This window comes from Ideonella sp. BN130291 (assembly GCF_036231905.1).
Classification (GTDB): Bacteria; Pseudomonadota; Gammaproteobacteria; order Burkholderiales; family Burkholderiaceae_C; genus CAMLIZ01.
Map to the genome: position 1 here is coordinate 1 of NZ_JAZARE010000012.1, position 55,434 is coordinate 55,434.

51 protein-coding genes (1 of these 51 only partly in view) are annotated in these 55,434 nt (G+C 68.8%); 17 read left to right on the plus strand and 34 right to left on the minus strand.

The window, feature by feature from the left end; all coding sequences use genetic code 11:
* Positions 1-195 precede the first annotated feature (195 nt).
* Genes VPH43_RS22775 through VPH43_RS22785 form a run of 3 tightly spaced genes read right to left on the minus strand, consistent with a single transcriptional unit; the run spans position 196 to position 3,561 of the window.
* Positions 196-1,122, minus strand: coding sequence for an MBL fold metallo-hydrolase (locus VPH43_RS22775; RefSeq protein ID WP_328580063.1), 927 nt, complete (start codon positions 1,120-1,122; stop codon positions 196-198).
* Positions 1,123-2,808, minus strand: coding sequence for a long-chain-fatty-acid--CoA ligase (locus tag VPH43_RS22780; protein WP_328580064.1), 1,686 nt, complete (start codon positions 2,806-2,808; stop codon positions 1,123-1,125).
* A gap of 51 nt (positions 2,809-2,859) precedes the next feature.
* Positions 2,860-3,561, minus strand: coding sequence for an FFLEELY motif protein (locus tag VPH43_RS22785; RefSeq protein WP_328580065.1), 702 nt, complete (start codon positions 3,559-3,561; stop codon positions 2,860-2,862).
* A gap of 144 nt (positions 3,562-3,705) precedes the next feature.
* Here VPH43_RS22785 and VPH43_RS22790 point away from each other — a divergent pair, with 144 nt between their 5' ends.
* The 3 genes from VPH43_RS22790 to VPH43_RS22800 are packed head-to-tail and all read left to right on the plus strand — an operon-like array spanning position 3,706 to position 6,747.
* Complete coding sequence (locus VPH43_RS22790) at positions 3,706-4,212, plus strand: hypothetical protein (RefSeq protein WP_328580066.1); 507 nt, start codon at positions 3,706-3,708, stop codon at positions 4,210-4,212.
* A gap of 14 nt (positions 4,213-4,226) precedes the next feature.
* Entirely contained in the window at positions 4,227-5,837 is a 1,611-nt protein-coding gene (locus VPH43_RS22795) for a GMC family oxidoreductase (RefSeq protein WP_328580067.1), read from the plus strand.
* A gap of 13 nt (positions 5,838-5,850) precedes the next feature.
* Positions 5,851-6,747 (plus strand): esterase/lipase family protein, encoded by an 897-nt coding sequence (locus VPH43_RS22800; RefSeq protein WP_328580068.1) that lies wholly within the window; start codon positions 5,851-5,853, stop codon positions 6,745-6,747.
* On the opposite strand, the gene hppD is transcribed toward VPH43_RS22800, so the two are convergent.
* Positions 6,725-7,843: a 4-hydroxyphenylpyruvate dioxygenase gene (gene hppD, locus VPH43_RS22805; RefSeq protein WP_328580069.1), complete on the minus strand. Its 1,119-nt coding sequence runs from the start codon at positions 7,841-7,843 to the stop codon at positions 6,725-6,727. The genes VPH43_RS22800 and hppD overlap by 23 nt on opposite strands.
* 121 nt (positions 7,844-7,964) lie before the next feature.
* On the opposite strand from hppD, the gene VPH43_RS22810 reads away from it, so the two are divergent.
* Positions 7,965-8,447: an Lrp/AsnC family transcriptional regulator gene (locus VPH43_RS22810; protein ID WP_328580221.1), complete on the plus strand. Its 483-nt coding sequence runs from the start codon at positions 7,965-7,967 to the stop codon at positions 8,445-8,447.
* Between the two features lie 20 nt (positions 8,448-8,467).
* Here VPH43_RS22810 and VPH43_RS22815 read toward each other — a convergent pair whose 3' ends face one another.
* The 5 genes from VPH43_RS22815 to VPH43_RS22835 form a co-directional block, all read right to left on the minus strand.
* Complete coding sequence (locus VPH43_RS22815; RefSeq protein ID WP_328580070.1) at positions 8,468-9,313, minus strand: HDOD domain-containing protein; 846 nt, start codon at positions 9,311-9,313, stop codon at positions 8,468-8,470.
* 59 nt (positions 9,314-9,372) lie between these two features.
* A complete protein-coding gene (locus VPH43_RS22820; RefSeq protein ID WP_328580071.1) occupies positions 9,373-10,500 on the minus strand; it encodes a DUF2855 family protein in 1,128 nt (375 codons plus the stop codon).
* A 120-nt stretch (positions 10,501-10,620) separates the two neighbouring features.
* The gene (locus VPH43_RS22825) at positions 10,621-10,881 is read right to left on the minus strand and encodes a hypothetical protein (RefSeq protein ID WP_328580072.1); all 261 of its coding nucleotides are present in this window, start codon (positions 10,879-10,881) and stop codon (positions 10,621-10,623) included.
* A gap of 60 nt (positions 10,882-10,941) precedes the next feature.
* The gene (locus tag VPH43_RS22830) at positions 10,942-11,106 is read right to left on the minus strand and encodes a hypothetical protein (protein WP_328580073.1); all 165 of its coding nucleotides are present in this window, start codon (positions 11,104-11,106) and stop codon (positions 10,942-10,944) included.
* A 378-nt stretch (positions 11,107-11,484) separates the two neighbouring features.
* Positions 11,485-12,093, minus strand: coding sequence for a hypothetical protein (locus tag VPH43_RS22835; protein WP_328580074.1), 609 nt, complete (start codon positions 12,091-12,093; stop codon positions 11,485-11,487).
* A gap of 157 nt (positions 12,094-12,250) precedes the next feature.
* On the opposite strand from VPH43_RS22835, the gene htpG reads away from it, so the two are divergent.
* Positions 12,251-14,122 (plus strand): molecular chaperone HtpG, encoded by a 1,872-nt coding sequence (gene htpG / locus VPH43_RS22840; RefSeq protein ID WP_328580075.1) that lies wholly within the window; start codon positions 12,251-12,253, stop codon positions 14,120-14,122.
* A gap of 6 nt (positions 14,123-14,128) precedes the next feature.
* Here htpG and VPH43_RS22845 read toward each other — a convergent pair whose 3' ends face one another.
* The 3 genes from VPH43_RS22845 to VPH43_RS22855 all read right to left on the minus strand — a co-directional run bounded on the left by VPH43_RS22845 (position 14,129) and on the right by VPH43_RS22855 (position 16,819).
* Positions 14,129-15,151, minus strand: coding sequence for a serine/threonine protein kinase (locus VPH43_RS22845; protein ID WP_328580076.1), 1,023 nt, complete (start codon positions 15,149-15,151; stop codon positions 14,129-14,131).
* Positions 15,152-15,184: 33 nt separating this feature from the next.
* A complete protein-coding gene (locus VPH43_RS22850; protein WP_328580077.1) occupies positions 15,185-15,985 on the minus strand; it encodes a DUF2726 domain-containing protein in 801 nt (266 codons plus the stop codon).
* Positions 15,986-16,108: 123 nt separating this feature from the next.
* Positions 16,109-16,819: a GNAT family N-acetyltransferase gene (locus VPH43_RS22855; RefSeq protein ID WP_328580078.1), complete on the minus strand. Its 711-nt coding sequence runs from the start codon at positions 16,817-16,819 to the stop codon at positions 16,109-16,111.
* Between the two features lie 274 nt (positions 16,820-17,093).
* Between VPH43_RS22855 and rplM the strand changes: the two genes are divergently transcribed.
* From rplM to erpA, 3 genes are all read left to right on the plus strand, one after another.
* Positions 17,094-17,522, plus strand: a complete 429-nt coding sequence (rplM, locus tag VPH43_RS22860; RefSeq protein WP_328580079.1) for a 50S ribosomal protein L13 — start codon at positions 17,094-17,096, stop codon at positions 17,520-17,522.
* 10 nt (positions 17,523-17,532) lie between these two features.
* Positions 17,533-17,925: a 30S ribosomal protein S9 gene (gene rpsI / locus VPH43_RS22865; RefSeq protein ID WP_328580080.1), complete on the plus strand. Its 393-nt coding sequence runs from the start codon at positions 17,533-17,535 to the stop codon at positions 17,923-17,925.
* A gap of 263 nt (positions 17,926-18,188) precedes the next feature.
* Positions 18,189-18,557 (plus strand): iron-sulfur cluster insertion protein ErpA, encoded by a 369-nt coding sequence (gene erpA, locus VPH43_RS22870; RefSeq protein WP_328580081.1) that lies wholly within the window; start codon positions 18,189-18,191, stop codon positions 18,555-18,557.
* Positions 18,558-18,606: 49 nt separating this feature from the next.
* Here erpA and VPH43_RS22875 read toward each other — a convergent pair whose 3' ends face one another.
* Together VPH43_RS22875 and VPH43_RS22880 are read right to left on the minus strand one after the other, a co-directional pair.
* Entirely contained in the window at positions 18,607-19,716 is a 1,110-nt protein-coding gene (locus VPH43_RS22875; RefSeq protein WP_328580082.1) for an anhydro-N-acetylmuramic acid kinase, read from the minus strand.
* Between the two features lie 37 nt (positions 19,717-19,753).
* Entirely contained in the window at positions 19,754-21,130 is a 1,377-nt protein-coding gene (locus VPH43_RS22880; protein ID WP_328580083.1) for a M23 family metallopeptidase, read from the minus strand.
* Between the two features lie 208 nt (positions 21,131-21,338).
* Here VPH43_RS22880 and tyrS point away from each other — a divergent pair, with 208 nt between their 5' ends.
* From tyrS to dtd, 4 genes are read left to right on the plus strand one after another with little or no spacing between them, the layout of a single operon-like run.
* A complete protein-coding gene (gene tyrS, locus VPH43_RS22885) occupies positions 21,339-22,589 on the plus strand; it encodes a tyrosine--tRNA ligase (protein ID WP_328580084.1) in 1,251 nt (416 codons plus the stop codon).
* Positions 22,586-22,954, plus strand: a complete 369-nt coding sequence (locus VPH43_RS22890; protein WP_328580085.1) for a DUF5329 family protein — start codon at positions 22,586-22,588, stop codon at positions 22,952-22,954. The genes tyrS and VPH43_RS22890 overlap by 4 nt, the downstream gene beginning before the upstream one ends.
* A gap of 7 nt (positions 22,955-22,961) precedes the next feature.
* Positions 22,962-23,852, plus strand: a complete 891-nt coding sequence (locus VPH43_RS22895; protein WP_328580086.1) for a cation diffusion facilitator family transporter — start codon at positions 22,962-22,964, stop codon at positions 23,850-23,852.
* Positions 23,849-24,310: a D-aminoacyl-tRNA deacylase gene (dtd, locus tag VPH43_RS22900; RefSeq protein ID WP_328580087.1), complete on the plus strand. Its 462-nt coding sequence runs from the start codon at positions 23,849-23,851 to the stop codon at positions 24,308-24,310. Before VPH43_RS22895 ends, dtd begins: the two co-directional genes overlap by 4 nt.
* Before the next feature lie 53 nt (positions 24,311-24,363).
* Here the strand turns inward: dtd and VPH43_RS22905 are convergent, their stop codons facing one another.
* Entirely contained in the window at positions 24,364-25,335 is a 972-nt protein-coding gene (locus tag VPH43_RS22905) for a tripartite tricarboxylate transporter substrate-binding protein (protein ID WP_328580088.1), read from the minus strand.
* A 164-nt stretch (positions 25,336-25,499) separates the two neighbouring features.
* Between VPH43_RS22905 and VPH43_RS22910 the strand changes: the two genes are divergently transcribed.
* The 3 genes from VPH43_RS22910 to VPH43_RS22920 all read left to right on the plus strand — a co-directional run bounded on the left by VPH43_RS22910 (position 25,500) and on the right by VPH43_RS22920 (position 28,220).
* Positions 25,500-26,387: a LysR family transcriptional regulator gene (locus VPH43_RS22910; protein ID WP_328580089.1), complete on the plus strand. Its 888-nt coding sequence runs from the start codon at positions 25,500-25,502 to the stop codon at positions 26,385-26,387.
* A gap of 156 nt (positions 26,388-26,543) precedes the next feature.
* Entirely contained in the window at positions 26,544-27,446 is a 903-nt protein-coding gene (locus VPH43_RS22915) for a transporter substrate-binding domain-containing protein (protein WP_442909331.1), read from the plus strand.
* 60 nt (positions 27,447-27,506) lie between these two features.
* On the plus strand, positions 27,507-28,220 hold the full coding sequence (locus tag VPH43_RS22920) for an aspartate/glutamate racemase family protein (protein WP_328580090.1): 714 nt from the start codon (positions 27,507-27,509) through the stop codon (positions 28,218-28,220).
* On the opposite strand, the gene VPH43_RS22925 is transcribed toward VPH43_RS22920, so the two are convergent.
* From VPH43_RS22925 to VPH43_RS22960, 8 genes are all read right to left on the minus strand, one after another.
* On the minus strand, positions 28,211-29,470 hold the full coding sequence (locus VPH43_RS22925) for a phenylacetate--CoA ligase family protein (RefSeq protein ID WP_328580091.1): 1,260 nt from the start codon (positions 29,468-29,470) through the stop codon (positions 28,211-28,213). The genes VPH43_RS22920 and VPH43_RS22925 overlap by 10 nt on opposite strands.
* Positions 29,467-29,757 (minus strand): hypothetical protein, encoded by a 291-nt coding sequence (locus VPH43_RS22930; protein WP_328580092.1) that lies wholly within the window; start codon positions 29,755-29,757, stop codon positions 29,467-29,469. Before VPH43_RS22930 ends, VPH43_RS22925 begins: the two co-directional genes overlap by 4 nt.
* On the minus strand, positions 29,754-30,560 hold the full coding sequence (locus VPH43_RS22935; RefSeq protein ID WP_328580093.1) for an ABC transporter ATP-binding protein: 807 nt from the start codon (positions 30,558-30,560) through the stop codon (positions 29,754-29,756). Before VPH43_RS22935 ends, VPH43_RS22930 begins: the two co-directional genes overlap by 4 nt.
* A 142-nt stretch (positions 30,561-30,702) precedes the next feature.
* A complete protein-coding gene (locus tag VPH43_RS22940) occupies positions 30,703-32,031 on the minus strand; it encodes an ABC transporter substrate-binding protein (RefSeq protein WP_328580094.1) in 1,329 nt (442 codons plus the stop codon).
* Between the two features lie 89 nt (positions 32,032-32,120).
* The gene (locus VPH43_RS22945) at positions 32,121-33,197 is read right to left on the minus strand and encodes a branched-chain amino acid ABC transporter permease (RefSeq protein ID WP_328580095.1); all 1,077 of its coding nucleotides are present in this window, start codon (positions 33,195-33,197) and stop codon (positions 32,121-32,123) included.
* 101 nt (positions 33,198-33,298) lie between these two features.
* Complete coding sequence (locus VPH43_RS22950) at positions 33,299-34,228, minus strand: branched-chain amino acid ABC transporter permease (RefSeq protein ID WP_328580096.1); 930 nt, start codon at positions 34,226-34,228, stop codon at positions 33,299-33,301.
* Between the two features lie 9 nt (positions 34,229-34,237).
* On the minus strand, positions 34,238-35,107 hold the full coding sequence (locus tag VPH43_RS22955; protein ID WP_328580097.1) for an ABC transporter ATP-binding protein: 870 nt from the start codon (positions 35,105-35,107) through the stop codon (positions 34,238-34,240).
* Positions 35,104-37,050 carry an AMP-dependent synthetase/ligase gene (locus VPH43_RS22960; protein ID WP_328580098.1) on the minus strand — a complete coding sequence of 649 codons (1,947 nt, stop codon included), beginning with the start codon at positions 37,048-37,050 and terminating at the stop codon, positions 35,104-35,106. The genes VPH43_RS22955 and VPH43_RS22960 overlap by 4 nt, the downstream gene beginning before the upstream one ends.
* Before the next feature lie 138 nt (positions 37,051-37,188).
* Between VPH43_RS22960 and VPH43_RS22965 the strand changes: the two genes are divergently transcribed.
* Positions 37,189-37,926, plus strand: coding sequence for a Crp/Fnr family transcriptional regulator (locus tag VPH43_RS22965; RefSeq protein ID WP_328580099.1), 738 nt, complete (start codon positions 37,189-37,191; stop codon positions 37,924-37,926).
* 41 nt (positions 37,927-37,967) lie between these two features.
* Here the strand turns inward: VPH43_RS22965 and VPH43_RS22970 are convergent, their stop codons facing one another.
* Positions 37,968-40,679 carry an immunoglobulin domain-containing protein gene (locus tag VPH43_RS22970; protein WP_328580100.1) on the minus strand — a complete coding sequence of 904 codons (2,712 nt, stop codon included), beginning with the start codon at positions 40,677-40,679 and terminating at the stop codon, positions 37,968-37,970.
* 113 nt (positions 40,680-40,792) lie between these two features.
* On the opposite strand from VPH43_RS22970, the gene VPH43_RS22975 reads away from it, so the two are divergent.
* Entirely contained in the window at positions 40,793-43,987 is a 3,195-nt protein-coding gene (locus tag VPH43_RS22975) for an ATP-binding protein (protein WP_328580101.1), read from the plus strand.
* A gap of 6 nt (positions 43,988-43,993) precedes the next feature.
* Here the strand turns inward: VPH43_RS22975 and VPH43_RS22980 are convergent, their stop codons facing one another.
* The 10 genes from VPH43_RS22980 to VPH43_RS23025 all read right to left on the minus strand — a co-directional run.
* Positions 43,994-44,890 (minus strand): 5'-nucleotidase, encoded by an 897-nt coding sequence (locus VPH43_RS22980; protein WP_328580102.1) that lies wholly within the window; start codon positions 44,888-44,890, stop codon positions 43,994-43,996.
* A 107-nt stretch (positions 44,891-44,997) separates the two neighbouring features.
* A complete protein-coding gene (locus VPH43_RS22985) occupies positions 44,998-45,999 on the minus strand; it encodes an AAA family ATPase (RefSeq protein ID WP_328580103.1) in 1,002 nt (333 codons plus the stop codon).
* A gap of 399 nt (positions 46,000-46,398) precedes the next feature.
* Entirely contained in the window at positions 46,399-47,616 is a 1,218-nt protein-coding gene (gene gspF, locus VPH43_RS22990) for a type II secretion system inner membrane protein GspF (RefSeq protein WP_328580104.1), read from the minus strand.
* Positions 47,617-47,639: 23 nt separating this feature from the next.
* Positions 47,640-49,061, minus strand: a complete 1,422-nt coding sequence (gene gspE / locus VPH43_RS22995) for a type II secretion system ATPase GspE (RefSeq protein WP_328580105.1) — start codon at positions 49,059-49,061, stop codon at positions 47,640-47,642.
* 12 nt (positions 49,062-49,073) lie between these two features.
* Positions 49,074-51,401: a type II secretion system secretin GspD gene (gspD, locus tag VPH43_RS23000; protein WP_328580106.1), complete on the minus strand. Its 2,328-nt coding sequence runs from the start codon at positions 51,399-51,401 to the stop codon at positions 49,074-49,076.
* A 2-nt stretch (positions 51,402-51,403) separates the two neighbouring features.
* On the minus strand, positions 51,404-52,315 hold the full coding sequence (gene gspN, locus VPH43_RS23005; RefSeq protein WP_328580107.1) for a type II secretion system protein N: 912 nt from the start codon (positions 52,313-52,315) through the stop codon (positions 51,404-51,406).
* The gene (gene gspM, locus VPH43_RS23010; RefSeq protein WP_328580108.1) at positions 52,312-52,830 is read right to left on the minus strand and encodes a type II secretion system protein GspM; all 519 of its coding nucleotides are present in this window, start codon (positions 52,828-52,830) and stop codon (positions 52,312-52,314) included. Before gspM ends, gspN begins: the two co-directional genes overlap by 4 nt.
* Complete coding sequence (gene gspL / locus VPH43_RS23015; protein WP_328580109.1) at positions 52,827-54,050, minus strand: type II secretion system protein GspL; 1,224 nt, start codon at positions 54,048-54,050, stop codon at positions 52,827-52,829. The genes gspM and gspL overlap by 4 nt, the downstream gene beginning before the upstream one ends.
* Positions 54,051-54,171: 121 nt before the next feature.
* Entirely contained in the window at positions 54,172-55,125 is a 954-nt protein-coding gene (gene gspK / locus VPH43_RS23020; protein ID WP_328580110.1) for a type II secretion system minor pseudopilin GspK, read from the minus strand.
* Positions 55,122-55,434: the 3' portion of a prepilin-type N-terminal cleavage/methylation domain-containing protein gene (locus VPH43_RS23025; protein WP_328580111.1), read on the minus strand. Its footprint extends 344 nt past the window's final position; only the last 313 of its 657 coding nucleotides appear in the window; its start codon lies beyond the right edge, outside the window; it ends in the stop codon at positions 55,122-55,124. The genes gspK and VPH43_RS23025 overlap by 4 nt, the downstream gene beginning before the upstream one ends.

A 55,434-nucleotide genomic window follows, 5' to 3' on the forward strand; every position in this document is an offset into this window, starting at 1 on the left:
TCCCGAACAGGACAGTGAAACGCCTCTGCGCCGATGATAGTGCGGATTCCCGTGTGAAAGTAGGACATCGTCAGGCTATTTATTTAAACCCCCACCAGAGTAATCTGGCGGGGGTTTTGCTTTTGCGGCGGCAATAATCGAATTGAGTTTCCAATAAAACTCGACTCCATATCTGAGTATCAGGTCGGCTGCCTTCTAAGCAGGGCGCAATACACCATCGGCGCACTTCAACGCCCAGTCTTCCAGCAGGCCTTCGACGACCTCCGTCGCCGCTGAGATCTCCATCCCGCCATGGATGGGCGTTTGGGCCAGCCACTCCACCAACTCGGACCCACGGCACTCGCCAACCTCCAGCATGTGGAACATCACCAAGGCGCGCACGGCGTGCCGTCGGTGTTTCGCTGGATCGCGGATGAACGCCTGCAAACGCCCGCGACTCGCCCGCAAGGCCGCGGCGACATCGACAAAGGGCCGGCCATGCCCTGGGATCACGAGTACCGGATCCAGCGCCTCGATGGCATCCAGCGTGTCCAGACACGGACCAAAACCAGGCTCACCGACCAATTCCGGAAAAATGATCGCCAAGCGCCGCTCCCACAGCGCGTCGCCGGAAATCAACACCCGAGACGCCGGCTCGAACAGCATCAGCGCGGTGGGGTCGTGCCCGGGCGCCGCATGAACCTCCCATGTGGCGGCACCGAGCTGCAGGGCATCGCCGGCTGACAGCGCGCCGTCCGCAACAAACGGCTCGCATCGCTGGTCAGTCGCTGAAAACGTGAGCTGTTGCTCGTCCCATGTGTTCACCGCCTCATAGCACGCTCGGGGGACAAGTGTTTCAACGGCCCAGCGCCGCTGCAGGGCCGCATTGCCGCCACAGTGGTCTGAGTGCAGGTGCGTGTTGACGATGCGTGCGAGCGGCCCTTCAGCGAGGCCCTTCTCGATCAGCGCAACGGTCTGCGCTGCATGGGCTGAATAACCGGTGTCCACCACAGTCGCAGGGGCAGCCGGTGACTCGGCGAACAACACGTTGTTGGACGACAGCCAGCCACGCTCGAACACCCGCAGGCCCAGCCGGCCGAACAGTGCACCGACGGCGGAGGCGTCAATCGGTGTCACGGTCATTCACGCGGGCGTTCGCAATTCGCGACGCAGGATCTTGCCGACGTTGGTCTTTGGCAGGTCGTCGCGGAACTCGATGTACTTCGGTCGCTTGTAGGCGGTGAAGTTGTCGCGGCAATACCGGGCGAGGTCGTCTTCCGACAGGGTGGCGTCCTTCTTGACCACGAACAGTTTCACCGCTTCGCCGGACTTCTCGTCCTCCACACCGACCGCCGCACACTCCAGCACGCCGGGATGCAGGCTGACCACCTGCTCGATCTCGTTGGGGTACACATTGAATCCGGACACGAGGATCATGTCCTTCTTGCGGTCCACGATCTTCACGTAACCCCGCGCGTCCATCACCCCGATGTCGCCGGAACGGAAGAAGCCGTCGGAAGTCATGACCAGGGCCGTTTCGTCGGGCCGGTTCCAGTATCCCGCCATCACTTGCGGGCCGCGAATGCAGATCTCGCCCGGATGTCCCAAGGCCACGTCGTTGCCTTCGTCGTCGCGGATGGCGATGTCCGTGGACGGCACCGGCAGCCCGATGGTGCCGGTGAACTCCTGAAGATCGAGGCGGTTGCTGGTGGCGACTGGCGAGGTTTCCGACAGGCCGTAGCCCTCCACCACCGGGCAACCGGTGATCTGCAGCCAGCGTTCCGCGGTTGCCTGCTGCACCGCCATGCCGCCACCGTTGGACACCACCAGCTCGCTGAAGTCCAGCCGCGCAAACTCCGGGTCATTCGACAGCGCGTTGAACAGTGTGTTGACGGCGGGGAACATGTTCACCCGATGCCGGCTCAGCGTCTTCACCAGCCCCGGGATGTCGCGCGGGTTGGGTATCAGCAGGTTCATCGCCCCCATCCGCACGCCCAGCATGTAGCACACCGTCAACGCGAAGATGTGGTACAGCGGCAGCGCGCACACCACGGTCAGCGGTTTGTCGCCCAGCTTGTCCAGCATGGGCTTGAACCAGGCCTCGGACTGCAGGATGTTGGCAACGACGTTGCGGTGAAGCAGGGTCGCGCCCTTGCTCACCCCTGTGGTGCCGCCGGTGTACTGCAGGAAGGCCACGTCCTCCGGGCCGATGGTGGGCCGACGCAAGGACAGGCGCGTGCCTTCGGCCAAGGCCATGTTGAAGCGGGTCACGCTGTAGCCACCGTCCGCGGGCAGGCGGTATTCCGGCACCATCTTGCGGGCGTGACGCACGACGAAGTTGACGAGTTGTCCCTTCCAGAAACCGAGCAGGTCCCCCATGGATGCGAGCACGACATGCCGCACGTCGGTCCGGGCGATCACCTCTTCCAGCGTGTGCGCAAAATTCTCCAGAACCACAATGGCCTGCGCGCCCGAGTCCCTGAGTTGATGCTCCAGCTCGCGCGGGGTGTACAGGGGGTTCACGTTCACCACCACGTAGCCGGCGCGCAGCACCGCGGCGATCGCCACCATGTACTGCGGCAGGTTGGGCATCATCAGCGCCACCCGCGCGCCGGGCGCCAGGTCGCGGCTCTGCAACCAGGCGCCCAAGGCCTGTGACATCTCGTCGAGGTCGCGGAACTTGATGCGCTTGTCCATGCAATCGGCCGCGTCGCGTGCAGCGTGCTGCCGAAAGGAATCCTCCAGCAGCTGGGCCAGCGACTCGTACACGTCGGTCCGCACTTCAGCCGGTACGCCGGGGGGGTAGTGGTTCAACCAGGGTTTCTGCACGCGGGCTCCGCAAGGTGTTTGCGGCATGGTCGCGGCGCCCAGCGGCCGGAGCTACGGTAGTTGCACTAACGGATCGCCGGCTTCCAGGCGAAATACGGCGGGTACTGTCGCCATCGCGACAGCATCCGCTGTGAAGAGGCGCTGCCGCAAGGCCTCTTCGCGCTCTGCGACCGTGGCCAGGAAACGTTCGGCGCCGCGCATCTGCCGGAAGGTGTCGAATCCACGCTCCAGGAAGGCCTGCAGCGTCGCCAGCCCTGCACTGCGCGCCGGCGCCCGCATCAACCGCAGGCTATGGCGCAGCACCGGGTTGCGTGTCAAACGATCGAGGGCGCGTCCAACGTCCAGCGTCATGCGGATCTGGTCACTGCGCGCGTCCGGTTCGCCGGTCGCCTGCCATGCCGCCACGTAGGAAGCCCGGGTTAACGAAGCCGACGGCAGGTGCATGCCCATGCGGGTGTCCAGGCGCTCGGACAAGGCGTGCAAGGCAGCCAGCGCCTCCACCGTCTGCACGATCTCTTCCGGGAACAGCCGCACCAGGGCTGGCACGATGCGCACGAACTGGGCATCCCGCTCGGAGAAGTCCCCAGGCCCGTACAGCTCCTCGAGGAAGAACGTGGCCGCGCCGCGATAGCGGGCGTCACCCAGCAGATCGGCGTAGCCGCGCCGGAAACGTGCCTGCTGATACGCCTTGACGGCCATCACACGGTCCTGCAGCCCTGGCATGGCCTGGCGGCCTGCGCGTTCGTCGGCCACGGACTGCAGGTGCGTGAGGATGCGTTGGCCGGCTGGCGTCATGAGGCGCAAGCGTAGCAGCGGACCCCTGGGGTTTCCGTGGTGGCGATCTAGTCGCCCGCCTCTACGGTGCCAGCGCCCGGGGATGCAAAACTGCCTGCCACCATGCAACGACGACGACTCCTCCAACTCGGCCTGGGCGGCGCTGCCGTGCTGGCCCTCGCCGGCGCCGGCGTGGCGCTGGTCCGCCCGGGGCTGACGGGCGGGCGTTTGTCGGCGGGGGGGCGTGCTGTGTTCCGTGCCGTCGGTGCCGCCGTGCTGGACGGCGCGCTGCCCACGGACGCCAGCGCCCGACTGCGCAGCCTCGACGGGCTGCTCGCCCGGCTCGAGGGCACCATCGCCGGCTTGGCACCACACGCACAGGACGAGTTGTCCACGCTGCTGGCGCTGCTGGCCAGCGCGCCGGGCCGTGTCGGACTGGCGGGGCTGACGACCGACTGGTCCGACGCGAGCGTCGCGCAGGTGCATGCCGCACTGCAGGCGATGCGCACATCCGCGCTGGCGGTGCGCCAGCAGGCGTACTTCGCACTGCGGGAACTCACCAACGCGGCCTACTTCGCCGACCCAACCACCTGGGCGTGGCTGGGGTATCCCGGCCCCAACGACGTTTGAGCCACCCCAACACGATGAGTCAACGCCCGGATCCCATTCGCGAAGGCCTGGCACGCGGTTGGCGCGTGCACGGCGGCCCGCATGCCGCCCTGCCATCCACCCACACCTGTGATGTGGCGATCGTCGGCAGCGGCGCGGGCGCCGGCATCACCGCCGAGCTGCTCACGGCTGCTGGGCTCGACGTGCTGATCGTCGAAGAAGGGCCGCTCAAGTCGAGCAGCGACTTCCGCCAGCTGGAAAGCGAAGCCTATCCCAGCCTCTACCAGGAAAGCGCCAGCCGGCAGAGCGCCGACAAGGCCATCACCATCCTGCAGGGGCGCTGTGTCGGCGGGTCCACCACCGTCAACTGGACGAGTTCCTTTCGCACGCCCCCCGAAACCTTGCGCTACTGGCAGCAGCAGTTCGGCCTGGGCGGCCTGGACGAACACAGCATGGCGCCCTGGTTCGCCCAGGCGGAGAAGCGGCTCAACATCGCGCCGTGGGAAGTGGCCCCCAACGAAAACAATGACCTGCTGCGGCGCGGTGCCCAGGCGCTGGGCATTCCCGCGGCCGGCATCCGGCGCAACGTGAAGAACTGCTGGAACCTGGGCTCCTGCGGCATGGGCTGTCCCACCAATGCCAAGCAGTCGATGCTGATCACCACCATCCCTGCGGCACTGGAACGCGGCGCGCGGCTGTGGGTGCAAACGCGCGCGCAGTCGCTTGAGCTGGCCAATGGCCGGGTGCGCGCGCTGCTGTGCCAGCCGATGAACGACGCCGGCCAGCCCACCGGCACGCTGGTGCGTGTGAACGCGAAGCACTATGTGGTTGCCGGTGGTGCCATCAACTCGCCGGCGTTGCTGTTGCGCTCCGGTGCGCCCGATCCGCATGGCGCCCTGGGCCGGCGCACCTTCCTCCATCCGACCGTGCTGTCGTCCAGCGTGTTCGACCATCGGGTGGAGCCCTGGAGCGGTGCCCCGCAAACCGTGTACACCGACCATTTCCTGCACGTGGCCGCCATCGACGGCCCCATGGGCTACAAGCTGGAAGCGCCGCCGGTGCATCCCTTGATCTACACCTCCAAGCAGGTGGGCCTGGGGCGCGAGCAGGTGGACCGGCTGAAGAGCTATCCCAACACCCACATGCTGCTGGCCTTGCTGCGCGACGGCTTCCATGCCGAATCGCCGGGCGGCCGCGTCGGCCTGCGACCGGACGGTTCGGCCGTGCTGGACTACCCGCTCACCGACTTTGTGATGGAGGGCGCCCGGCGTGCATTGCTCAGCATGGCCGAGCTGCAATTTGCCGCCGGTGCGCAGACGGTGATGCCCTTGCATGAGCTGGCGCTGCCTTACCGCTCGTGGAGCGAAGCGCGTGCGGCGATCCAGGCGCTCCCGATGAAGCCGCTGCTCACGCGGGTGGCCAGCGCCCATGTGATGGGCGGCTGCGGCATGGCGGGCGATGAACGGCATGGCGTGGTGCGGCCCGATGGCCTGCACTGGCAGATCGACAATCTGTCGGTGCACGATGGTTCGCTCTTCCCCACCAGCATCGGCGCCAACCCGCAGCTGTCGATCTACGGCCTCACCAACCGGCTCGCGACCCAGCTCGCCAAGCGGCTGGCGGGGCGTGATGTGGCACTGGCCTGATGCACCGCACCGCATGCTGGCCCGTCTTCAGCAGCTGATCGTTCTGACCTTGCTGCTCGCCACCGGGGCGTGGCTGGCGCATTGGGCGGCGGCAGGCCGGCCGCTGCTCGCTGTCGGGGGCGCCCTGCTGATGGTGTTCGGCTACGCGTTGGTACTGGGCTTCGAGTTCATGGTGCTGCGCCTAGCGCATGGCACCGACCCCGCGCCCCGTGCGAGTGGCTTCCAGCTGTTGCGCGCCTGGTGGGGCGAGGTGATCACGGCGCCCAGCGTCTTCTACTGGCGCCAGCCATTCCGCTCGCGCGCGGAACCCGATCACCTGCCGGCACACGCGCGCGGCCGGCGTGGCGTGCTGCTGGTGCATGGCTTCGTCTGCAACCGCGGCCTGTGGAACCCCTGGATGCGGCGCTTGCGCGCAGACGGCATCCCGTTCGTGGCCGTCAACCTGGAGCCGGTGTTCGGCTCCATCGACCGTTACGACGACATCGTGGAGGCGGGCCTGCGGCAGCTCGAGGCGGCCACCGGCGTGCAGCCGGTGATCGTGGCGCACAGCATGGGTGGGCTGGCCGTGCGCGCCTGGCTGCGCCGCACCGGCAATGACGAGCGTGTACAACGCGTGTTCACCATCGGCACGCCCCACCATGGCACCTGGTTGGGCCGGTATTCGCGCACCACCAATACCCGCCAGATGCGGCTGGGCGGTGAATGGCTGCGGCAGCTGGCGTCAGCCGAGCCGCCGGCGCGCTACCAGCGCTTCACCTGCTTCTACAGCCACTGCGACAACATCGTGTTCCCGCCCTCGACCGCCACGCTGCCCGGGGCGGACAACCGCCACATCGTGGGCTGGTCGCATGTGCACCTGGCGTTTCATCCCCAGGTGTTCGAGGCCGTCATGCGCTTGCTTCGGTCTTAGGCTGCAGCACGCCGCGGCGCATCTGGTCGAGCTCGATGCTCTCGAACAGCGCCTTGAAGTTGCCTTCGCCAAAGCCCTGGTCACCCTTGCGCTGGATGAACTCGAAGAAGATGGGACCGAGCTGGTTCTCCGAGAAGATCTGCAGCAGCAGTTCACCCGCCTTGCCGTCGACGAGGATCTTGCGTTTTTTAAGTTCCGCCAGGTCCTCGCCATGGCCGGGGATGCGCTTGTCCACCAGCTCGTAGTAGGTGTCGATCGTGTCCAGCAGCTTCACACCGCGCTCTCGCAAGGCGTCCACGGTCTTGTAGAGGTCGGTGGAGCCCAGCGCAATGTGCTGAATGCCCTCGCCACGGTACATGTCCAGGTACTCCTGGATCTGCCCCGGCTTCTCGTTGCCCTCTTCGTTGATCGGGATGCGGATCTTGCCGCAGGGGCTGGTCATCGCCTTGCTCTTCACGCCGGTGACCTGACCCTCGATGTCGAAGTAGCGGATCTCCCGGAAGTTGAACAGCCGCTCGTAGAAGTCCGCCCACTCGGCCATACGGCCGCGGTGCACGTTGTGCGTGAGGTGGTCGATGTAGGTCAGGCCGTGGCCGGTGGGATTGAGCGCCGCGCTCGAGCCTGGTGACAGCGGCTCGAAGTCCACGTCGTAGAAGCCGATGTTGCCGATGTCGCCTTCGCGTGCACCGTTCTTGCCGCGCCAGCGGTCCACGAAGTAGATGAGCGAGTCGCCGATGCCCTTGATGGCGGGGATGTTGAGCTCGCCCGGGCCTGCCTGCCCGGCATAACCCCAGGCGCCCAGGTCCAGCGCCCGCTGGTAGGCCTTGGCGGCGTCCTGCACGCGGAAGGCGATGGCGCAGATGCTGGGGCCGTGAAGGCGTGCGAAGCGCTGCGCAAAGGAGTCGGGCTCGGCATTCACGATGAAGTTGATCTGGCCTTGCCGGTACAGGGTGACCTGCTTGTGGCGATGGCGTGCGATCGGCGTGAACCCCATGCGCTCGAACAGCGCGCCCATGGCCTGCGGGTCCGGCGCCGCATATTCGATGAACTCGAAACCGTCGGTGCCCATCGGGTTGTCCCAGGGGGTGAATTGCATGGCTGTCTCCTGTCGGCGGCGCTGGAAGAATTCAGCACTGTAGGCCGATGCGGGCGCAGTTTTTCTGCGTTTTCCACCTCGCGCGGCCCGGTCGGCGCAGGAAAGGTGCATGATCCAGATCATGGAAACAGCGATTCCGCTCGATGCCGTCGATCGGCGCATTCTTCACGCGCTGCAGGCCGATGGCCGAATGACTTACGACGTGCTGGCCTCGCAGGTCGGCCTCTCCTCATCCGCCGCGCTGCGGCGGGTGAAACGGCTGGAGGAGGCAGGCGTCATCGCCGGCTATGTGGCGCTGGTGCGTGCCGACCGGGTGGGTTTGAGCCTCACCGCCTACCTCAACGTGCGGCTGGAAAAACACACCGAGACCCACAAGCGCAACCCAATGGACCTGTTCCGCGCGGCCGTGCAGACCTGGCCGGAGGTGGTGGAGTGCGCGGCCCTCACCGGCGAGATGGATTTCCTGCTGCGGGTGATGGTGCAGGACATGGCGCACTACTCGCGCTTCATCATGGAAACCCTGCTCAAGCATCCCAGCGTGCAGGACTGCAAGACCAGCTTCGTGCTGGACCACGTGAAGAACACCACCGCCTTGCCGGTGTAGCGGGCGCAGCGCCCGCCCCTTCAGTCGTCGAGCTGATGCACCAGCTTGATGGTGGGCTCCAGGCCCAGATTCAGCAGCTGGGCGATGTCGGCCAGGTCGTCCGGCAGGGCGGCGTTGTCCCAGCCCCTCGCGCTGTGCCGGGCCAGCCGGATCGCCAGCAGCACGTTGCGCACCTGCGCCGTGTGGGCGTGTTTGTCGTCGTTCATGCGGATCAGCAGCTCCGGCAGCCGCCAGGCGCGCATCAGCGCCTGCTGCAGGTCGGCCAGCTCGATGTTGAGCACCTCGTGTTGCACCACGGCCGAGCGCAGGCTGGGGTCGGCCTGCTGCCGTGCGGCGATCTCCAGCGCCAGCGCGGGTGCATGGCACCACAGCAGCATCTCGGCAAAGTCGTGCAGCAGGGCGGCCTGGTGGATCACGGCCGCGTCGTGGTCCATGCGGTGCACAGCGAAGCCCAGCGCGAACTTGGCCGCGCGGCCGGCGCGGTGCAGCACCGCCTGCAGTCCGTCGAGCGCGCCGGGCAGGTCGGCCAGCCGCTCCTCGATGGTAGGTTGCGGCCCGAAGGTCCGAAAGAAGGGCGAGATGCCCAGCAGCACCAGGGCCGCAGTCACGGTTTCCGCGTCTGTGACCCGGCGGCTGGAGCGGTGGGTGGACACATGTGCCATCACCTTCAGCGTCATCAGCGGGTCCCCGGAGATCGTCTCGCCGAGCAGGTTGGCGTCGACCGCGTCCTCGTTCAGGCGCAGCGCTTCCAGCGTGTCGGCCGTTTCGCCAAGCACCGGTATCTCGCTGCGCATGAAGTGCTGCGCCCAGGCCGACACGTCACGCAGCGGCTGCTGCAGCAGGTTCGAGTGGAGCGGGGCGTTCATCGCGTTTTGCCAGGCAACGTACCGGGTTATCGGACGATGCGCCCGCGAGCTTGAGCGCGCTACAGGGACATCACGAATCCATCGCGCGGGTCCGCCTCGCCCTGCAGCAGGCGGAGATACGCGGCAGTGAGCGCTTCGGCGCCATGTGCCTGCACCAGCCGCAGCGCAGGCGATCGACCCTCGGTGGCGTGTTTGACAAACCCGGCCCAGGCCTGGGCGATGCGCAGCTGCAGGCCCTCCTGACCCCAGCCATCGGGTGGCGGTGCGGCCCGGCGCTTCACCTGCGCCGGCGCAAAAAACAGCACCGGCCGCGGCCCGGCCAGGCCGGCCGCGGACCCGAGCTGCTGCCAGTGGGTGCCGCCCACCGAGCAGCTGTGCACCAACTGGCCGTCCCAGTGCGCATGCACGCGCTGGCGCAGCGGCGCGTCGCCCGCCATGTCGATGTAGACCGTGGGAACACCAGGGTCCAGGCTGGCCAGGGCGTCATAGCTCACGACCTGGTCATACAGCTCAAGCGACTCGGTGAAGCCGAGGTTGCGCGGGGAGGTGAGGCCCACCACGCGCAGGGCGCTGGTGGTGCCCCGGCGCTGGGCCAGGCAGAAGGCGGTGCCGTAGGCCGTCTTGCTCGATGCACTGGACAGCAGCACCTGGCTGGCGCCGAAGGCCTGGTTCTCCACCAGGAAGTCGTCGATCAGGAACGAGGTGACGAAGAGTGGCCGCAACACGGCTTGCGCGCCTTCGAGTTGCGCGTGGTACAGCGGGTCGGTGGCGCACCGAAGAAGCTGGTTGTACACCGCCGGCAGCTCGCGGCGGTGCACGCTCGCATCCATGAAGCCGGCGTCGTTCACCCGACCGGGTTGCACCACCAGGTGGCTGGCCATCGGCAGGTAGCCGTACAGGCGCTCGCCCACCTCCACACCCGGCGCACGCGACTCCACCACTTCAGCGAATCCCCACACCGGAATGCAGCCCCACCCGGGCTCACTGGTGGGGAAGAACTGCCAGTACTTCATCGCCTCGCCGAAGGCGGCGTACGTGATGTTGTTGGAGGTGAGCGCGAAGTGGGCGATACGCAGGCGGGCGGCGCCTTCAGGCAAGGCCGCATCGGCATCGGAGGTCTCGACGACGCGGGTGCGGCGCAGGTCGTGGGTGTCGACCTCGAAGCGCAGTCCGGGGGTGGCGGGCATGGCGGGCGTCCTTCAGCAATGTCCTTGTGGGACCGGGGAACCAGCATCGCGCGGGACGCCGCCGCACGCTGTCACGCCCGTGACGCCGGCGTTGCGGCCGGCATCACGGGCGTGCAGGTGTCACAGGCGGCTCACGGGGATGAACCCCACGAGTTCACCGTCCACGTAGAGCGCGCCTTCGGGTGCGCCGGCTTCGTGGTGGAACGCCTGGAACTCGATCACGGGCAGGCGGGCGCCGGCAGGTGCCGGTGCCACGCGCAAGCGGCGTGCGAGGCGGGCCAGCACGGCGCTGGCAGCACGCAGGCTGCTGGCGGCGGTGCGGCGCAGGAAGCTCCCGGCGGGATAGGCGGGAGGGGTCCGGGTCCAGCTCAAAGTCTTCATGAGAGTCTCCATCGGGGGCTGTCCTGCGCCTTCAGGGTGGAGCGCAGTCAGCCTTGCGGTTCAGGGGCTGTGGTGTCGCAGGCGATCGAGTTCGTGGCGCAGCGCCCGTTGGGCCTGCTGGCGTGCGCCGTGGCCTTCGCTGCCATGGCGTCCGGCGCGGCGGAACAGCGCGGCGGCGACCAGGGGATTGCGGGGCTTGCGGGCGGAAAGGGTCAGCTTCTTCATGCGAGGTCTCCTGGACGGGCGGCCAAAAGCAAAGCGGCCCGGGGCAGATGCCACCGGGCCGCTTGCGCCGCCTGCTGATGGATCAGCAGGCTGGTGGTGCAGCGTCCCTGTAGCGGGGTGCTCGAACGGCCTGGCGGTTGACACGGCGACCATGCACGGCGCCGGCGCAGCTGGAGGCAGCGATCGGCAGCAGTGAACGGGCGGGGGCAAACGACATGGCAATCCGGTGGAAGTGGAGGGAGGGGCGTCGCCGGCAAAGTGCTTTGCAGGCTTGCGCAAATGATAAACGAGTCATTATCTTGCGCAAGCACAATTTATCCCTAGAACAAGGGATGCGGGTGACGATGTGTGACGCGCGCCACGCGCGCGCTGCAAGCGTCAGCGCTTGCCTTTGAGCGGCGCCACGCCGTGCTGGCTGCGCTGCCAGAGCGAGTGCGGGTCGTCCGCGGGGGCGGCCGCCGGCGCGCGGGCGGGCGTCGCAGGCTTGGCGGGCTTGGCCACGGAAACAGCGGCGGGTGGCGCGTCCGCCGAGGGCATCAGCACTTCGCCCAGCAGGTCCAGCAGCCGCGTACGGGCGCGCTCGGGGTGGCGCCGGTAGTAGGTGAGCACCAGGCCGACGATGAAGCGCTCGTCGTCGTCCTGCGGCAGGCTGCTGTCGGTGTCCTGCCCTGCGGCCGCCGCGGCCACGAGCGGCTCCCGGCCAGAAGCATGCGGCTTCACGCCGTCGTGCGGCACGTCCATCCAGCCGGGGGGCTTGTGGCACAGCTGTTCGAACTGGCGCGCCAGCCGTTCGCCGATCTGGCGCGAGCGGCTCTTGATCTGGCTCCAGTAGCTCGGCTGGATCTGCAGCCGTTCCGCAAAACGCCGTTCCAGGCCGCGCAAGGTGGCGGCGTCCGGGTGTTTGACGGTATGGCGCACGAACTCGTCAAACAGGGCGAGCGCGTTGTCCAGCCGGACCTGCGCGACGTCGCGTGAGCCTGTTTGCATGGTCGGCAATGATAAATCTTGGTTGATCTGGGCTCGGAGCATGGAGGCATAACATGGGACCGCCCGGGCCGGCTGCAAGAGCCCGCCTCTTGAAAGCCGGGCGAGTGGCCCTTATCTGCGAGCGCGCCCAAACACCACAGCGAGAGCGTTGAACGCCATGCAAAAACAAACGTTGTCCTTCCAGGCCGAGGTCAAGCAGATCCTGCACCTCGTCACCCATTCGCTCTACTCGAACAAGGAGATATTCCTGCGTGAGCTGGTCTCCAATGCGTCGGACGCCTGCGACAAGCTGCGTTTCGAGGCGCTGGACAACTCCGCGCTGTACGAGGACCAGCCCAATCTGGAGATCCGCGTCAGCTTCGATGCGGCCGCCAAGACGATCACCATCCGCGACAACGGCATCGGCATGAGCGCCGAGGAAGCCGTGGCGCACCTGGGCACCATCGCCAAGAGCGGCACGCGCGAGTTCATGGCCAAGCTGGAGGGTGACCAGAAGAAGGATGCCAATCTGATCGGCCAGTTCGGCGTGGGCTTCTACTCCGGCTTCATCGTGGCCGACCGCATCACGGTGGAGTCGCGCCGCGCCGGCCTCAAGCCGGAAGAGGCGGTGCGCTGGAGCTCCGACGGCACCGGTGACTTCGAGGTGGAGCCGATCACACGCGCCGAACGCGGCACCGATGTCATCCTGCACCTTCGCGAGGGCGAGGAGGAGTTCCTCAAGACCTGGAAGCTCAAGTCCATCATCTCCAAGTACTCCGACCATATCTCCCTGCCCATCCTGATGCGCAAGGAGGAATGGGACGCCGACAAGGCGGAGTACCACCTGAAGGACGAGTGGGAGACCGTGAACAAGGCGGCCGCACTCTGGACGCGGCCCAAGAGCGAGGTCACCGACGCGCAGTACCAGGAGTTCTACAAGCAGATCAGCTACGACAGCGATGCGCCGCTGGCCTACACCCACAACCGGGTGGAAGGCCGCACCGAATACACGCAGCTGCTGTACATCCCGGCCAAGGCGCCCTTCGACCTGTGGAACCGCGACAAGCGCGGCGGCGTGAAGCTGTACGTCAAGCGTGTGTTCATCATGGACGACGCCGAGGCGCTGATGCCGGTGTACCTGCGCTTCGTCAAGGGCGTGATCGATTCCGCCGACCTGCCGCTGAACGTGAGCCGCGAGCTGCTGCAGGAAAGCCGCGACGTGAAGGCCATCCGCGAGGGCTCCACCAAGAAGGTGCTGTCCATGCTGGAGGACGTGGCCGAGAACCAGAAGGACAAGTACGCCGCGTTCTGGAAGGAGTTCGGCCCGGTGCTCAAGGAAGGCATCGGCGAAGACCACCAGAACCAGGAGCGCCTGGCCAAGTTGCTGCGCTTTGCATCCACCCATGCCGATGAAGGCGTGTCCTTCGCCGACTACGTGGGCCGCATGAAGGAAGGCCAGGACGCGATCTACTACATCACCGCCGACACGTTGACCGCGGCCAAGAACAGCCCGCAGATCGAGATCTTCCGCAAGAAGGGCATCGAGGTGCTGCTGCTGGTGGACCGGGTGGACGAGTGGATGCTGAGCCACCTGTACGAGTACGAAGGCCACTCGCTGCAGAACATCTCCAAGGGCGCGGTCGATCTCGGCAAGCTGCAGGACGAAGAGGAAAAGAAGAAAGCCGAAGAAGCGGCTACCGCCTTCAAGCCGGTGCTGGACCGGCTGAAGGAAACGCTGAAGGAGCGCGCCAAGGACGTGCGCGTGACCACCCGCCTCGTCGATTCACCCGCCTGCCTGGTGATGGAGGAAGGCGACATGAGCGCCCACCTCGCGCGCATGCTCAAGCAGGCGGGCCAGAAGGCACCCGAGAGCAAGCCGATCCTGGAAGTGAACGCCGAGCATCCGCTGGTGAAGCGCCTGGACGGTGATGCTCGGTTCGACGACCTGGCGCAGATCCTGTTCGACCAGGCCTGGCTGGCCGAAGGTGGCCAGCTGGAAGACCCGGCGAGTTATGTGCAGCGCGTCACCCGGCTGCTCACGCCGGCGTAACGGCCTTCAGTAGACCTCCAGCGGCGGTTCGTCCATGGCCTCCAGCTGCTCGCGCAGCTGGGTGGTCTGCTCCGACCAGTAGGCGGCGCTGCCGAAGTAGGGAAACGCCGCAGGGAAGGCCGGGTCACCCCAGCGCTCGGCCAGCCAGGCGCTGTGGTGGATCATGCGCAAGGTGCGCAAGGGTTCGATGAGCTGCAGCTCGCGGCGGTCGAACGGCATGAACTGCAGGTAGCCGTCCAGCAGCTCGGACAGCTGCCGCGTCATGCCGGCGCGGTCGCCCGACATCAGCATCCACAGGTCCTGGATGGCCGGGCCGGTGCAGGCATCGTCCAGATCCACGAAGTGCGGGCCTTCGCCTTCGCGCCACAGCACGTTGCCGGGATGGCAGTCACCGTGCAGGCGCAACAGCGCAATGTCCCCTGCATCAGCGAACGCCTGCTCGACGCGGGCCAGCACCGCGTCACAAGCGGCTTGCCAGCCGGCCCGCTGGGTGTCCGGCACGAAGCCGCCGTCCAGCAGCAGCTGGCGCGGGCGGTGGCCGAAGGTGACGATGTCCAGCCGCCGCCGGTGGACGAAGGCCTGTTGCCGTCCGACGGCGTGGATGCGGGCGATGAAGCGGCCCAGCCACTGCAGCGTGTCCGGATCATCCAGCTCGGGTGCCCGCCCGGCACGGCGCGGGCTGACGCTGAAACGATGGGCGGTGCCCTCGAGCGTCACGTGGCCCAGCGTGCTGCCGTCGGGCAAGGGCAGGGGCGGCACCATCGGAATGTCCTGGGCGGCCAGCTCCAGCGCGAAGGCATGTTCCTCCAGGATTTGCGCGTCGGTCCAGCGCCCGGGCCGGTAGAACTTCGCGACCACTGCCGACCCGTCTTCCAGGAACACCTGGAACACCCGGTTTTCGTAGGAATTCAGCTGCAGCAGGCGTCCGTCCCCATACAGCCCGGCGGCCTGCAGCGCGTCCAGCACGGCTTGTGGCGTCAGGCCGGCATAACCGTCGTTGTGGGTGGTGGAGGGCAGGTCAGCGGCCATCGCCGCATCCTACGCGGCTGGCCGGCTGTGCCGTCAGTGGCGAACCGGCGGGTTGCCGCGGCGCGGCGGGTCCACCACCACGCCGACGATGTCGCTGGGGTTTTCGGCGGGCGGGACCGAGTCGTCGGCGTCGCGCGGCTGGCGCGCCGCCGCGGTGGCCGACAAAGGCCCGAAGCCGCTCGGGTTGCTTGCGTCGGCGCGACTGTCCGGCGAAAAGAAGGAATCCTGGAACACGCTGGAGTCCTGCCACAGCGCGGTGCGTTCGCGCCGGCGCGTGGCCACGGTGCTGGACAGGGAATCGCGCGCCTGGTGGATGCTGGGCGCGGGCTGCGGGCCGCGGGTGGCCGCGCTGTGCGGCACCAGCAGCTGCAGCTCGGAGACCGAAGGCATGTGGTCCACCGGGCAGCGCAGGTAGCGCACGCGGCAGGCGCCCAGCACCGCCTGCTTGATCTGCAGCACCCGCCGCGAATTGCCGCGGTCCGTGTCCAGGTCGATCGCCGCCAGCACGCGGCCGTTGGCACTGCAGATCGCGAAGGTGACGTGGATGGCGCCCAGCAGGTCGAACCAGAAGCGCACCTCCTGCGGGTCGTTCGGCTGGCAAAACCGCACCAGCGGCAGCTTGGACAGCACGATGTGGTGGGGCAGCGCCTCGCGCAGCTGGCGGTAGACCCGGCGCTCGTCGGTGCTGAACACCGGGCGGGGCACCAGGTTCCACTCCGCAGGCAACGGCCGCGGCGGAGGTGGCTTGCGCTGCCGCATGCCCAGCAGCAGCGCCGCGGGCACCAGCAGCGCCACCGCAGCGAGCGCAATCATCCACGGGAGCGTTTGCTGCATCGCCTGGCCTGAACGGAAGCCGCGGGGCCCCGACAGTGGAGCGACCTCTTGCGACAATTGGTTGCAATTAGGCCATATTACCGCGCAGAGCAACGCGGGCTATCCCCTGAGTTGCGGGGCGGCTCAGCTCTCGCTGCTGCGTCCGGTGCGTCCCAGTTGTTGCTTCACTTCGGCCATCGCCAGCAGCAAGGCGTCCATGCGGCGGGCCTGCACCTTGAGCTGGTAGTCCAGCTCGGCAGCCCGGTCCTCCACCAGCTCGCCCACGCGGGACGCCATGTCCTCGGGTGGCAGCTTGACCACCGCCTGGGATTCCGCGCCCTCGCGCAGGATCCTGGCGCCGGCGTTGCGCGCGATGCGCAGCATGGCGAGGTTCTCGCTCAGCGCGTGGATCACCAGGGTATCGACGCCGCGATTGCGCGCATGCAGCACCGCATGGTCGAACAGGCGCGCCCCATAGCCGCGGCCACGCGCCTTGCCGAGCACCGAGACGCCGAACTCGGCCAGGGAGGCTTCGGCGGTGTCCGGATACGCCAGGTGCGCCATCGCGATCAACTGCAAGCGACGGTTGAAGACGCCGAACACCTCGTCGCGCTCGAAGTCGATCAGGTCGACGTAGCGGGTGATCTGCTCGTCCGACGCCGCGTAGCCGAATCGGAGGTAGCGGTCACTCTCGTTGAGCGACAGCAGGTGCGTGAGGATGCGCGTGCGGTGGCGGGCCGCAAGCGAGCGGATCGGTATCCAGCGGAACGCCGGCGCGGCAGGCGCCTCGGCCGTGTCGGCGGATGGGTGCTCGGCGGGCAGCGCCCGCTGAAGAAAGTCACCGGGGAATCCCATTCGGGCCCTCCAGAAATTAGGTAGTTACCCTGATACTACCTGAGCTGACTGGGGAGCGTGCTCCACTGCTGCGCTGCAGCAACCCCGCGGAGTGGCTGGCGCCGAGTGGCTCGCCTGCGCTATACTGGCGGGCTTTCCCGTCAACGGCGAGGGAAAGGCGCGTTCCGAGAGGCCACCTGACTGAAGTGGCACCGACGAAGCGATCAAGACATTTTCGCCGTGAACCGGTGTGCCGCCCTCTGCAGTCTGCGGCGCGCCCCATTGAAAGACCCTCATGAAGACCTTCAGCGCCAAACCGGCCGAGGTGAAGCACGAGTGGTTTGTGATTGACGCCACCGACAAGGTGCTCGGACGTGTTGCCAGCGAAGTGGCACTCCGTTTGCGCGGCAAGCACAAGGCCATCTACACGCCTCACGTCGATACCGGTGATTTCATCGTCGTCGTCAATGCCGACAAGCTCCGTGTCACGGGCAACAAGGCCACCGACAAGGTGTACTACCGTCACTCGGGCTTCCCCGGCGGCATCTATGCCACCAAGTTCAAGGACATGCAGGCCAAGCACCCCGGCCGCGCACTGGAGAAGGCCGTCAAGGGCATGCTCCCCAAGGGTCCTCTGGGCTACGCGATGGTGAAGAAGCTGAAGGTGTACGCCGGTGGAACCCACCCGCACACCGCCCAGCAACCCAAGGTCCTCGAGATCTAAGGAGCGGTTGATGATCGGAAATTGGAACTACGGCACCGGCCGCCGCAAGTCGTCGGTGGCCCGGGTGTTCATGAAGAAGGGCACCGGCCAGATCACGGTGAACGGCAAGACGGTGGACGAGTACTTCGGCCGCCAGACGTCGATCATGATCGTCAAGCAGCCCCTGTACCTGACCAACAACGTCGAAGCCTTCGACATCAAGGTCAACGTCAAGGGTGGCGGTGAGTCCGGCCAGGCCGGCGCCGTGCGCCACGGCATCACCCGTGCGCTGATCGACTATGACGCAGCGCTCAAGGGCGAACTGAGCCACGCCGGCTTCGTGACCCGTGACGCCCGTGAAGTCGAGCGCAAGAAGGTCGGCCTGCACGGCGCCCGCCGTCGCAAGCAGTTCAGCAAGCGCTAAGTGTTGGCCCCCGGGCTGCGGAGTACCGCAGTCCACCCCCCGAGGGGGTGCCGCCCTTGCTTGGGGCGGCCCGGCGCGGCGGGCGGCACCTGCCCTGCAAGGGTGGCCAGCCGCTCTGTCAGGGTGGCCCCCTACCCTGCAAGGGTGGACGCAGCCCCCGGACCGCACGACAAAGCCGCTCTTTCCGGGCGGCTTTGTGCTTTTCAAACCGGCGTCCATCCCCATCTATGGGATCATTCCGCCTCTAGCCAGGAGTTTTTGCCATGAGCGCCGTTGCCGAACAGACCCCCACCACCGAGATGCCCGCGCCGCTGATCTTCACCGACAGCGCAGCCGCCAAGGTGGCCGATCTGGTCGCCGAAGAAGGCAATCCTGAACTCAAGCTGCGCGTCTTCGTGCAAGGCGGCGGCTGCTCGGGTTTCCAGTACGGTTTCACTTTCGACGAGATCGTGAACGAGGACGACACCCAGATGTCCAAGAACGGTGTCACCCTGCTGATCGATGCGATGAGCCTGCAGTACCTGATGGGCGCCGAGATCGACTACAAGGAAGACCTGCAGGGCGCGCAGTTCGTGATCAAGAACCCGAACGCCACCACCACCTGCGGTTGCGGCTCGAGCTTCTCCGCCTGAGGCCAACCCGCGCAACATGAAGCCGCCCACGGGCGGCTTTTTTCATGGCTCAGCGCGGGTACAGCGCGCCGAGGACGCGTGGTCCGCGGGCGCCGGTGGCTTCGACCCGGTTGCCGGGTTCCCGCTCGCAGAACGCATGCGCCAGCCAGGCGAACGCGGCGGCCTCCACCTGCATCGGCGGCAGGCCGCGCACCGCGGTGCTGTGCACCTGCATGTCGGGCAGCCGGTGCTGCAGGCGGGCCAGCAGGTCTTCGTTGAAGGCGCCGCCGCCGCACACCAGCAGTTCGGCCGTCCCTGTGCCATGCCGGGTTAGGTCGTCGGCAACCGCGCAGGCGCTGAACTCAGCCAGCGTCGCCTGAACGTCCTGCGGCGCGGCGCCTGCCGCGTGCGCAGCCAGAAAGGGCGCCAGCCAGGCGAGATTGAACAGGTCGCGTCCGGTGCTCTTGGGCGGCGGTTTGTGCAGGTAGGGCTCGCTGAGCAGGGCGGCCAGCAAGGGCACAAGTACCTGCCCGCTCGCCGCCCAGCGGCCGCCGTCGTCGTAGGGCTGGCCGGTGTGCTGTTCGCACCAACCATCCAGCAGGGCATTGGCCGGGCCGCAGTCGAAGCCGCGCACGGACCCAATGGGGTCGATGAGGCTCAGGTTGCTGATGCCGCCCAGGTTGAGCACCGCCACCGCTTCGCCAGCCCGGGCGAACATGGCGGCGTGGAAGGCGGGCACCAGCGGTGCGCCTTGCCCGCCGGCCGCGACGTCGCGGCTGCGGAAATCGCACACCACGTCGATGCCGGTGCACTCCGCCAGCAGGGCGCCGTTGTTGATCTGCAGCGTGTAGCCCAGGCCGTCGAAATCGCCGGGGCGATGGCGCACGGTCTGCCCATGGGCGCCGATGGCGCGCACGGCGGTGGCCGGCGTATCGCCGTCGCGCAGCACCGTTTGCACCACCCGCGTATAGGCCTGGACCAGCCGATTGGCGGCGAGTGCGGCCCGATGCAGCTCGTTGTCGCCCGGTCGGTTCAGCGCCAGCAGTTCGGCCCGCAGCGGCGCGTCGAACGCTTCGTAGCCGTGGGCGAGCACCCGCAGCCCGTGTTCGCCGATGTCGGCCAGCACGGCGTCGGCCCCGTCCAGCGAGGTGCCGGACATGAGGCCGATGTACAGGGGCATGGATGCGGACGGCGGCCGGGTGCGGCCGCCGTGCTGCTTATTCGATGGAGCGGCTGGCGCCCGCCATGGACGCAGCCACTTCAAGCTGCGCCTTGGCACTCTTGGCAAGCGCGGCGAACTGCGCGCGCGCGCCCGGCGCGATGGTGAGCGTCTCCGAGGCCTTGGCGATTTTCAGCGGATCCTCGTGCTGCCCCTTGACGCGGAATTCGAAGTGCAGGTGAGGGCCGGTGGCCCAGCCGGTGGCGCCCACCGCGCCGATGCGCTGGGCCTGCTCCACACGCTGACCGGTGCGCACGTCGATGCGGCTGAGGTGGGCGTACAGGGTGGTGCGGTCGTTGCTGTGCCGGACGATCACCACGTTGCCGTAGCCGTTCTGCACGCCGGCAAAGTCGACCACGCCCTCGCCGACCACGCGCACCGGCGTGCCGGTGGGGGCGCCGTAGTCCACGCCCAGGTGCTGGCGCCAGGTCTGCGCAATCGGGTGGAAGCGCATCGCGAACCCGGAGGTCACGCGGGAAAACTCCATCGGGCTGGCCAGGAACGAGCGGCGCTTGCTCTGGCCGTCGAAGCCGAAGTAGCTGCCCTTGCTGCTGGCATCGCGGTACCACATCGACTGGTAGGCGCGGCCGTTGTTCACGAACTCGGCCGCCAGCACCTGGCCGGCGGCCTGGTTCCAGGTGACCGGCTCGCCGTCCGCCGTCAGCGCTTCGTACACCACGCTGAAGGTGGCGCCTTTGCGCAGCTCGCGATGGAAGTCGATGTCGGTGGCGAACATGTCCGCCAGCTGGTTGGCCACGCCGTCCGGGATGTGGGCGTCGTCGGTGGCGGCAAACAGGGACGTGCGGATGGTGCCGCTGCCCAGCTTGACCTGGGTCTGCAGCGGGGCGCTTTCCACCTTTGCCTGCCAGCTGCCGGCGGCTTGCTGCACGGTAAGGCGAGTGAAATGGGTGGCTGCCTGCTCGCTGCGTTCGGCGGGGTAGCGGGCGACCAGCTCGATGAGCTGGCCTTCGGCATTGGCGCGCACCTGCACCATCTTGCCGGCACGGCCTTCCAGCAGGCGGCGCGCGGTGGGGTCGCGGCGCAGGAAGGCGGCGGCGGCCGGGTCGGACACACCCAGGCGCTGCAACAGGCTGTCAGCGGTGTCGCTGGCGCGGGTGAGGTCGCTGCGCGAGAGTTCGAGCGCGTGTTCGGCCAGTGCGTCCAGCTGAGCCTGGATGCCGTCCGGTGTGACGGTTTCGGTCACCAGGTGCTTGGGCAGGTCGGCCGCGTCCGGCGCCAGCGGGGCGATACCGAACGCGGTGACGCCGAAGCCGCCCAGCAGCATGACCACCGCGGTGGCGATGCTGCGCGGATGGCGCTTCAGGAATTCGCGGGTGGCGGTGGACGCCAGCGACAACTGTCCCAACAGACTCACGTGACTTCAGGCCCCGAGCCGACGGCTCCTTGACTTCGTGTGATGCGACGCAGCGAGTGTGGCTGCGTGCGAGGATGCAGAACGGGTGTCGCCTAGAATTTGGCCACCGCTGGCAGCGGCTGGGCACCCGTGTGACGGTCTGGTGACCGCGGGGCAGTATAACAACCGCCTCTTTCGGCAAAAGCGTCAAAAACCCCGTAATTTCCTTATGTCACAGACAGTTTCGTCCGCGGAAACCGCGCAAAAGAAGTACCCGGTGACCGATGCGGTGCGGCACGCGCTGGCGGTGTCGCTGCGCGGCTGCGACGAACTGCTGCCCCAGGGCGAATGGGAAACCAAGCTCGCGCGTGCCGAGGCCACCGGCCAGCCGCTGCGCATCAAGCTCGGCCTGGACCCGACCGCGCCGGACCTGCACCTGGGCCACACCGTGGTGCTGAACAAGATGCGCCAGCTGCAAGACCTGGGGCATCGGGTGATCTTCCTGATCGGCGACTTCACCTCGACGATCGGTGACCCGTCCGGGCGCAACAGCACGCGCCCGCCGCTGACGCGCGAGCAGATCGAGGAGAACGCGAAGACCTACTTCGCGCAGGCCAGCATGGTGCTGGACGCGGACAAGACCGAGATCCGCTACAACTCCGAATGGAGCGACCTGCTGGGTGCACGCGGCATGATCCAGCTGGCCGCGAAGTACACGGTGGCGCGCATGCTGGAGCGCGACGACTTCACCAAGCGCTTCAAGGCCGGCGTGCCGATCAGCGTGCATGAATTCCTGTATCCGCTGATGCAGGGCTACGACTCGGTGGCGCTGAAGAGCGACCTGGAGCTCGGCGGCACCGACCAGAAGTTCAACCTGCTGATGGGCCGTGCGCTGCAGGCCGAATACGGCCAGGAGCCGCAGTGCATCCTGACCATGCCGCTGCTCGAAGGGCTGGACGGCGTGGAGAAGATGTCCAAGAGCAAGGGCAACTACGTCGGCATCACCGAGCCGCCGAACACCATGTTCGCCAAGCTGCTGTCCATCAGCGACGCGCTGATGTGGAAGTACTTCGCGCTGCTGAGCTTCCGCCCGGAGGCGGAGATCGACCAGCTGCGCGCCGAGGTGGCGGCCGGGCGCAACCCCAAGGACGCCAAGGTGCTGCTGGCCAAGGAGATCACCGCGCGCTTCCACAGCGCCCAGGCGGCCGACGCGGCGGAAGCGGACTTCAACAACCGCGCCCGCGGCGGCATCCCGGACGACATTCCGGAGATCGCCGTGCAGGGCGCGCCCATCGGCATCGGCGCCTTGCTCAAGCAGGCCAACCTGGTGCCGTCCACCAGCGAGGCGCTGCGCATGATCGAGCAGGGCGGCGTGCGCATCGACGGCACGGTCATCAGCGACAAGGGGCTCAAGGTGAACGCAGGAACCATGGTGCTGCAGGTGGGCAAGCGCAAGTTTGCGCGGGTGACCCTGTCATGAACCGGCTGCGGCGGGCCGGTTGCCTGGCGCTGCTGGTGGCGCTGTCCGGCCATGCCGCTTCGGTGCCGTCTGCGGCCGAACAGGCGCGCATCGACCGCCTGATCGACGCGGTGGCGCAGAACAAGCAGGCGCGCTTTGTGCGCAACGGCAGCGACTACAGCCCGGCCGATGCGGCCGATTTCCTGCGCCGCAAGCTCGATGCCTATGGCGACCGGGTGAAGACGGTGAACGACTTCATCGAGCTGATCGCCAGCAAGTCCTCCACCAGCGGGCAGATCTACAAGGTGCGGCTGGCCGATGGCCGCGAGGTGCCGAGCGGCGACTTCCTGCGCGCCGAGCTGGCGCGCATCGAGGCCGTGCGCTGAACCGCTGATGCAGGTTCGCGGCTACCTGAAGCTGTCGGTCGCCGCCGCGGTGACCACCATCTCACTGAAGACGGCCGCCTGGGCCTTCACCGGCTCGGTGGGCCTGCTGTCCGACGCGCTCGAATCGTTCGTGAACCTCGCGGCGGCAGTGTTCGCGTTGTGGATCGTGGGCATTGCGGACGCGCCACCGGACGAGGAGCACCCCTTCGGCCATCGCAAGGCGGAGTACTTTTCGGCGGGGTTCGAAGGCCTGCTCATCCTGGGTGCTGCGGTGGGCATCGTATGGGCCGCGATCGAGCGGCTGCTGCATCCGCGGGCGCTGGAGGCGCTGGGCTGGGGCGCCAGCCTCACCCTGCTGGCCACGGCGGTGAACGGGCTGCTCGCCTGGCGCATGCTGGCTGCGGCACGCACCCACCGCAGCATCGTGCTGGAAGCCGATGCACGGCATCTGTTCACCGATGTCTGGACCTCCGTCGGCGTGGTGGCCGGTGTGCTGCTGGTGCCACTCACCGGCTGGTTGTGGCTGGACCCACTGCTGGCGATCGGCGTGGCGCTGAATATCACGCGCGAAGGTGCGTCGCTGGTGCACCGGTCGGTCGATGGCCTGATGGACCGCGCGATGGCGCCGGGCGACCAGGCGCAGGTGCGTGAGCTGGTGGAGCGCACCCTGGCGCGCCAGCATGCGGAAGCCGCGCTCACGCGGCTGCGTACGCGCATCGTGGGCAGCCGGCGCCATGCCGAGCTGCGCTGCGACGTGCCATCCCAGTGGACCATGCAGCGTGCCGCGCGCCTGCGCCAGGACTTGCTGGCCGAACTGCAGGGGCGTTTTCCCGACATGGAGGTGCTGGTGGAACTGCATCCGCTGGCCGATGCCCCGCTGCAGGAGGCAGCCCGATGAAGGCCCTGGTGCAACGTGTGCGCGAGGCGCGTGTGGAGGTCGATGGCCACGCCGTCGGCGCCATCGGCCCCGGCCTGCTGGTGCTGGTGTGTGCGATGAAGGGCGACACCGACGCTCATGCCGAGCGGCTGGTAGCCAAGCTGCTGAAGCTGCGCATCTTCAGCGACGAGCAGGGCCGCATGAACCGCAGCGTGCAGGACCTGGACGGCCAGGGCCGCGCGGGTGGCCTGCTCATCGTGTCGCAGTTCACCCTGGCCGCGGACACTGCCGGCGGCAACCGTCCGAGCTTCACGCTGGCGGCCGCGCCCGACGAAGGCCGCCGGCTCTATGAGCTGGTGCTGCGCCGCGCCACCGAGCTGCATCCGCAGGTGGCGCAGGGGCAGTTCGCGGCCCACATGCAGGTGCACCTGGTCAACGACGGGCCGGTGACCATTCCGATCGACATCGACAAGGCCTGACGACGCCAATGAAAAAGCCACCCGGAGGTGGCTTGGGCCGGAGCTGCGCAGGGTCAGTCGGCGTACTGGCCGGCCGCCTTGATGACCGGGCCCCACTTGTTGATCTCGGACTCCACGAACTTCTTGTGCTCGGCACCACCCACCCGGTTGTCGGTGACGATCACGGCGCCCAGCGCTTCTTCGCGCTTGATGAACTCCGCATCCTTCAGTGCCACCTTCAGCGCGGCATTGATCTTGTCGAGCACCGGCTTCGGCGTGCCCTTGGGCGCGTACAGCGCATGCCAGATCGTCACGTTGAAGCCCTTGAGCCCGGCTTCGTCCAGCGTCGGCAACTTGGCCAGCAGCGGCGCGCTCAGGCGCTTGGTGGTGGTGACCGCATACGCCTTGACCTTGCCGCTTTCGATCTGGCCGCTGGTGTTGGTGGTCTGGTCGCACATCAGGTCCACCTGGCCGCCCAGCAGGTCGGTCATGGCCGGGCCGGTGCCCTTGTACGGCACGGTGGTCATTTCCATCTTGAGCGCGCTCTGCAGCAGCAGGCCGCACAGGTGCGAGGCCGATCCCAGGCCGGCGTGCGCGAGATTGACCTTGCCCTGGTTGGCCGCCAGCCACTTGTGCAGGTCGGCATAGTTGGCCGCGGGCAGCGAGGGCTTGCCGATGAGCGTCATCGGCACCTCGTTGATCATGCCGAGGTACTCGAAGTCGTCCAGCGTCTTGTACGGCAGGTTGCGGTACAGCGCCGGCGCGGTCGCCATGCCGATGTGGTGCAGCAGCAGCGTGTAGCCATCCGGCGAGGCCTTGGCCACGCGGCCGGCGCCCAGCGTGCCGCCGGCACCCCCCACGTTCTCGATGATCACGCTCTGGCCGCCCAGCGGCTTGCGCAGCACGTCGGCGAGGTCGCGCGCCACCTTGTCGGTGGGGCCGCCGGCAGCGAACGGCACGACGATGGTGACGGGCTTGTCGGGATAGTCGGCGAACACGGTGGTGGCTGCTGCGAGCGCCAGGCTGCCGATGAGGATTTTCTTCATGGGGACTCCTTGCCGCTGACGGCGATGGACGGTATGCCGCCATGCTACGGCGTGGCACCGCGCGTGTTCATCGGGAACTACGTAGGGGTGTGCCCCAGGCAGGCAGTCCGGCTGCGCGGCCCGCATGCACGCCCGCATAATCGCCCCGCACCGGCAACCCATCCATGCGCATCCGCTACATCGAGATCTTCCATGCCGTGATGCAGTGCGGCACGGTCAAGGGCGCGGCCGACCTGCTGCACATCACGCAGCCGGCCGCCACGCGCCTGTTGCAGCAGGCCGAAGCGCATGTGGGCGTGCCGCTGTTCCAGCGGGTGCGCGGCCGCCTGCTGCCCACCGCCGAGGCGCACCAGCTCTTCCCGGAGGTGGAACAGCTCTACCTGCACCTGGATGCGGTGCGGCGGGTGGCCACGAACCTGGGCCGCACGTCGGAGGCGATGCTGCGCGTGCTGTGTGTGCCGGGCCTCGCGCTGGAAGCGCTGCCGCAGGCGCTGGGCCGCTGGAGCCGGCAGCACGCCAAGGCGCGCATCTCGCTGCGCACCCTGCATTCACGCCAGATTGCCGAGAGCCTGGCCCTGCGCGAGGCGGATGTCGGCTTTGCGTTCGAACCCTCCTCGCATCCGGCTTTGCTGAGCGAAGTGCTGGCGCACGCCCGCCTGGTGTGCGTGGGCACCGGGCTGGACTCATCCGTCGCCATCGAGGCCCTGGCCACGCATCCGGTGGTGGACCTGGACCCGGCCGATCCGCTGGGCCGGCTGTTGCATTCGGCCTGCCTGGCGCACGAGGTGCAGCCGGACGCCCGCGTGCTGGCGCACAGCTACCACGCGGCCATCGAGCTGGCCGCGCATGGCTTCGGTTGGGCACTGGTGGACAGCATCACCGCTGGTTATGCCAGCCGCCACCCCGCCCTGTCGGTGCAGCCGCTGGTGCCGGAGATCCCGGTCACGGTGTATTGGCTGCGCCCCCGCGACCTGCCCTCCAGCGCCGCCGCCGATGCACTGGTGGCGCAGATGCGCCGCGTGCTGGCCGGCGCTGCCAGTCCGGCGCCCTGAACTTGAAGCCGCCCCCGTGCCTACGGGGAATCGGCGTTGCGGCGCATGCCTTGCCGGCATAGCCTGTGCGGGCTTTGACATTTCCTTCGCGCCGGGCTGCTGCCTAGACTGCGGCCAGCTGCTGCTGCTTCGCCACCCCACAAAGGACCGCCCGCCATGCCACATCCCTTGCGCACCGCCTTCTGCCTGGCCATCACCGTGGCCGCCGGCGTTCTGCCTGCCGCCCAGGCCCAGGAAACCCGGCCCACGCTGGCCAAGGCCGCCGAGACCGGCAGCCTGCGCGTGAGCTATCGCGAGTCCTCGGTGCCCTTCAGCTACCTGGACAACAACAAGCCGGTCGGTTTTGCGATGGACCTGTGCGGCCACATCGTGGAGGCGGTGAAGACGCGCCTGAAGAAACCCGACCTCAAGGTGGAGATGCAGCCGGTGACCTCGGCCAACCGCATCCCGCTGGTGGTCAATGGCACGGTGGACCTGGAGTGCGGCTCCACCACCAACAACACGGTGCGCCGCGAGCAGGTGGAATTTGCGATCAACCACTTCTACACCGGCACGCGCCTGCTGGTGAAGAAGGCCTCGGGCATCAAGAACTGGCCCGACCTCAAGGGCAAGAAGGTCGCCACGACCACAGGCACCACCAACTTCCAGGTGCTGCGCAAGTACGGCCAGGAAATGAAGCTGGACCTCGAGGTCATTAGCGGCAAGGACCACGCAGATTCCATGCTGCTGGTGGACAGCGACCGCGCGGTGGCCTTCGGCATGGACGACATCCTGCTCTACGGGCTGATGGCCAACGCCAAGAACCCTGCGGAATGGGACGTGGTGGGTGATCCGCTGCAGGTGGAGCCCTACGCGATCATGCTGCGCAAGAACGACCCCGAGTTCAAGAAGCTGGTGGACGACACCTTGAAGGGCGTCATCGCGAGCGGCGAGTTCGAGAAGCTCTACAAGAAGTGGTTCCAGTCGCCCATTCCGCCGCGCAACGTGAGCCTGAACGTGCCGATGAGCGAGCAGCTGCGCCAGCACCTGAAGACGCCCACCGACAAGCCGGCCCTCTAAGGCGCATCACCTCCCGACCATTGCACTGCCCGGCGCGCGAGCGCCAGGGCGGGCAGCGCCATGCCAACGGCTTCTTCCTTCCCCACCATCGGCGTGCTTGGCGGCATGGGCCCGGCTGCCACGGCGGACTTCTTCGCCAAGCTGGTGGCCGCCACGCCGGCGCGCTGCGACCAGGAGCATCTGCCGGTGCTGATCCACTCGGTGCCGCAGATCCCCGACCGTGCCAGCTGCTTTCTGCACGGCGGGCCCTCGCCGGCGCCCATGCTGGGTGAGATCGCCCGCGGGCTCGAACAAGGCGGCGCTGCCATGATCGTGATGCCCTGCAACACGGCGCACCTGTGGCACGACGCGGTGGCACGGGCGGTGCGGGTGCCGGTGCTGCACATCGTGGACCCGGTGCTGCAGGCGCTGCAGCGGCATGGCATCGCGCAAGCCGGGCTGCTGGGCACCACCGCCACGGTGCAGGCGGGGCTCTATCGGCAGCGCGACAGCGCCGGGCGCATCCGCTGGCTGGCGCCGCAGGCGGGCGATCAGCAGCGGGTCACCGCAGGCATCGCCGCCGTGAAGGCCGGTGATCTGGCGCAGGGCCGCAAGCTGCTGCTGGCTGCGGCTCGCGCGCTGGTGGCCGAGGGCGCGCAGGCGCTGGTGTACGCCTGCACCGAGGTGCCGCTGGTGCTGCAGCCGCAGGCGGCCGGTGTGCCGAGCTTCGATGCCACCCAGCTGCTGGCCGAAGCGGCGGTGCAGCGGGCGGTGCACTGGGCGCTTCAGTCGTAGCGCCGCAGGTCCTCGATCACCTTGCCGTCGTTGGGCAGGCTGCCCGGCGCGCAGAGCTGGATGTCGGCGCGCAGCTTGGTCACGTCGCGCACGCTCTGCGCCAGCCGTTCCACCAGGCCTTCGGGGCTGCCCGCCACCTCGGCATGCAATGTCAACTGGTCGCTGGCCATCTCGCCGCTCACCACCAGGCGCGCACGGCCGACGTCGGCATGGCGGCGCAGCACGTCGGCCACCTGGCCCGGGTGCACGAACATGCCGCGCACCTTGGCGGTCTGGTCCGCGCGGCCCATCCAGCCCTTGATGCGGGCATTGGTGCGGCCGGTGGGGCAGGTGCCGGGCAGCACGGCCGACAGATCGCCCGTGCCAAAGCGCACCAGCGGGTAGTCCGGGTTGAGCACGGTGACCACCACCTCGCCCACCTCGCCCTCCGGCACCGGGTCGCCGGTGCCGGGGCGCACGATCTCCACGACCACGCCTTCGTCCAGCACCAGGCCTTCGCGCGCTTCGGTTTCGTAGGCGATCAAGCCCACGTCGGCAGTGGCATAACACTGGTAGGCCTGCACGCCGCGCTGCTGCAGCCACTGGCGCAGTGACAGCGGCACCGCCTCACCCGACAACAGCGCCTTGCGCAGGCTGGGCAACAACAGGTCCTGCTGGTCGGCGCGCTCCAGCAGGATGCGCAGGAAGCTGGGGGTGCCCACATAACCGTGGGGCTTGAGCTCCGCCATCGCCTGCAGTTGCAGCTCGGTGTTGCCCACGCCGCCGGCGAACACCGTGCAGCCCACCGCATGTGCGCCGCTTTCCATGATGGCGCCGGCCGGGGTGAGGTGGTAGCTGAAGCTGTTGTGCACCAGCTCGCCGGCGCGGAAGCCCGCCGCGTACAGCGCCCGTGCTGCGCGCCAGTAGTCCGGCGCCTGGCCTTCGGGTTCATAGATGGAGCCGGGCGACTGGAACACCCGGCGCGCCCCGCGCGGGGCGCGCAGCCCGGCCCAGCCGATGGCGGAAAAACCGCCGAAGGGGTCGAGCTCGCGCTGCGCCTGCTGGCGCTCCAGCAGCTCATGCTTGCGCGTGACGGGCAGCCGCGCCAGCGCCTCCCGGCTGGTGACCTCGCGTGGCAACACGTCGGCCAGGATGTCGGCAAAGGCGGACGCGTGCAGCTTGGCGTGCTCCAGCAGGTGCGGCAGCTGGCTCATGAGCTGTGCTTCCCGCTGCGCCGGGTCGCGGGTTTCCAGCGCGTCGTAGTAGCTCATTCGTCAGCGCTCCAGCGGGTGAGCTGCGCTTTCACCGTGTCCACGAACTTGCGCACGTCGGCGCTGTTCTTCAGCGAGTGCTTTGTCCATTCGGGGCTGCGGGCGGGGCGCTTGGCGAGCTGGGCCTCGATCGTGGTGGCGGTGGCTTCGAGGTGGATCACCGCCTGGCCCTTCAGGTCGAAGCCGTCGCCGCGTTCGGCCAGGCCCTTGCCCTCGCGCAGCTGGCGCTTCAGCTGCACCAGGGCCTCGGCCGGCTTGAACGCAGGCGGGGCAAAGAAGTCGGTCATGCCAGCCACCTCTTGCGCCGCTTGTAGCTCTTCACGTCGCGGAAGCTCTTGCGTTCGCCGCCGCCCATGCCGAGGTAGAACTCCTTCACGTCCTCGTTCTCGCGCAGGTCGGCGGCGGCACCGTCCATCACGATGCGGCCGTTTTCCATGATGTAGCCGTAGTCGGCATAGCGCAGGGCGATGTTGGTGTTCTGCTCGGCCAGCAGGAAGGTCACGCCTTCCTTGGTGTTCAGGTCCTTCACGATCTCGAACACCTCCTCCACGATCTGCGGTGCCAGGCCCATGGAGGGCTCGTCCAGCAGCACCATCTTCGGGTTGGCCATCAGCGCGCGGCCGATGGCGCACATCTGCTGCTCGCCGCCCGAGGTGTACGCGGCCTGGGACGTGCGGCGCGTCTTCAGGCGCGGGAAGTAGGTGTAGACCTTGTCCAGCGTCTGCGCCACCGCGGCCTTGCCGTCGGTGCGGGTGTAGGCGCCGGTGAGCAGGTTCTCCTCGATGGTGAGGTGGGCGAAGCAGTGCCGGCCTTCCATCACCTGCACCACGCCGCGCTGCACCAGGTCGGCGGGCGTGAGCGCCTCGATGCGCTGGCCGCGCAGTTCGATCGACCCCTTGGTGACCTCGCCTCGCTCTCCCTTCAGCAGGCTGGAGATGGCGCGCAGCGTCGTCGTCTTGCCGGCCCCGTTGCCGCCGAGCAGTGCCACGATGCCCTTTTCGGGCACCTGCAACGACACGCCCTTGAGCACCAGGATCACGTGGTTGTAGATGACCTCGATGCCGTTGACGTTGAGAAGAGCAGCGCTCATCGGAATCCTTCAGTTCAGCTTGCGACACGCTCCCTCGGCGGCCGCGCTCCTCCCACTCCAGCGCGCACCGCGGACCCGGCTGCGCCGGGCCGCAGGCGCGGCCCCCTCGAGGGGGAAGCGGCGCAGCCGCTCCGGGGGTGGGTCATGACTGGCAGTCTGCCGGTGTGCGCGGCGTGAGCTTCTTCTCCTGCGCGTACCGGGCGGCGGTGCCCTTGATCAGCGGCTTGATCACCTGCTCGTCGGCTTGCAGCCAGTCGGAGCTGAACTTCCAGGCCTTGCCGTCCCAGGTGTGGATGCGCGCCCACGCCGAGCCCATGTGGTCCGCGCAGGAGGTGCTGATCGGGCGCATCACGCCTGCGAAGCCCAGCCCGTCCAGCTTGGCCTGCGTGAGGTTGAGGTTCTCCAGGCCCCAGCGGACCTGGTCGCCGGTCATCACCTTGCCCTTGCCGTAGCGCTCCTGGGCGGCGCGGATGCCTTCCACGCCGAGCATCGCGCTCATCGCGCCGCGCATGTAGAGCACCTGTCCCACCTCGTCCTTCGGGCCGGTGCCCTGCCCCTTGCCATGCACCATGTCCAGGACGTCCTTCACCAGCTTGGACTGCGGTTCCGCGCCATGCTGCATGGTCACGGCGTTGTAGCCCTTGGCGTTGTCGCCCACGTCCTTGACGTCCGGCTCGGCGCCCGCCCACCACACGCCGTACATCTTCTCGCGCGGATAGCCAGTGGCCACGGCCTCCTTCAGCGCGGTGGAATTCATCACGCCCCAGCCCCACAGCAGGGTGTAGTCCGGCCGCGACTGGCGGATCTGCAGCCAGGTGGACTTCTGCTCCACGCCGGGTGCGGTGACAGGCAGCAGCTGCAACTCGAAGCCATGCAGCTTCTGCCGCTCCTGCAGCAGCGGGATCGGCTCCTTGCCATAGGGGCTGTCGTGGTAGACCAGCGCGATCTTCTTGCCCTTGAGCTTGTCCCAGCCGCCTTCCTTCTTCGCGATGGCCTGCAGGATCGCGTCGGCCGCAACCCAGTAGTTGCCGGCGAGCGGGAAGTTCCACTTGAACACCGTGCCGTCGGCCGCTTCGCTGCGGCCATAGCCGATCGTGACCAGCGGGATCTTGTCGATCGGGGCCTTTTCCGTGATGGCGTAGGTGGCGCCGGTGGACAGCGGCTGCACGAACGCGGGGTTCTTGCTCTTGAGGCGCTCGTAGCACTCCACGCTGCGGGCCGTGTCGTAGCCCGTCTCGCACTCGTCCCAGGTGAGCTTCACGCCGTTGATGCCGCCGCGCGCGTTCACCAGCTTGAGGTAGTCGACATAGCCGTTGGCCCACGGCGTGCCGTTGGGCGCATACGGCCCGGTGCGGTAGGACAGCACCGCGACGTACTGCTCCTTCGCCTGGGCGAAGGCGCTGGTGCTCAGCCCGGAGGTCGCCGCTGCCGCCACCATGGCCGCAGCCAGAACTACGTTGCGCAACTTCATGCCTGTCTCCTTCGGTGTAATGGATGTGTCTGACGTGAACGTGAGAGCTTGGACCGGATGCTGGTGGCTTGCCGTCGGCAGTTACCCGGTCAATGCGGGAACGGCCACAGCCGCAGCTTCTGCTTGCCGATCGACCACAGCCTGGCGAGCCCGTGCGGCTCGACGATCAGGAACCACACGATCAGCGCGCCGAACACCATGAACTCGGTGTGCGATACGGCGGCGGTGGAGATCGTGACGCCCACCATCGAGCCCAGCGCGGGCAACGCCTGGTTGAGGAAGATCGGCAGCACGACGATGAAGGCGGCGCCGAAGAAGCTGCCCATGATGGAGCCGAGCCCGCCGATGATCACCATGAACAGCAGGCGGAAGGACATGTCCACCGAGAAGGCCGCCGGCTCCCACGCGCCGAGGTAGACGAAGGCCCACAGGGCGCCCGCCACGCCGATGATGAAGGAGCTGACTGCGAAGGCGCTCAGCTTCGCGTACATGGGCCGGATGCCGATGACGGCGGCCGCCACGTCCATGTCGCGGATGGCCATCCACTCGCGGCCGATCGCGCCGCGCACCAGGTTCTTCGCCAGCAGCGCCAGCACCGCCAGGATGGACAGGCAGAACAGGTACCGGCTGGCGGCGCTTTCGATCGGCAGGCCCAGCACCTGCAGGTTGGAGACCGCCACCGAGCCGGAGGGCGTGTCCATGGTGAACCACTTGATGCGCAGGAACATCCATTCCGCGAAGAACTGGGCCGCCAGCGTGGCCACCGCCAGGTACAGGCCCTTCACGCGAAGGCTCGGCAGGCCGAACACCATGCCGAACGCGGTGGCGCACAGGCCGCCCAGCAGCAGCGCGGGCAGCAGCGGCATGTCGGGCACGCGCATGAAGATGTTGTAGGCGCCATAGGCACCCACGGCCATGAACGCGCCGGAGCCCAGCGAGATCTGGCCGCAGTAGCCCACCAGGATGTTCACCCCCAACGCGGCGAGCGACATGATCAGGAAGGGGATCAGGATCGCGCGGAACGCGTAGTCGGATGCCAGCATCGGCACGGCCACGAAGGCGACGAGCAGCAAGGCGGCCACCATCCAGCGGTCCTGCAGGATGGGGAAGATCTGCTGGTCCGCCCGGTAGGAGGTCTTGAACTGGCCGTTCTCTCTGTAAAGCATGTCGGGCCTTTGTCAGACGCGGTCGATGATCTTCTGGCTACGGCGCGCTTCGCTTAACTTGCTTCGCAAGTGAGCCTGCACCGAAAAATCATTGCTCGTGCTCATACACGGTCAATGATTTTTTCGCCGAACAGCCCTTGGGGCCGCACGAGAAGGACCATGAGGGCCAGCATGTAGGCAAACCAGATCTCGATGCCACCGCCGACCAAGGGGCCGAGGTAGACCTCGGAGAGCTTCTCGCCCACGCCGATGATCAGCCCGCCGATGATGGCGCCCGGCACGGAAGTGAGGCCGCCGAGGATCACCACCGGCAGCGCCCGCAGCGCCACCGTGGCCAGCGAGAACTGCACGCCGAGCTTGGAGCCCCAGATGACGCCGGCCACCAGCGCCACCACGCCGGCCACGCACCACACGATGACCCACATGCGGTTCAGCGGGATGCCGATCGACTGCGCGGCCTGGTGGTCGTCGGCCACCGCACGCAGCGCACGGCCGGTGCCCGTCTTCTGGAAGAAGAGCGTGAGCAGGGCCACCAGGCCGGCGGCGACCATGGCCGCGATCACGTCTTCCTTGCTGATGAGGATGCCGCCGTCGAAGGTGGACTGGAACGCGATGATCGGGTCCTTGGGCAGGCCCACGTCGATCTTGTAGATGTCGCTGCCGAAGACGGTCTGGCCGAAGCCGTCCAGGAAATAGGCGATTCCCAGCGTGGCCATCAGCAGCGTGGCGCCTTCCTGGTTCACCAGGTGCCGCAGCACCAGCCGCTCCACCAGCCACGCTATGGTGAACATGACGGCGCCCGCGGCCACGAAGGCCATCAGGTTGGCCAGGATCACGCTTTCGAAGCCCAGCCACCGGGGCAGCCATTCGGAGAATCGGGCCATCGCCAGCGCGGCAAACAGCACCATCGCGCCCTGCGCGAAGTTGAACACGCCGCTGGCCTTGAAGATCAGCACGAAGCCCAGCGCGATCAGCGAATACAGCATGCCCGCCATCAGGCCGCCGAAGAAGGTCTCGATGAAAAAGCCCATCCTGCGCTCCTAGTGCGACGTGCCGAGGTAGGCCTTGATCACGTTCTCGTCGGCGCGCACCTCGTCGGGCGCGCCGTCGCCGATCTTTTTGCCGTAGTCCAGCACCACCACGCGGTCGCTGATGTCCATGACCACGCCCATGTCGTGCTCGATCAGCACGATGGTGGTGCCGAACTCGTCGTTCACATCCAGGATGAAGCGGCACATGTCCTGCTTCTCCTCCACGTTCATGCCGGCCATGGGCTCGTCCAGTAGCAACACGCTGGGCTCCATGGCCAGCGCACGGCCCAGGTCCACCCGCTTCTGCAGGCCATAGGGCAGGCGGCCCACCGGCGTCTTGCGGAAGGGCTGGATCTCCAGGAAGTCGATGATGCGTTCGACGAACTCGCGGTGCGCGATCTCCTCGCGCTCGGCCGGGCCCCAGCGCAGCGCCTGCAGGAAGAGGTTGCTCTTCATGCGCAGGTTGCGGCCGGTCATGATGTTGTCCAGCACGCTCATGCCCTTGAACAGCGCCAGGTTCTGGAAGGTGCGCGCCACGCCCATCTCGGCCACCTGGCGCGAATTCATGTGGGTGAAGGTGCGGCCGCGGAAGGTGATGGAGCCCTGCTGCGGCGTGTACACGCCGTTGATGCAGTTGAGCATGGAGCTCTTGCCCGCGCCGTTGGGGCCGATGATGGCGCGGATCTCGTGCTCGCGCACGTTGAAGCTGATGTCGCTCAGCGCCTTCACGCCGCCGAAGGCGAGCGAGATGTTCTGCACGTCCAGGATCACGTCGCCCACCTGGCGGCCCACGCTGGGCTGCGCCGTGGCATGGGCCTGCGGCGCCGTGTCGGCAACGTCGGGTGCGGCGCGCAGCGCCACGGTGGCCGATGCGGTCATGCGGCGCTCCTCATCGCGGGGAAGGTCGTCGTGTCGACGATGCGCAATGTAGCGGCCACCATGCCGGTGCGGCCGTCCTCGAAGCGCACCTGCGTCTCGATGTACTGCTCGGCCTTGCCGCCGTACAGCGCCTCGATCAGCACCTGGTACTTCTCGGCGATGTGGCCGCGCCGCACCTTGCGCGTGCGGGTGAGCTCGCCGTCGTCCGCGTCGAGCTCCTTGTGCAGGATGAGGAAACGGCTGATCTGCGAACCGGCGAGCTTGTCATCGGCCGCCAGGTCGGCATTGACCTTCTGCACGCAGTCGCGGATCAGCTCCACCACCTCGGGCTTCTGCGACAGGTCGGTGTAGCCGGCGTAGGGCAGGTTGCGCCGTTCGGCCCAGTTGCCCACCGCCTCGAAGTCGATGTTGATGAAGGCGCATACCTTGTCGCGCCCGTCGCCGAAGGCCACCGCCTCCTTGATGTGCGGAAAGAACTTGAGCTTGTTCTCCACGTACTTGGGCGCGAACATCGCGCCGTCGTTGGCGCCGCCCTTGATGCGGCCCACGTCCTTGGCCCGGTCGATGATCTTCAGGTGGCCGCCTGCATCCAGGAAGCCGGCGTCGCCGGTGTGGTACCAGCCATCGGCGGTGAGCACCTCGGCGGTGGCCTGCGGGTTCTTGTAGTAACCCTGCAGCAGGCCCGGCGAGCGGATCAGGATCTCGCCGTTGTCGGCCAGGCGGATCTCCACGCCTTCGATCGGCACGCCCACGGTGTCGGAGCGGGCTTCGTTGTCCGGCTGCAGGCACACGAACACGGCGGTTTCGGTGGAGCCGTAGAGCTGCTTCAGGTTGATGCCGATGGAGCGGTAGAAGCTGAACAGGTCCGGGCCGATGGCTTCGCCGGCGGTGTAGGCCACGCGCACGCGCGACAGCCCCAGCGTGTTGCGCAGCGGGCCGTACACCAGCAGGTTGCCCAGCGCATAGGCCATGCGGTCCAGCGAGCCGACGGGCTTGCCGTCCATGCGCGCCGGCCCGACGCGGCGAGCCAGCGCCATGAAGCGCTCGAACAGCCAGCGCTTCATGCGCGAGGCGTCCTCCATGCGGATCATCACGCTGGTGAGCAGGCCTTCGAACACCCGCGGCGGCGCGAAGTAGTAGGTGGGCCCGATCTCGTTCAGGTCGATGGTCACCGTGCTGGCGGACTCGGGACAGTTCACCACGTAGCCGCAGGCCAGCCACTGCGAGTAGCTGAAGATGTTCTGCCCGATCCACGCCGGCGGCAGGTAGGCCAGCACCTCTTCGTCGTGCGTCAGCTTGTCGAAGCGGGCGCCGGCCATCGCGCGGTCGATCAGGGTGCGATGCAGGTGCACCACGCCCTTGGGATGCCCGGTGGTGCCGGAGGTGAAGAACAGCGCGGCCACGTCGTCGGGCGTGGTGGCTTCGATCGCCGCGTCCACACTGGGGCCGAGTGCGGCTTCCTGCTGCGCGCCGCTGGCGATCAGGGCGTCCAGCGGCTGCAGCCCCGGCTCGCTGTAGTGGCGCAGGCCACGCGGGTCGTCGAACCAGATGTGCGCCAGCTGCGGGCACTGCGGCCGGATCTCCAGCAGCTTGTCCACCTGCTCCTGGTCCTCCACCACCGCGAACATCACCTCGGCGTTGTTGATCGGAAAGACGAATTCGGTGCCGGCGGCGTCCTGGTACAGCGGCACCGGCACCGCGCCCAGCGACTGTGCAGCCAGCATGGCGGCATACAGGCGTGGCCGGTTCTCCCCCACCACGACCAGGTGCTGGCCGCGCGTGAGCCCGGCTTGCGCCAGGCCCACCGCCAGCTGGCGCACCAGCCGGGCGAGTTGCGCCCAGGTGAGCGTCTGCCAGATGCCGTATTCCTTCTCGCGCAGGGCCGGCGCATCGGGGCGCTGCCTGGCGTGCTCCAGCAACAAGCGAGGAAAGGTCGTTGGCATCCGTGGCTCCTGAATGCAGGCGGGAAAGACGCAAGTCTTGCGTTGCATTCTGGGAAGATGTTTGACGCCCAGTTGTCGTTACGACGACAATCCTAGGGTCCGTCCCCACCGGGCTTTCCCCAAGGGCCCCTCGCCGCCATGCAGCCTGCAGCCGTCGACGATGCCCCGCGTGTACCCACCACGCTGCTGGCGCGGTCCCGTTCGCCGCGACCGGACGAACTGCTCACCATCCCCTGGCTGCAGAACCTGCCGGCCCCTGAACGCCAGCGCGCCGAAGCCGATGTGCGCGTGGTCAACGTCGAGCCGGGTGAGCTGATCTGCCGCGTGAACCGCCCGGCCACCTTCTGGTTCGGCGTGGTGGACGGCCTGCTCAAGATGAGCAACGACACCGCCATGGGCGTGCCCATGACCTTTGCCGGCCTGCCACCCGGCGGCTGGTTCGGCGAGGGCACCGTGCTCAAGCACGAGCCCTACCGCTACAACGTGCAGGCGTTGCGCAAGAGCGTGGTCGCCGGCATCACGGTGGAGATGTTCGACTGGCTGCTGGACCGCAGCATCGCCTTCAACCGCTTCGTCATGCAGCAGCTCAACGAACGGCTGGGCCAGTTCATCGCGGCACGCGAGATCGACCGCCTCACGCATCCTGACGAACGCGTGGCGCGCAACCTCGCGGCGCTGTTCCATCCGGTGCTGTATCCCGGCGTGGGCGAGATCCTGCGCATCACGCAGGAAGAGCTGGGTTACCTCGTGGGCCTGTCGCGCCAGCGGGTCAACGAGGCGCTGCGCACCCTGCAGGCCGCCGGCGTGATCCGCATCGAATACGGCGGCGTGCGGGTGCTGTCGCTGCAGGGCCTGCGCGACTATCGGCAGGCATAAAAAAGGGGCGCCGAAGCGCCCCGCAAACTCCTTGGAAAAACCTATCTCGCGAGCGGCCGCGGCACGCCGCCAAAGGGCTGCACCACGCCGTTGACCTCGATGAACAGGCCGCTGGCGTTCGCGAAGATGCGGCCCACCTGCGTGCCACCGCTGCTGAGCACCGCTTCGCCCGAGCCGCCGGTGAAGGCGCCCGCGGGGGAGAACGTCAGCTCGTAGAAGCCTGTGGCCGCGTAGTTCACGCCGTCCACCGCGAAGCGCAGGTCGTTGTAGGTCACCCGCGTGCGCAGCGGCATCGTGTTGCTGCCGGTGGTCACCGACACGAAGGCGACGTTGCCGCTGGCAAAGGTGGCCGTCAGGCTGCTCAGCTCGTTGCGCAGGGTCGCGCCGCTGGCCAGCGTGAGCGTCACGTTGGCCGTGGTCTGGCCGCCGGAGACGCTGCTGGCGACGGTGGCAGTGGCGCTGCCGTTGGCGGTGAGGTCGCTCTGGGCATCGCCCGTGGCGGGGCTGCGCACCCGCACATTGCTCACCGTGGAGGTGGCGCTGCCGTTGGCCGGCTCGAACCCGCTGAAGCTGTAGTTCACCGAGGTCGATCCGCTGTAGAGCAGGCCGTCGCCGGTGTTGCAGCTGGTGGCCGTGGCGGCGAGCGTGCCGGAGGCGGGCAACGCGGTGCCGGGGGCGGGCAGGGCAGCGCCGTTGAAGGTGGCGCTCAGGGTTCCCGCGCTGCACACGCTCGCGGCGCTGACGAAGGCGGCGGTGTCCTCGTCCACCACCAGCATCGGCAGGCTGGCCGCTTCGTAGAAGTTGAAGCTGAGGCTCATCAGCCGCATCAGCGCCATCTTCTGCTCGGTGCTGCCGTCATTGGTCACCGTGAGGGTGGCGCTGCGGCTGGTCACGCTGCCCTGGCTGTTGCTCACCACCACGCTGTAGGTGGCGCCGTTGTCGCCGGCCACGAGCGTGGGCGTGGTGTAGCTGGCGCTGGTGGCGCCGGCGATCGGGCTGCCGTTGCGCTGCCACTGGTAGGTGGGCGCGGGGCTGCCGGTGGCCAGCACGATGAAGCTGGTGGTGTCACCCACGGCCGCGGTGCGGTCCGCCGGCTGCGTGGTGATCTGCGGCGCGGCCAGCACCGGCGGCGTCACCGTCAGCGTGACGCTGTTGCTCAGCACGCTGCCCACCGCATTGGTGACACGCACCTGGAAGTGCGCGCCGCTGTCGGCCAGCGTGGTGGCCGGCGTGGTGTAGACCGCGCCGATCGCACCGGCGATGGCGGTGCCGTCGCGCAGCCACTGGTACGACAGCGGCCCGGTGCCGTCGGCCGCGACGAAGAAGCTGGCCGTCGCGCCCGCCGCCACGCTCAAGGACTCGGGCTGGGCGATGACGCTGGGCGCGACCGGTGCGGTCACCGTGAGCACGGCACCGTTGCTGGTGACGTTGCCGACGGCGTTGCTGACGATGACGCGGTAGGTGCCGGCATCGCCGGGGGTCACCGAAGTGAGCAGCAGCACGTCGTACACCGCGCCGGGAATGTCCACGCCGTTGCGCTGCCACTGGTAGCGCAGCGGGCGGGTGCCGCTGGCCACCACGGAGAAGAAGGCGTAGGTGCCCTGTGCCGCGCTGGTGCCCACCGGCGGCTCCACGATGGTGGGAGCGAAGGGCGTGGTGTCCAGAACCAGGCAGTCGGTCAGCGTGATGTCGGTGTTGGACGGGCCGACCACCACGGCATTCGAGTTGCGGTCCAGCTCGGCCCACACGCTGGCGCGGCTGGCCTTGCGGATGGCCACGCGGAAACGGCCCTGGTCGTCGGTGGTGTCATAGGCCGAGCCGGAGTAGTCGATGCCCTGCGACACCACGCGGGCGCCTTGCACGCGCTGGCCCGCGGGTGTGGCGACGCAGCCGTTCACGTAGATCGTGTCCTGCGGCATGTCCGCATTCCAGTACGTGAAGTGCGAGACCTGGCCCTCGTAGTAGGCGTTCGGCGCACTGCCGGTGAGCGTGGCGCTGCCCTCCTGCACCCAGCGGCCGGCGGCTTCGTCGAAGTAGTACAGCGGGATGCTCTGCGGCGGGTTGGCCGTGCGCGAAGCCAGCGGGATGCGGATGGTGGCCTGGCTGCCGGCCTTGAGCTGCAGCGCATTGCCGGCCGCGTCCTGCAGCTTGACCTTGATGGCGCCGAAGCTCTGGATGCGCGAGCCGTCGGCCACCGTGTAGTCGCCCGGCATGGTCTGCGGGTCCGCGCCGGGGTCGATCGGCGTGACGGAGGCGCTGACGTTGCCGCTGGCGGCGGCGCCGGTGGCCGCGTTCACCAGGCTGGCGGCAGGCAGCTCGACCCGCGCGCTGGAGCCGGCGGCGGTCACGACGCCGGCCTGTGCCGCGTCGAAGCTCACCGCGGCGGCTTCGCGCACGAGGCGTGCCACGGCCTGGCGGGTGGCGCCCTTGGCCACCGGGGTGGACACCAGCGCATCCACATAACCGGCCGCCTGCACGCGCACCACGGCGCGCTCGCTGGCCGGCACGTCGGCCAGCGTGTAGCTGCCGTCGGCGGCGCTCTGGGTGCTGGCGCTGCCGATGGACACGGTGGCACCGGCCACGGGTGACGAGTCAGCGCTGGCCAGCACGCGGCCGGTGACGCTGCCCTTCTCGGCCACGGCCGGCGGGTCGTCGCCGCCACCGCCGCCGCAGCCGCTCAAGCTGGCCGCAATGGCCAGGACGAACAGCGCAAACAACGCCATGGCGTAGCTGCGCAAGAATCCGCTCTTCATTCTTTGCTCCCTCTCTGATCAAAAACCCGCATCGGGCACCGGTGGCGCCAGCCGCCATGGAATCGCAGCCCGCTCTCCGTTCACTCTCCGCAGCCTCCGGCCCACCCGACGCGATGCATCTCGAGGTCTTCCTGCTCGGCCGTTTCGAGGTGCGCTGCAACGGTGTTCCGGTCACGGCGTGGGGGCGCGCCGGAGCCAAGCGCCTGTTCAAGCTGCTCGCGCTGGCGCCGCAGCACGCGCTCCCGCCGTCTCGCCTGGCCGCCGCCCTGTGGCCCAACGACTACGGCGAGCGGGTGCGGCAGCGCCTGCACCACCAGGTCTACCTGCTGCGGGGCGCGCTCGATGTTCGCGGCACCGGCAGCGCGGCGGTGTTCCACGACGAGGGCCTGGTGCGGCTGGCCGCTGGCGCCATCACGCTCGACGTGCGGGCTTTCGACGCCGCGGCCGAAGCGGCGCTGCGCGCGGGCGACGAGGCAGCGCTCACCGCGGCGCTCGGCTTGTATGGCGGGCCGCTGCTGCCGGGCGACATCGACGATGCGGAGTTCGACGCGCAGCGCCTGGCGCTGGAGCTGCGCCACGCCGAGCTGTTGCGCGTGCTGTCGCAGCGGCAGGCCAAGCGCGGCGCCTTGCAGGACGCGATGGGCAGCCTGCAGCAGGTGCTGCAGCGCCTGCCGGCCGACGAAGCGGCGCACCGCGAACTGATCGGCCTGCATGCCGCGCTGGGCCGCCGCGACGATGCGGAGCGCCAGTACGCGGCCTGCAAGACCGCGCTGTCGGCCGAGCTGGGGGTGGCGCCCAGTGCCGCGACCCACCAGGCCTACCGCGCCGCGATGCTGCAGGAGCCCGCGGGCGCCGAGCCGGCCGCGCTGCCACCGTCGGCCGAACGCTGGCTGGCGCCGGTGCCGCTGGTGCCGCTGATCGGGCGCGACACGCTGGCTCAGCGGCTGGGCGCCCGGCTGGCAGAGCCCGGCACGCGGCTGGTCACCCTGGTGGGCGCCGGCGGGCTGGGCAAGACCCAGCTCGCGCTGCGCGTGGCCCATGAGCTGCAGGGGCGATACCGCCACGGCGCCTGTTTCGTCTCGCTGGCCGAGGTGGACGGCGACGGCGTGGCCGACCGGTTGCGCCGTGCATTGCGCCTGGCCGAGCCGCTGACCGAGGACTCGCTGGACAGCCTGGCGGAGCGCCTGCGCGACCGCCAGCTGCTGCTGGTGTGCGACAACTGCGAACATGTGGCCGACCGGCTGGGTTTGCTCACAGCGCTGCTGGAACGTGCGCCCTTGCTCACCGTGCTGGCCACCAGCCGGCGCCGGCTCAACCTGCGGGCCGAGCAGGTGGTGGAGGTGCCGCCGCTGGCCGCCACCGACGACGAGGCGGTGCGCCTGTTCGCCGAGCGGGCGCACGCGGCGTCGCCCCGCTTCGTGCTGGACGCTGCCAACATCGCTGACGTGCGGGCCATCGTCGGGCAGCTCCAGGGCGTGCCGCTGGCCATCGAACTCGTGGCCGCGCGCGTGGGGCTCATGCCACCCGCGGCCTTGCGGCAGGCGCTCGCGCACAGCGAGGCGGTGGCTGCCGGCGGCGGGCCTGACCGGCCCGAGCGCCACCGCTCCACCCAGGCCTCGCTGGCCTGGAGCCACCAGTTGCTCACGCCGGTGGAGCGGGCGGTGCTGGAGCGCGCGGCGCTGTTCGTGGCGCCGTTCGAGCTGGCCTGCCTGGCCGCGCTGTGTGTCGATGTGCCCTGCGACATCGCCCAGGTGGTGCAGGCGCTGGGCGACCTCGGCTTGCTGGCTCGCGCGGCGCAGCACGACCCGGCCGCGCCGCCACGCTGGCAGGAGCTGCCCGGCACGCGCGCCTTCCTGCGCGGGGAGGCGGAGCGTGACAACGGCAGCGCAGGCGTTGGCATCCCCGGCGCCTCGCCATGGCTGCTGCGCCGCTTCGCAGCCTGGTACGCCGCACTGGCACAGCGCCTGGCGGCCGGCCTGGCCGCGGCGGATGCCGGGCCCGCGCTCGCTGCCTTCGATGCCGAGCATGACAACTTCTTCGCTGCCCTGGCAGCCGCCGACGCCGTGGACGATGCGGAACTGCTGTGCCGCGCCGTGCAGGGCCTCGCACCTTACTGGAGCCGCACCGGCGCGTGGCAGCGCGCCCAGCCGTGGATAGAGCGCGCTGAAGCGGCCGCCGCGTCGCTGCCGCCAGCCGACCAGCCCACCTTGCTGCTGGCGATTGCCGGCTACTGGCATGACGCCCATCACCACCGGCGTGCCCACGCCTGGGCCGGCCGGGCGGCCACGCGGGCGCGGGAGCGCGGCGACCTGGCGCTGCAGGCGCAGGCCATGTTGCGGCTGTCCTCCTCGGCCTATCACCTCGGTGCATCGCACACGGTGATCGGCGAGCTGGAAGCCCTGCGCGCGGCCTTGCGCGATCCGGCCCATGCGGCGCTGCGCCGCTCGGCGCTCAACAACGTGGGCAACGGCTATCTTTGCGCTGGCGACCTCGCGCGCGCCAGCGCCGCCTGGGTCGCCTGCGACGCGGAGCTGCCCGCCGGCACCAGCCAGGCGCGCGTGGCCTACGTGCACAACCTCGCCTTGGTGGCGCACTACGAAGGCCGGCACGCGCAGGCGCTGGCCTTGCTGGACGACGCGCTGCGCCACGAACACGCCGGCGTGCCGCGCGCCGCGCGCCTGCTGCTCATCCACCTGCGGCGCTGCTGGATGGCCTGCTGCATCGGCCAGGCGGACGAAGCCGCCCGCGCGCTCACGCAGGCGGGCACGGCGGCCGGCCAGGCGCGGCTGCCCGGCTGGCAGCTCGCGTGTGCGGCCCACGAGGGCAAGCTGGCGCTGGTGTCCGGCCAGGGTGAACGCGCGCTGGCCCTGCTCACGCGGGCCGCGGAACGGCGCGACGACCTGGCCGACCCGTGGGATGGGCTGGACCTGTTGCTGTGGCTGTTTCGCGCGCAATCCATGGCCGACCGACCCGCGCGCAGCGGCGCATCCGACGCCGCGCGCCGCACGCTGGCCGCGCTGGTGCTGGAGTTCGGCGGCAGCTGGCGGCTGGAACAGGTGCGCACCCTGGAAGCGGCGGCCGGCTGGCTGCTGCGCGCCGATGCCGCCGAAGCGGCCGGCCGCGCCTGGCAGCAGGCCCAGGCGGCGCGCCGCGCACAAGGGCTGCGCCGCTTTCCGGTGGAGGAGGCCACCGCGCGCCGCACCGCGGCCGGCCTGCGCAGCCGGCTCGGCAGCGCCGGCCTGGCCGCCTGCGCCGCTCCGGTGGACGAGCTCGGGCCGCTGCAGTGGCTGCAGCCCTGGCTGGAGTGAAGGCGCCTACGACGCGTTGACGATGCCGGCGGCCACGTGGCCCGAGGGCACGTGCAGCGCGGCGCTTTCGATGTGGCCGGTCTGGTCGTCGAAGAAGAAGTCGGGCTCGAACTCGCGCAGGAACTCGCCCTTGGCCAGGCCGCCGAGGAACATGGCCTCATCGACCTCGATGTGCCAGTCCATCAAGGTGCGGATCGCGCGTTCGTGCGCCGGCGCGCTGCGTGCGGTGACCAGCGCGGTGCGCAGCCGCATGTCGGCGCCGGACGCCAGCTGGAGCTGGTGCAGCGCCTGCAGCAGCGGCTTGAAGGGGCCGGCGGCCAGCGGCGTGTCCGCTTGCTCCCGTTCGTGCGCCTGGAAGGCCTCCAGCCCGGCGCGCTGGAACACCTGCTCCGCCTCGTCGGAGAACAGCACCGCGTCGCCGTCGAAGGCAATGCGCACTTCGTTCGGATGCGCCGCCGAGGCGCGCGCCGAATGCGGATACACCCGCGCCGCCGGCACACCGGCCTGCAGTGCCGAGCGCACGTCGGGTTCGTTGGTGGAGAGGAACAGGTGGGCCTTCAGCGGCTTGAGGTAACGCCATGGGCTGGTGCCGCGGGTGAACACGCCGCGCTCGATCGGCAGGCCGAAATGCTGCGCGGAGCGGAACACCCGCATGCCCGACACCGGGTCGTTGCGCGACAGGATCACTACCTCCACCAGCGGCTCATGCGCATTGAAGGCGAGCAGCTTGTTCACCAGCGAAAACGCCACTCCCGGGCGGGCCGGGCTGTCCAGCCGCTGCAATTGCAGCTGCATGTAGGCCCGGTCGTCGCTGGCTTCGAAGACCTGGTTCTCTTCCTCGAAGTCGAACAGGGCGCGGGACGAGATGGCGACGACGAGGCGTCCGGCAAGCGAAGCGGGCATGCGCCGCATGATATGCGGCGCATGCCCGCTTCGCGGGCGAAATGAGGCTTCCCCAGCCCCCTCCAGGACGAGGTCCAGCCAGTGGGGGGAGCCGCCCGGTGGGCGGTTCAGTGCACGAAGCCGATGGCGGACTTCTTGGCCGAAGGATCCGGCAGGTCGCGCACCTCGACCGCGCCGCGGCCGTCCAGCTTGGCATTGCCGAAGGCCGTCATCCAGGCGCGGCGCATCTCGCGCGGCGCCAGCTCGGCCATGCGCTCCAGGATCGCCTCGGACGGCTCCGGGTCGAATCGGCGGCCCCAGTCGTGCGCGCCGCGGATGCTGGCATACAGCCGGCGCGCGATGGCACGGGCGGCATCCGCATCGGGCATCTGCACCTCGAACACGTTCATGCGGTTGAGGATGGGTTCCGGGATGCTGCGTTCGTCATTGGCGGTGGCCACCCAGATCACCTGGCTGGCGTCGATGGCCACCTCGGCGAACTCGTCGGTGAAGCTGCCGGCCGTGTCCACCTCGAGCAGGCTGTACAGCGAGCCCAGTGGATCGTAGGCATGTTCGCCACGCGCCTTGTCGATCTCGTCGACCACCATCACCGGGTTGGCGTACTGGCCATCGACCAATGTCTCGAACACCTTGCCGGGGCGTGCGCCTTTCCACTGGCTGGACGCACCGGACAGCACCCAGCCCGCAGTGAGCGAACTCATGGAGACGAAGCCCAGACCGGTGCCCAGCAACTGGGCCACCTCGCGCGCGAAATGGGTCTTGCCCACACCCGGGGGCCCCAGCAGCAGCATGGGCGTGATCTCGAGTGCGTCGCGGCTGTCCTGGCACAGCGCCAGCTGGCGCTTCACGTCGTCCAGCACCGCATGGAAGTTGGGCAGCTCGTCATAGAGGTGCTCCATCACCGGCAGGCCCGAGGGCTTGACCTGGAAGCGCTCCGGCCCCTTCTCGATCATGCGCTCGTAGGTCGCGCGCAGGCCTTCATGTTCCTTGGGCGGCAGCTTGCCGAGCCGGCGCTCCACCTCGTCGACCCGGTACACATTGCGCATGTTGGCGATCGGAATCCCGCCCCGCCGGCTCACCGGCACCAGTTCCGTCGATGCGCTGCTCATGACGACCTCCATGTACTCACCAGTCACGTCGATTCCAACAAAGACCCCAGGCGACCAGCCACGGATAAGGGCGGTGAACCCAGCGCTATTGCCGATGAATTTGCCATGGGCCCGCAGAGGCCTACAAGCCGTTCAAAGCAACCCTTGTGCCCATCCGCGGATTAGTCCCGCGCACCGGCAGTCGCCCTGATCGAGTGCTGCCATCAAAGCAAGCGGCGCAAGGACCTGCCCCACGGGACAGGCCGCAGGTCAGAAGCCGTGCCGGGCAAGGGCCTTGTCCCTCGGGACAGGCCGCGGGCCAGGGGAGCACCGGTGGAGGCGGGAGCGACACGCGGACGGGTTGCCCGGCCGTGTGTCGCAGCCCCCACGGGGGGCGGCCGCCCGTTGGCCGGGGGCCAACTACTTCACCCAGGTGTTCAGCTGGATGATGGGGAGCAGTACTGCGAGCACGATCAGCATCACGACCAGGCCCATCGCCACGATCAGCAAGGGCTCCAGGATGGTGGCCACGGCCAGCGAACGGCGCTGCACTTCGGCGCCCAGCTGGCGTGCCGCGCGTTCCAGCATCAGCGGCAGCTGGCCGGTCTGTTCACCGAGCCGGGCGAACATCGCCAGCAGGCCGGGAAAGCGCTTCTTGCCTGCGAGCGCGGAGGCCAGCGGCGCGCCTTCGCGCACCTGCACCAGCGCGTCCATCGCGTCCACCCGCATGGACCGGTTGGACAGCGTTTCCGCTGCCGCCTGCAGCGCCTTCAGGATGGGCACGCCGGCACCGGCCAGCATCGCCAAGGTGCCGGCGAAGCGCGCCGCGTTGTAGCCGCGTGCCAGGCGCCCCAGCAGCGGCAGTTTGAGGAAGCCGGCGTCGAAGCGCTCGCGGAAGGCTTCGTTGCGCAGCGAATACAGCAGGCTCACCACGCCGATGACGATGAGCCCCAGCATCAGCCAGCCATAGTCGCGGATGAAGGCACTGATGGCCAGCATGGCGACCGTGAGGCCCGGCAACGCGCGCTTGCTGCTGCTGAACACCGAGGCCACCTGCGGCACCACGTAGGTGACCAGGAAGATCACGATCACCACCGCGATGATCGACACGATCGCGGGGTAGAGCGTGGCACCGATCAGCTTGGCCCGCAGCGCCTGGCGCTCCTCCAGGTCGTCGGCCAGCCGCTCCAGCACGCCACCCAGTGCGCCGCTTTGTTCACCGGCGGCCACCACCGCGCGGTACACGTCGTCGAACTCGCGCGGCGCGCTCGCGAGCGCGCGCGCAAACGGCGAACCGGCGTTCACCTCGCTCTTCAAGTGCGCGATCAGCTCGCGCTGGCGCGGCTCTTCCGATTCGTCGGCCAGAGCGGTGAGCGCGCGTTCCAGCGGCAGGCCGGAACCCACCAGGCCGGCCAGCTGCCGGGTCCACACCGTGAGCGTGGTGGTGCTGAACACCCGCCGGCCGAAACGCGACAGCCCGCCTTCGGACGCAGTGCCGGCGGCGACCTGCGTCACCTGCAGCGGCACCAGCGCCTGCGAGCGCAGTTGGGCGCGCGCGGCCTTGGCGTTGTCGGCCTCCAGCAGGCCGGACCTGGCCTTGCCTCCGGCGGTGAGGGCTTCGAACTTGAACGCAGGCATCGGGGCAGCTCAGCAGAGTACGGTCATTCGCGGGTGACGCGCATGACTTCTTCAGGTGAAGTGATGCCTTCGGCCACCAGCCGTTCGCCGTCCTCGCGCATGGAGCGCAGGCCGGCCGCTTCGGCCGCCACGAAGAGCTGGCTCTCGGCGGCGCGCGAATGGATCAGCGAACGCACCTTGTCGTCCGCCACCATCAGCTCGTACACGCCGGTGCGGCCCTTGTAGCCGATGTTGGCGCAGGCAGGGCAGCCCACCGGGTGGTAGCGCCCGCGCGCATCGGCGCGTTTGCACACCGGGCAGAGCTTGCGCACCAGGCGCTGGGCCAGCACGCCCAGCAGCGAGGACGACAGCAGGAAGGGCTCCACGCCCATGTCGGTGAGGCGGGTGACGGCGCTGGGCGCATCGTTGGTGTGCAAGGTGGCGAGCACCAGGTGCCCGGTGAGCGAGGCCTGGATCGCGATCTGCGCGGTTTCGAAGTCGCGGATCTCACCAATCATGATCACGTCCGGATCCTGGCGCAGGATGGCGCGCAGCGCCTTCGCGAAGGTGAGGTCGATCTTCGCGTTCACCTGCGTCTGGCCGATGCCGGGCAGCTCGTATTCGATCGGGTCTTCCACGGTCAGCACGTTGGTGGTGCTGGTGTCCACGGTCTGCAGCCCGGCGTACAAGGTGGTGGTCTTGCCCGAGCCGGTGGGGCCGGTCACCAGCACGATGCCGTGCGGCTGCTGGAGCAGGCGGGCGAACGACGAGAGTGCGGTGCCGCTCATGCCCAGGCTCTCGAGCGTGAACTTCGAATCGCTCTTGTCCAGCAGGCGCAGCACCGCGCGCTCGCCGTGGGCGGAGGGCAGGGTGGACACACGCACGTCAATCGCGCGGCCGCCGATGCGCAGGGAGATGCGGCCGTCCTGCGGCAGGCGCTTCTCGGCGATGTCCAGCTCGGCCATGATCTTCAGGCGCGAGATCAGCGCCGCATGCAACGCGCGGTTGGGCTGCACCACCTCGCGCAGGGTGCCGTCGACGCGGAAGCGCACCGACGAACTGCGCTCGTAGGGTTCGATGTGGATGTCGCTCGCGCCATCCTTCGCGGCCTGCGTGAGCAGCGCATTGAGCATGCGGATGATGGGCGCGTCGTTGGCCGCCTCCAGCAGGTCCTCCACCGCAGGCAGGTCCTGCATCATGCGGCTCAGGTCCACCGCGCTTTCCACCTCGCCCACCACCGCCGCGGCGCTGCCTTCGCCGCCGGAGTAGGCAGCGGCGATGCGCTGCTCCAGCGTGGCAGCGGGTTCGCGTTCGAAGCTCTTCACGTCGTACACGCGCAGCACTTCGGACAGCGCCGACATTGGCGTGGCTTCACCGGCCCACAGCGTGAGCTGCGCGCCGTCGTCTTCGAGCAGCACGGTGTGCGCCTTGGCGAAGGCGTAGGGCAGGGGATGGCGGGCGCCCATGATGACAACCTGTCAGTTCGGTGTGCCGGACGGGACGGCGGGAGTGGTTGGTGCCGTCCGCACCGGTGCGGGTTCCTTGGTCGGCAGGCCGGTGCTGCCGGTCATCGGTTTGCCGGGCGCGGCATTGGGTTGCGCCGGCAGGATGGGCGCCTGGTTCACCGGAACGAGCACGCGAGGCTCCGGCTGCGTGTCGGTCTGCAGGTTGCGGATCAGGTCGTACCGGTCCATCGACAGCTTGGTGCTGGCTTCCTGGGTGCGCATCACCACCGGACGCAGGAACACCATCAGGTTGGTCTTGCGGCGCGAGCGGTTCTCGCTGCGGAACAGGCCACCCACCAACGGGATGTCGCCAAGCAGCGGCACCTTGGATTTGGTGTCGGTGTAGTTGTCCTCGATCAGGCCGCCCAGCACCAGGATCTCACCGTCATCCACCACCACCGTGGACTCGATGGAGCGTTTGGAGGTGGAGGGGCCGGCGTTCTGCGTGCCGGCCGCTGGTGCCACCACGGCGGACGATTCCTGGAAGATCGTCATGCGCACGGTGTTGCCTTCGCCGATCTGCGGCCGGATGCGCAGCGTGAGGCCGACGTCCTTGCGCTCCACCGTCTGGAACGGGTTGGTGGCGCCCGAGCCCGTGCCGGTGTTGGTGAACGAGCCGGTGACGAAAGGCACGTTCTGGCCGACCACGATCTTGGCTTCTTCGTTGTCCAGCGTCACCAGGTTGGGCGTGGAGAGGATGTTGGCGCCGGTGTTCGATTCGAGTGCGCGGGCCAGCACCCCCAGGGTGTAGCGGCTGCCGATCTGGTGGGCGACGCCGAAGTTGATGCCTTGCAGCGCTGTTTCGTCCGCGGTGGCCAGGCCGGTGATGCCCTGCGCCAGCAGCTTGCTTGCACCCAGGATGCTGGTGACGCCGCTGCCGAAGTTGGTGCCCAGGCCGATGATGTTGGTGTCCCCCTTGTTGCCCGAGATGCCCTGCCACTGCAGGCCGAGCTCGGCGGCGCGGTCGGCGTCCACCTCCACGATCAGGGCTTCGACGTACACCTGCGCGCGGCGCGAATCGAGCTGGTCGATCACTGCGCGCACCTGCCGGTACAGCGGCTCCGGCGCGGTGATGATGAGCGAGTTGGTCGCGGGATCGGCCTGCACGAAGCCACCCGTGGACGGGCTGGCGGAAGCCGCCAGCGGCGCAGTGGCCGCGGTGGACGCGGTGCCACCGGCCGAATTGCTACCCAGCGAGGTGACGTTCGCAGAAGGGTTCTGTCCGCCAAAACCACCGCTGCTGCCGCCGCCACCCAACGCGCTGCTGCCCCCGCTTCCGCTGCCGCCGCTCCCACCCGCAAACGCGGCGCGTAGCACCGTCGCCAGCTTCGCTGCATCGGCGTTGCGCAGGTACACCACATAGATGTTGCCCGCCGGGCCGGCGCTGCCCATCGGCCGGTCCAGCTTCTCGATCAGGTTGCGGATCACCGACAGCTTGGCCTGGTTGCCCGCGCGCACGATCAGCGAGTTGCTGCGCGTGTCGGCAATGACGGACGAGCCGCCCGGCGTGGCGATGCCCGGCACGCCGGGCGCGCCGACGAAGCCGCCGGTGCTGCCGCCTTCGGCCAGCCGCTGCACCAGCGGCGCCAGGTCCGCCGCCACCGCGTGCTGCAGCGGGACCACTTCCACGTCGGTGGACGCCGGCGTGTCCATCGCCGCGATGATGCGGGAGATGCGCTGCAGGTTGTCGGCGTAGTCGGTGACCACCAGGGTGTTGTTGCCCGGGTTGGCGTTGATGGTGTTGTTGGGGCTGATCAAGGGCCGCAGCACGGTGACCAGGTTGTTGGCGTTTTCGTGGTTGAGGCGGAACACCTGGGTGACGATCTGGTCGCCGCGCAGCACCGGCGCCCCCACCGACACGGTGCCCGCCTGCAGCTTGGCATCGGCTTCCGGCACCACCTTCAGCAGGCCGGTGTTTTCCACCACGGTGAAACCCAGCCCGCGCAGCGCCGCCAGGTAGTTGAGGTAAGCCTCGCGCACCGACAGCGGCTGCTCGCTGTACACGGTGATGGTGCCGCGCACGCGCGGGTCCACGATGATCGGCCGGTCCAGCATCGCGCCCATGGCGCGCGACACCGCCTCGATGTCCGCGTTGACGAAGTTCAGCGTCACCGGCGTGCGGGAGCGGTTGGCCGCCGCGCGCCCGGTGGCACTTTGGCGCGGCGCCGTGTCGTCTTCGGTCTGGGCCTGCAGTGGCAAGCTGGCGAGCAGCACGCTCGTGGCCAACGCGGTGCAGGTGAACGCCTTGGCGCGTTCGGCGCGGCGGCGCCGTGCTGGCGTGGAGAGGAGGCGCTCGTTCATGGTCATCCGATCGATATGAGCGACAGCGCACCCTGGCGCCGTCCGATGATGTTCAACAGGTTGTTCAAGGCGGCTTCGCTGCCCGGCGCGGCACGGGCGTCACCGCGGAATCGCACCTTCCCGGCCGTCCATTGGCCGGCCCCGTTGAGCTGCAGTCCGCCGTCCAGCGTGCTGAGGTTGATCTGCGTGGCCGCGCTCGGGCTGGCCGCGCCCACCAGCGACAGCCGGTAGCTGCCCAGCGTGTCCAGCGTGGACAGGCGCGAGGACGCGCCCAGCAACAGCAGGTCGGCCTGGCCGCTCATGTGCCAGCGGCCCTGCGCCGATTCGAGCGTGAAGCCCGGTGTGGCGAGCTTGAGCACGCCGCCCAATTGCAAGGTGTTCCAGGGTGTGCCCAGCCCGGCCAGCCAGGCTGCGGGCCATTGCGCCACCGCGCCGCCGGCTTGCGCCGTGCCGGGCGGCACCAGCTCGATCTGCATGCGGCCGAACCCCGGCCGGATGCGCACGGCCACTTCGCCGTTCAGGCAGCAAGCCTGCCTCAGCTTGAGCTCCAGGCCGGCACCACGCAGGCCCAGGTCCCACGCGAATCGGCCGGGAAGGGCGCTGGCGTCGCGGCTGCCAGGGCCGCCGGTGAGCACCAGCACCGCGCTGCCGTTCCAGACCGTACCGCGCGCTTCGGTCAGCAGCAGCCGGCTGTCGGTGGCCGACGCGACGCTGCGCGCCAGCCAGCCGGCGGGCGCAAAGGCCACCAGGCCGTACAGCACGCCGGCAAGCACGCCCCAACCGCCCCAGCGGGAAGCCGCACTGCGGGTGCGCTGCCAGGCAAGCTCCGCGAGCGTGGACTCGGCAAAGCCGGTGCGCGCGAAGCGCTTGCGCCGCTTGGGCAGCCAGTTCAGCGTGTCGCGGAACGACCTCATGATCCGGCGCCTCCGAGCTGCAGCACCAGCGTGCCGTTGTAGCCGGTGCCGACGCGGTTGAGCTGGGCTTCCACCGGCCGTGCGCGGGCGCCGTTGCGGGCGTCGGCCAGCCAGCTGCGCAGCTGTTCGCCGCTCACACCGGTGAGGGTGAGCACGGCACGGTCGCCCTGCACCGACAGCCGGGCGCGTTCGCCCAGCCGATCGGTGGCGGCCTTGAGCGCGATGGCGGACTGGGCCGACGACAGCGGCGTGGCATTGCGCAGCTCGCGGCCTTCGGCCGCCAGGCGCTGCATCTCCTGCAACTGGGTGTCCAGCCGGTCCAGGCGTGCCGGTGCTGCGCGCACCGTGCTCAGCGCGGGCTGCACCAGCACCAGCCACAGCACGAACAAGGCCAGCACGCTGCCGCCGGCGGCCACCAGGCGGCGCTCACGCAGCGCCATGGCCTGCCAGCGCGCTCGCAGTGGTGCCTGCCAGGCGGTGACGGAGGGTGGCAGGGCCAGGCGGCGCATGTTCATGTGGTTCCCCGGCTGGCGCGGCTGACGGTGAGCCGGCCGGCGTCGAACTCCACCTGCCAGCCCGCCGGCTGCAGCTGGTTGCGGAATTGCGCCACCTGCTCCGGCGTCCAGCCGGTGGCCGACACGGTGAGGCGGCCGGGCTCGAAGCGCAAGGTGTCTGCGGGCGGCCGGTCCGCCGGCCAGGCCGACGCGGCGGCGGCCAGCAGCACCTCGATGTCGTTGTCACCCGGTTTCCCGGCTGCGGCACGCAGGTTCTCGGTTTCGCGCCGCATCTGCACCGGCGGGTCGATCACCGCCCGCACGTTGGGATAGGTGCTGCGCAGCAGCTCGGAGGCGGCCTGCTGCTTGGCGGTGACCGCGCTGTTGAGGTGCCAGGCCCACAAGTTCAGGCCAAGGAGGTTGAGCGCCACCAACCCCACCAGGCCCCAGCGCACCGGCCGCCAGCCAGGACTGAGAAAACGCAGCCAGGCGTCGCGCACCGCGCGCGTGCCACGGTGGCGCGCCGCCAGGTCGAACTGGCGCAGGTTCCACAAGGAGCGCGTGGCCTGGAGGGCACGTTGTTCGGCCGACAGCACCATCACGGGGGCACCCAGCCAGCGCTCGGCCTGGGCCGCGACGGCCGGCGTGGCGCTCCAGCGTGCGGGCTGGGCCGTCTGCGACGGCAGCAGCGCGCGCGCCAGCGTGCCCTGCAGGCGCAGGCAAGCCACGCCATTCGCGTCGGACCACACCAGCGTCATCTGGTCGGTGCTGGCGCCGTCCTCTCCCGCGCCTTCGGCAAAGTGGCCCTGCGGCACGTCGTCCGGCCAGGCAGCCGGCACCACGCGCTCGACGCTGCGGTTGGCCTTCTCCAGCGCGGCCAGCTGTGCCGCCAGCCACGGCCGGTGCACGGCGGCCACCCAGGTGGGCTGGCCGGCTGAAGCGCCTGGCGCGGTGGCCAGGTGCGTGAGCTCCGGCTCCTCGAGCAGCGCCTCCTCCATCACCCCGACCAGTGCCGCGCGCATGCGCGCGCCGGGCGCCTTGGGCAAGGTGATGCGATGCCAGCCCACATCGCAGTCGGGCAGCACGGCCACCACGCTGTCTGCGCGCGGCAGCAGCGCCGGCGCACAGCGGCCCTGGGTACCGATGGCCAGCCCGTCCGGGCTCAGCACGTAGCTGAATTCCCCGGACGCCGAGGCGCCGCCCCGCGGACGCGGCGGTATCAGGACGACAAGAATCGACATAAGTGGGGCAGGCTACCGTCTTTGGCCGGGTGCGGCAATGATGTATCCATGTAAATCAAAGACTTAGGCTTTGTTTTTGTAGCGTCTTCACAGCATTGTGACGGCAGGGGCGGCACCGAGGTCAGGTGCCGTCGATGTGCAGGTTGACACGCTCGCGGCGGATCACGGTCACCTCGTTGGCGCCTTGCCGGTGCACCAGCGAGCGCTCCTGCAAGACCCGGTCGCCCAGGCGGACCTGGCCTTGCACCTCGAAGTACTCGCTGCTCACACCCACCATCGCCGGGTTGGGCACCACGCCATTGGGCAGCAAGGCGGCGGCATTCTCCACCCCCTTGAGGGGGTCCCGCTGCCGGGATTGCACCAAGCGCTCCGCGCTGCCGACGTCGAGGTTCATCACCGCGGCCAGCACTTCGCGCGGCGCGGTGTTGAGGTTGACCGTGGTGGCGGTGGGCAGCAGGGTGATGAAGGGCAGCAGCCGCTTCAGGTCGCTGGGGTCCACGTTGAGCCAGGCGAGCTGCTCCACGGATTGCGGCTGCACGGCAGCGTCGGCCGAGCCGTCCCACGCGGCCTGCAGGCCAGTGGCGATGGTCTGGGCCGTGGCGGCGGGCACGCCCGCGTTTTCGCACAACCGCTGCAGCACCATCAGCTCCTCGGTGTTCGGCTTGCCTTCCTTGGCGCGCAAGCGAAGGAGGTTGTAGCGCGACTGCTCGTCGGCAATCGCGCCGGAGAGAAAGGCGTCCGGCCCGCTGCCGTCGTCGGCGTTGTTATTCTTGTCCGCCGCCAGGAAGCTGGACAGGCGCGCCTCGGCCAGGGGCACGGCCCAGGGCTCACCGAGGTGGTCGGCACCGCCGGTCTTGGCGTCTTCGCGCAGGATGAGCCGGGCCCAGTCCAGTGCGCCGGTGAGGATCCACGCCGACTGGGTGCGCGCACGTTCCGCGGCCTCCACCTGGATGGCGCGCCATTGCTGCCACACCATGCCGGCGGCCAGCGTGGTGATCAGCGTGAGGATGATCATGGCCAGCAGCAGCGCGGCACCGCGCTGGCCGCCGGCGGGCGGGAATCGCCGGCGTGTCATTGCACCGCCTGCGGCGCGAGGGCGATGTCGCGCGTGAGCGAGCCCTGCAAGGGCGTGCCGCTGAAGTTGAGCACCAGGCGCACGCCGGTGGGCAGCAGCTGGCGCGGCGCCGCACCCGGCGTGGCGGGCGGCGCGCTGGCCGCCGGCGCCGGCGGCTCGGCCACGTCGCCGGTGGATTGGCAGTTGCTCCAGGCGTTGTTGCGGAAGCAGTGCAGCTGCCAGCCGGCGACACCCTTGAGCGCATGCAGCTGCTGCGGCTCGGTGCCCAGCAGCTGCTGGCTGCGCATCCACTGGTCCTGCAGTTCGGAG

Excerpts from the sequence above, each read along its gene's own strand:
- htpG (WP_328580075.1), top strand. The coding sequence starts at position 12,251 with ATGCAAAAACAAACGTTGTCCTTCCAGGCCGAGGTCAAGCAGATCCTG.
- gspM (WP_328580108.1), bottom strand. The coding sequence starts at position 52,830 with ATGAACATGCGCCGCCTGGCCCTGCCACCCTCCGTCACCGCCTGGCAG.
- VPH43_RS22920 (WP_328580090.1), top strand. The coding sequence starts at position 27,507 with ATGCCAACGGCTTCTTCCTTCCCCACCATCGGCGTGCTTGGCGGCATG.
- VPH43_RS22890 (WP_328580085.1), top strand. The coding sequence starts at position 22,586 with ATGAACCGGCTGCGGCGGGCCGGTTGCCTGGCGCTGCTGGTGGCGCTG.
- gspE (WP_328580105.1), bottom strand. The coding sequence starts at position 49,061 with ATGGGCGCCCGCCATCCCCTGCCCTACGCCTTCGCCAAGGCGCACACC.
- VPH43_RS22820 (WP_328580071.1), bottom strand. The coding sequence starts at position 10,500 with ATGCCCGCCACCCCCGGACTGCGCTTCGAGGTCGACACCCACGACCTG.
- VPH43_RS22810 (WP_328580221.1), top strand. The coding sequence starts at position 7,965 with ATGGAAACAGCGATTCCGCTCGATGCCGTCGATCGGCGCATTCTTCAC.
- gspF (WP_328580104.1), bottom strand. The coding sequence starts at position 47,616 with ATGCCTGCGTTCAAGTTCGAAGCCCTCACCGCCGGAGGCAAGGCCAGG.
- VPH43_RS22825 (WP_328580072.1), bottom strand. The coding sequence starts at position 10,881 with ATGAAGACTTTGAGCTGGACCCGGACCCCTCCCGCCTATCCCGCCGGG.
- VPH43_RS22980 (WP_328580102.1), bottom strand. The coding sequence starts at position 44,890 with ATGCCCGCTTCGCTTGCCGGACGCCTCGTCGTCGCCATCTCGTCCCGC.
- hppD (WP_328580069.1), bottom strand. The coding sequence starts at position 7,843 with ATGCAATTCACCCCCTGGGACAACCCGATGGGCACCGACGGTTTCGAG.
- rplM (WP_328580079.1), top strand. The coding sequence starts at position 17,094 with ATGAAGACCTTCAGCGCCAAACCGGCCGAGGTGAAGCACGAGTGGTTT.
- VPH43_RS22855 (WP_328580078.1), bottom strand. The coding sequence starts at position 16,819 with ATGGGATTCCCCGGTGACTTTCTTCAGCGGGCGCTGCCCGCCGAGCAC.
- VPH43_RS22945 (WP_328580095.1), bottom strand. The coding sequence starts at position 33,197 with ATGCTTTACAGAGAGAACGGCCAGTTCAAGACCTCCTACCGGGCGGAC.
- VPH43_RS22815 (WP_328580070.1), bottom strand. The coding sequence starts at position 9,313 with ATGAACGCCCCGCTCCACTCGAACCTGCTGCAGCAGCCGCTGCGTGAC.
- VPH43_RS22850 (WP_328580077.1), bottom strand. The coding sequence starts at position 15,985 with ATGCAGCAAACGCTCCCGTGGATGATTGCGCTCGCTGCGGTGGCGCTG.
- gspK (WP_328580110.1), bottom strand. The coding sequence starts at position 55,125 with ATGACACGCCGGCGATTCCCGCCCGCCGGCGGCCAGCGCGGTGCCGCG.
- VPH43_RS22930 (WP_328580092.1), bottom strand. The coding sequence starts at position 29,757 with ATGACCGACTTCTTTGCCCCGCCTGCGTTCAAGCCGGCCGAGGCCCTG.
- VPH43_RS22845 (WP_328580076.1), bottom strand. The coding sequence starts at position 15,151 with ATGGCCGCTGACCTGCCCTCCACCACCCACAACGACGGTTATGCCGGC.
- gspN (WP_328580107.1), bottom strand. The coding sequence starts at position 52,315 with ATGAGGTCGTTCCGCGACACGCTGAACTGGCTGCCCAAGCGGCGCAAG.
- VPH43_RS22985 (WP_328580103.1), bottom strand. The coding sequence starts at position 45,999 with ATGAGCAGCGCATCGACGGAACTGGTGCCGGTGAGCCGGCGGGGCGGG.
- gspL (WP_328580109.1), bottom strand. The coding sequence starts at position 54,050 with ATGTCGATTCTTGTCGTCCTGATACCGCCGCGTCCGCGGGGCGGCGCC.
- VPH43_RS22905 (WP_328580088.1), bottom strand. The coding sequence starts at position 25,335 with ATGAAGAAAATCCTCATCGGCAGCCTGGCGCTCGCAGCAGCCACCACC.
- VPH43_RS22975 (WP_328580101.1), top strand. The coding sequence starts at position 40,793 with ATGCATCTCGAGGTCTTCCTGCTCGGCCGTTTCGAGGTGCGCTGCAAC.
- VPH43_RS22915 (WP_442909331.1), top strand. The coding sequence starts at position 26,544 with ATGCCACATCCCTTGCGCACCGCCTTCTGCCTGGCCATCACCGTGGCC.
- VPH43_RS22965 (WP_328580099.1), top strand. The coding sequence starts at position 37,189 with ATGCAGCCTGCAGCCGTCGACGATGCCCCGCGTGTACCCACCACGCTG.
- gspD (WP_328580106.1), bottom strand. The coding sequence starts at position 51,401 with ATGAACGAGCGCCTCCTCTCCACGCCAGCACGGCGCCGCCGCGCCGAA.
- tyrS (WP_328580084.1), top strand. The coding sequence starts at position 21,339 with ATGTCACAGACAGTTTCGTCCGCGGAAACCGCGCAAAAGAAGTACCCG.
- VPH43_RS22795 (WP_328580067.1), top strand. The coding sequence starts at position 4,227 with ATGAGTCAACGCCCGGATCCCATTCGCGAAGGCCTGGCACGCGGTTGG.
- dtd (WP_328580087.1), top strand. The coding sequence starts at position 23,849 with ATGAAGGCCCTGGTGCAACGTGTGCGCGAGGCGCGTGTGGAGGTCGAT.
- VPH43_RS22960 (WP_328580098.1), bottom strand. The coding sequence starts at position 37,050 with ATGCCAACGACCTTTCCTCGCTTGTTGCTGGAGCACGCCAGGCAGCGC.
- VPH43_RS22790 (WP_328580066.1), top strand. The coding sequence starts at position 3,706 with ATGCAACGACGACGACTCCTCCAACTCGGCCTGGGCGGCGCTGCCGTG.
- VPH43_RS22925 (WP_328580091.1), bottom strand. The coding sequence starts at position 29,470 with ATGAGCTACTACGACGCGCTGGAAACCCGCGACCCGGCGCAGCGGGAA.
- erpA (WP_328580081.1), top strand. The coding sequence starts at position 18,189 with ATGAGCGCCGTTGCCGAACAGACCCCCACCACCGAGATGCCCGCGCCG.
- VPH43_RS22955 (WP_328580097.1), bottom strand. The coding sequence starts at position 35,107 with ATGACCGCATCGGCCACCGTGGCGCTGCGCGCCGCACCCGACGTTGCC.
- VPH43_RS22950 (WP_328580096.1), bottom strand. The coding sequence starts at position 34,228 with ATGGGCTTTTTCATCGAGACCTTCTTCGGCGGCCTGATGGCGGGCATG.
- VPH43_RS22875 (WP_328580082.1), bottom strand. The coding sequence starts at position 19,716 with ATGCCCCTGTACATCGGCCTCATGTCCGGCACCTCGCTGGACGGGGCC.
- VPH43_RS22830 (WP_328580073.1), bottom strand. The coding sequence starts at position 11,106 with ATGAAGAAGCTGACCCTTTCCGCCCGCAAGCCCCGCAATCCCCTGGTC.
- VPH43_RS22775 (WP_328580063.1), bottom strand. The coding sequence starts at position 1,122 with ATGACCGTGACACCGATTGACGCCTCCGCCGTCGGTGCACTGTTCGGC.
- VPH43_RS22910 (WP_328580089.1), top strand. The coding sequence starts at position 25,500 with ATGCGCATCCGCTACATCGAGATCTTCCATGCCGTGATGCAGTGCGGC.
- VPH43_RS22935 (WP_328580093.1), bottom strand. The coding sequence starts at position 30,560 with ATGAGCGCTGCTCTTCTCAACGTCAACGGCATCGAGGTCATCTACAAC.
- VPH43_RS22835 (WP_328580074.1), bottom strand. The coding sequence starts at position 12,093 with ATGCAAACAGGCTCACGCGACGTCGCGCAGGTCCGGCTGGACAACGCG.
- VPH43_RS22800 (WP_328580068.1), top strand. The coding sequence starts at position 5,851 with ATGCTGGCCCGTCTTCAGCAGCTGATCGTTCTGACCTTGCTGCTCGCC.
- rpsI (WP_328580080.1), top strand. The coding sequence starts at position 17,533 with ATGATCGGAAATTGGAACTACGGCACCGGCCGCCGCAAGTCGTCGGTG.
- VPH43_RS22970 (WP_328580100.1), bottom strand. The coding sequence starts at position 40,679 with ATGAAGAGCGGATTCTTGCGCAGCTACGCCATGGCGTTGTTTGCGCTG.
- VPH43_RS22895 (WP_328580086.1), top strand. The coding sequence starts at position 22,962 with ATGCAGGTTCGCGGCTACCTGAAGCTGTCGGTCGCCGCCGCGGTGACC.
- VPH43_RS22940 (WP_328580094.1), bottom strand. The coding sequence starts at position 32,031 with ATGAAGTTGCGCAACGTAGTTCTGGCTGCGGCCATGGTGGCGGCAGCG.